The sequence below is a fragment of the Stieleria neptunia genome, assembly GCF_007754155.1.
Taxonomy (GTDB): Bacteria; Planctomycetota; Planctomycetia; order Pirellulales; family Pirellulaceae; genus Stieleria; species Stieleria neptunia.
In genome coordinates this window covers 10,206,565-10,264,235 of record NZ_CP037423.1, presented here as the reverse complement: position 1 = coordinate 10,264,235, position 57,671 = coordinate 10,206,565, and the positions used below count along the sequence as shown (strand labels likewise).

Genomic DNA, 57,671 nt, shown 5'->3' with positions numbered 1-57,671 from the left:
AATCCTCTGTGGTGCGTTCCTATTGATCGGTTGGCTGATCGCAACATTCGCCGAACTGAGCGAATGGATTCCGCTGGGTTGCTTTGTCGCCGCTTACGTCTTCGGAGGTTACTATACCGTCACCGAAGCGATCGAGAAAATTCGAGCGAGAAAATTCGAGATCGACTTCTTGATGCTCGTCGCCGCTGCCGGTGCCGCATCCTTGGGAGCGTGGGCCGAAGGTGCGTTGCTTTTGTTCCTGTTCAGTATTGGCCATGCGTTGGAAGGCTACGCGATGGGGCGAGCCAAACGTGCCATTGAAGCCTTGTCCGAACTCGCGCCGAAGACAGCACGGGTTCGACGCGATGGCAACGAATCAGAAATTTCCGTCGAAGAGCTAGTCGTTGGGGATGTCGTCATCATCAAACCCGACGAGCGAGTTCCCGCAGACGGTTTTGTGATCGCCGGTGAGTCCAGCATCAATCAGGCTCCGATCACCGGCGAAAGCGCGCCCGTCGATAAACGCCCCGTTGACGACGTCGCCGCTGCCGCATCCGATCCCGAGTCGCTTCCGCCAGAGCATCGAGCATTCGCGGGAACGATCAACCAATCGGGTTCGCTCGAAATACAAGTCACTAAACTCGCATCCGAAAACACACTGGCCCGCGTCGTCACGATGGTCAGCGAAGCGGAAACGCGGGTTTCGCCAACGCAGAAGTTTACCAAAAAATTCGAGCGTTACTTCGTTCCTTCAGTTATTGCCGGTGTCGTACTGTTGCTGTTCGCACCGTTCGTCATCGACGAGACCTTCAGCGAATCGTTTTACCGAGCGATGGCGGTTCTCGTCGCTGCCAGCCCATGTGCATTGGCGATCGCGACGCCGAGTGCGGTGCTCAGCGGAGTAGCTCGGGCGGCAAGCGGCGGTATCCTGGTCAAAGGTGGTGAGCCGTTGGAGAGTCTTGGCAGTCTCGAAGCGATTGCTTTCGACAAGACCGGCACGTTGACCGAAGGCGAACCGAAAGTGACAGACGTTGTCGCGGCAGATGGCGTCGAGGAATCGGAATTGCTGCGAACCGCAATCGCTGTCGAAGACCTGAGCAAGCACCCACTGGCGAAAGCCGTCGTGCGTGACGGGAAGGAGAGATTGGGGGAAGGAGAGTCTGGGAGTGGGAGAGCGATTCCCGATGCGACCGATTTGCAGAGCATCACCGGACGCGGCATACAAGCGACAGTCGAGGGAGACATCGTTCACATCGGCAAAGACGATTTGTTCACTGAAGTCGACGGGCTGCCGCTACCAGATAGCGTCCGCGAGATTCTCGAATCGCTAGAAGAGAACGGGCGGACGACCATGATCGTCCGGCGTGGCGATCGTTACCTCGGCGTGATCGGTTTGATGGACACACCCCGTGAAGCTTCCAAGCGAACCATCGCAAGACTTCGCGAAATTGGCATCGAACGGATGATCATGATTTCGGGCGACAACCAAAAGGTCGCCGACGCGGTCGCTAAGGAAGTCGGTCTCGACGAAGCCCGCGGCGATTTGATGCCGGATGACAAGGTCAACGAGATCAAGAAGCTGCAAAGCGAAGGCGGCGTCGCAATGGTCGGAGACGGAGTCAATGACGCGCCGGCCATGGCATCTGCGTCCGTCGGCATCGCGATGGGAGCCGCCGGTAGCGACGTCGCCCTCGAAACCGCTGATGTCGCCTTAATGGCAGACAACCTCGACCACTTGCCGCTCGCCATCGGCCTCAGCCGCGCCACTCGCCACATCATTCGTCAAAACCTCTGGATGAGTCTCGGAATGGTCGCGTTCCTCGTCCCCGCCACGATCCTCGGTCTCAACATTGGTCCCGCAGTTGCATTGCACGAAGGCAGCACTCTCGTTGTCGTCTTCAATGCATTGCGACTATTGGCTTACAAACAATAGAGGTTATTCGCTACAGGACGACAACATTGCAACTCGACGAGAACATTCGCATTTTCTAATGATTCGCAACAAGCTCGTTCACCGCGCTCGCATCGACCACCCACTGTTGAGCGTCGTAAGCGGACGAGCAAAGAATCGGCTCTGCGATTTGCTTCGCGACATCAGTACGCAACTTACTGCCGAGAGAATTGATGGTTCAGTCGACGAAGTGCTGACCGACTATCGCGATACGTTCGATGAATTGCTGAATGAACTCGGCGCGGGACCGATCAGTCCAGATGTGTTGATCCAACGCATTAGTTTGGCTTGGCAATGTCGCTGCCGCGAGATTGTTGCCAAGCGACAGACACGGTTTCACCTGCCGAACGATACAAACGTGGAAATGTGCTACTGGCGAGCAACCTCGCATTCAGCAATTGGAACATAACTTGGCAGACCGGATGACGACCGCATCCGCGCCCGATCGACTGGCTGCCCTCTTTGTGCCCGAGACTCGTCACTCCCAACTCACCACGAGCCTACCCCAAGTCGAATCGTCAGTTGTTGGACCATCTGGCCATCGAGTTCCAATTGGTCAATATCAACTTCGCCACTGATGCGTTCTTTCACACGTGCGTGCGGGTCGGAATATTCGTCAACTGGATGGCGAAAAACCAAGGTTGCATCATCCGTGGCAACTCTTGCAAGTTCGTGAATCGCTGCATTGCGAAGTGGTGTGCGTTCGACGATGATCGCTTTAACCGACGAATCTGGAAGCGGGATATTCTCCACTCGTCCGTCGATTCGATTCGGGATTGTCTGTCCCTTGTCAGGGCCGAGCGTTTTCTCGGCACTCGGATTGAGGTTCATTGCCGTCGCGTAACGGCCTTCGCCGCCAACGTCCAGTAATGGAATCAATTTGAAACTCCTGTCGCGCTCTTCTATCAATGGTCTCATGCTCCCAACTCCCAGACTCCCCATCTACAAATACGGGCAATAAATATCCGCCGCCTGCCAAAACTTGTGCGGCAGCGGAATCAGGATCATCGCAAGGATGACGAACGTCGCGTAGCCAATCCATTGACGCCCGCTGCTGATCGGCGTGATGTCGTTCAATGGTGGCGTGCCGCGTCCGGCGATGAAAAAGATGAACAAGGCGAAGAACAACAGTCCGGGCCAGACGAAAATTGCAAGCAGAAAGAGCGACCACATCGCGACACTTCCGATTGTCTCGCCGACGCGCCGACCGAACATCGCTCTTGCCATGTGGCCGCCGTCGAGCTGCCCGATCGGCATCAAGTTTAGCGCCGTAATGAACAAACCCAACCATCCCGCAAACGCGAGCGGGCTGAGTTGTACGAGATAGCCGTCCTGCAACTGTTCGCCCAATGCGATCTTCGACAGCAGTGCGAACAGGATCGACGATCCGGCGGACGTTCCGTGGCCGAGCATTCCGCCGGCGACTTCGGTTTCCGGCGGTAGAACTTCCGAGCTTTGCAAACCGATCAGCAACGCCGGAATCGCGACAAGCAAACCGGCTAAGGGACCAGCCACGGCGACGTCGAACAGTGCTCGACGGTTTCGCGTTGGCGACTTCATTTTGATGAACGCACCGAATGTTCCCAACGCAAACGGAATCGGGATGGAGAACGGAGGCGTGACGTTCAGCCCGTGATGTTTCGCGGCGAAGTAATGGCCGAGTTCGTGAACGCCGAGGATCAGCAGTAAACCAATCGAGTACGGCAGGCCGACGGTGAACGCACTCGGTTGCTCCCACAGATTCACGCCCTGATGCAACGCTCCCGCGTAGGTCGTCGTCAAAAACGTCAACGCGAACAGTAACCAATGCAGCCAACGCCGTGTCGAACGCTCCAGCGTCGCTTCTTCGGTTGGTCGATTCAACAACACGATCGCCGTGCCGAGTTCGTCGTCCTGCTGGATCAACGGAACCGCGTTCTCGCCTAGTTCGCTTTCGAGTTTCTGTAATGCTTCGTCGGCTGGCATGTTCAACCGGCCACGAAACAATCCGACGCCCTGTTGCCGAGTCGCGACTCGGACATCCATCACCGACGCGATCGCCGGTGGTTGCTCGCCATCGGGAATCATCCGGACGCCATCATCGGCGACCGATTCCTCGTCGGTTTGACCCGCGGTTCGGCTGGCAACCGCCATACTGGCGATCATGTAAAAACACAGCAACAAAATGATCCACATCCAAATTAGGCTGTGCATGCCACCGCCGCTGGCCGTCAGCAGGAGCACCAGAGGGATTGCGAGGCAAAGAATCCAAAGGATGGATAGCCAGGGTGAATAGTTGGTCCGTGTGGTCATGGAGTTCTCCTGCGTCGCGTTTTGCGTTTTCTGTTATTCGTTGTGTTGATGTTCATGATCGGAATCATTGACGCGAGCCAGGAACCAACGTTCACCGGCGAAGATCACGATGAAGCCGACGATCGAAACCCAGATCACCAGCATGTCGCTGGTCGCCTTCATCCATGCGAACGCACCGAGGATGACAATGTCGAGCACGATCGCAGTGACAAGAATGGCGGTATTCGCTTTGACGTCTTCTTTCAAGTGCCGCAGCACGCCCCAATGAATGGCAAGGTCCATCACAATGTAAAAAATGGCTCCCAGAGATGCGATGCGGCCCAGGTCAAAGAAGATCGTCAGCGCGATGGCGATCACGATGGTGTAAACGAGCGTGTGTTTTTGCATGTCGCCTGGCATCCCAAAATGCTTGTGCGGCACCAGCTTCATTTCGCTCAGCATCGCCAGCATCCGCGAGACCGCGAACGTGCTGGCCAGCAATCCCGAGATCGTCGCGATGACGGCCAGCCCCACCGTGAAGTAGCGCCCCCACTGTCCAAACGCCGGTTCGGCAGCTTTCGACAACGCGTAATCTCGGTGTTCGATGATCTGCGAGACGCTCAGGTTGCCGGACACAGCCAACGCGACGAGCAGGTAGACGACCAAACAGATTGAAAGTGACCAAATGATCGAGCGCCCGATGTTCTTTTTCGGCTCCTTGATCTCCGAACCGCTGTTGGTAATCGTCGTGAAACCTTTGTAGGCCAATAGTGCCAGCGCCGTCGCGGAAAGAAAGTTGGTCGATGAAGTTCGCTCTGTAACCCCGACCGCCTCAAACGACAGTCCTGAAACGTACAGTCCGGCACCGGCGAAAATCAGGATTCCACCGATCTTGATCGCCGCCGTCACGAGCGAGAATTTGCCGATGAAGCTTGTGGACATGATGTTGATCAGAAACACGACGATCAATAGACCAACGCCCAATGCGGGAGTCCAAAACGTCGTGTCTTTGACGTTCATCAGTTGAAGTGTGTAGGTTCCGAACGTCCGCGCGACGAGACTTTCGTTGATGACCATCGAAAAGTACATCAACAGTGCCATGCCGGCCGTGACGGTGCCTTTGCCGTAAGCCTTCATCAGAAACATGCCGATGCCGCCAGCCGACGGATACTTTTGCGCCATCTTCACGTACGAATACGAGCTAAATCCGGCAACAATCGCAGCGGCAAGAAACGCGAGTGGGAACAGCCCACCGGCTTGCTCGGCCACTTGTCCGGTGAGCGCGAAGATTCCGGCACCGATCATGACCCCAGTGCCCATCGCAACTGAACCCGTCAGCGACAGACTGTTCTTCTCGTAGTGACCCGAAGTCTCTGACTCACTCATTGGCTACTTTCCCTATTGAGACATGCTAGACAGACAATAAATAACACTCAATTGGGCAGAGTCGCAAATATCGTGCCTGGGTAATGTCGCGATGGGAATCGTTTGCGCAATGCAACGGTGGCTGACGAGTTGAACGCATTGCAGCCAGGTTGATTGAATGGCGATCAAGACCCGAGTTCAGTGCTGCGCAGCGGCTTCGCGCAGCAGTTGTAGCAGCAAGCGATAAACGCCCCGAACAACCATCCCAGTACGAAGGTCTCAATCGTCCCGAGTATGGTTTCCCAAATCGGCATGTCCGATCGCATGATTGTCGTAACATCGACACCGTGCATGAGACTGTTGAAGAATTTGATGGCGGTTTCCTGTGGCACCGTCATCATTACGAAAACGCAACCGACGTACGCGATCGTGCAAGCGGCCGCCACCGCGAAACCGAATCGGGGGATACTTAGCCTATTCATGAATTTCCTCTTGATGGTGTATGTGGTCGCTCATGTGCCCACGCATCATCAGTAGATGACATCCGAACATCAGCACTATGAAGACAGTCAGGGTGATCCCTTCGCTAACGCCGAATAGCGGCAAGACAAAGATCAAGAGCATCGGCAATCCACAGCCAATCAACATGTGCAAAAAGTGTTTCATTTCGGCCACCGTTAACTGCGTTTGGCATTCCTTTTCAATCGTTAGATGCTTCTCGTCGCGTATTCTTCAGACGAAAGGACAAAAAAACCGCAGCGACAGAATCCGTGAAGATTCCGATCGCTGCGGCGTAGAAAGTGGAGGAGGCGGGAGACAACGAGTGGAGGAGTGATCGACCCCCAGCTCCCAGCTCCCTAACTCAGATCAGTGCTTGTGATCGCCGTGTCCGTGGGCGGCGTGATCGTGTCCTTCAAGCGTTCCCGCTTTGACAAGCTTTTGGGCTTTCGCCAAGGTTCCAGCCGGGTCGGCTTGCGCCTTCTTCGTGCAGCCTCCACAGCACAAGTAGACAGGCTTACCGTCGATCTCCAATTTCAGTGGTGCGCCCATCGAGCCGAGGAAGCTCGTGTTCGCGACGGCGCAATACTTTTGTGCTTCGACTGCCATGCGTTCTTCCATGGGCAACTTGGCAAGCGTCGCCGTTGAGTCACGCAACTTCATGACGGCCTTGACCGTCTTTGCTCCACCCTTCTTAGCGTCGTCTACGCATGCTTTGCAGCACAAGAAGACTGGCTTGCCTTCGATCATCACTTTCAGCGGCGTACCCATCGAGCCGAGGCGATCGTAGGTCATGATCGGACAGAAACGCTGGGCTTTCGCCAATTCTTGGTCTTCAGCCGAAAGCGTCGACAAAGCCGTTTCGATCTTTTTCTCGGCCTTCATCATGGCCTCGTGTTCGTGGCCCGCCGCCTTGGCGTGCCCCTCATGAGCGAGAACGGATGCGGTGCCGAGGCTGCTGACAACCAATCCGAGAGCCAGCGAAAACAAAAGGGGTGATCGTTTGATCGTCATTCGGAGAATCCTTCGATTCAGGGTGGGGAACCAATCTTTCGCGACCGGGCCGATAATCGGCACATCTGGACGATCACGAAGCAAAACGTTGTACGTTGCCCGGTTAGATGCTTGGCCTGACCGGATTCTTCACAGGAATTCCGAATCTTTTCTGAGACCGGAGCATCCGAAGCACTCGTCAATTTCCTGGAGGCCCACTAAGGGCAAATGCCAGCAAAGTGCGGCGGTCTGCCCCATTCCAATCTTCTGTGAAGGAATCGACGACTTGCTGCATCCAACCGGCCATGTTCACGTTTCCGAAACCTCACTAAGAGACTTTGGTAATAAAAATGTTCATGGCTGCGGCAGCATTGGCCGGAGTGATCGGTGTCCCCACACAGGCGAATGCCGATTGCGGATGCTCGGGTGGTGCTCAAACGCCAGTCGCCACAGGTGCTCCTGACACCTCGTACTACGCCGGGGGTGGTTATCCCACCGCATTGCCCACGACGATGCAGCTCAGCACGTCAGGAAACGCACCCTTTCAAACCCAGCCCGCTGCACCTCGCAGCAATCAGGTGCCTCCTATGCCCATGTCCAACGCAGCGTCGGCTCCCACAACCGGTTCAGTTCCGGTCGTGAATGACCCCCATGCTGGTCATCAGCATTGATTGACGGTCCCATCGTCAATCCAACGACGGATCGAACATGAGGGCATGAGCAATCCGCCCGTGGAGCAAACAAACACCACCTCGAAACACATTCCAGAATTGGATGGGGTTCGAGGTTTGGCGATTTTGCTCGTCACGCTCTATCGCTTTAGCCGCGACATTCCTGATTCCCGTGGCATGAACTGCGACACTTGTTCCCTCGGGCTGGTTGGTGGATCATCTACCGCTGTGCGCGTACTAGATGTTTGCGGATAGGGTAGCCGAGGGTTGCAATTGAGGCCGCGAGCTATCACGATTGAAATGGTCGAGTCGCACGTGCGGCTCCGCCGGACCCAACCGTATACCGACCAACTAACAAACCCACCCCATGGACAACCCGTCAACCTTCGGAATGTGGCTAGCGATCACGGGATTTGTCGTGTTCATCATTTCTGCTGTGATGATCGTCGCCGGACTCGTCCTGCATTATTTGTCCGCCAAATCGCGATCGAGCGGCGCAGCGATTGCGAGCAAGGGTGGTCTGGGAATGTTGGTCTTCCTGGCGCTAATGGTTGCGTTCACAGTTTCATTTCAGACACACAAACTTGGGCTCTCCCCGCTTGTTCAAGCACTTCTCGATATTCTCGCCGTTGCCGTTGGAGTATTGGCTGTATTCTTTTCGCCAGGTGGATGGATCTTTCGTAACGCAAACGTTGAGAAGCGAAACTCGACGGGAAGTCTTGATCCACACCGATAGACCGTTCCAGGCGATGAAACTGTTTTCCCTCTGCTCTGACTGTCTATACAGCACGAAAGCGGCAGGACATTTGAAAACCGCGTCCGCGTATCTGCGTCTCGAAGCCGCTCGTGCCGAAGCGACGTCTCGGGTTGCGATCGAGAACTCGGTTCGTGACTTGAAGCAGTTGGCGTCGGCGGTTGAACGTGGTGAAGTTCGTGCGTACAGCGAACTGCAAAGAGTCAGCGAACTGCAAAGAGTCAGCGAACTGCAAAGAGTTTTCGTCAAAGCTCACGTCGCACTTGCTTCTCACCACCGCGTCCAAAGTAGCTCTTGCTGTTGCCAGCTAGAGAAGAATGGGAATGAAGGCGGCGTAACCTGCGTTTGCCGGGAACTCAACGTGGCCATAATCCACCTTGAGCAGGCGACGATGTGGCGAAATGGCGAATCGGCTGAGTTGCTTCAGCCGACGTACGACGAGTCACGCTTTGCCGAGATGGAGTCAACGGGTTTCAGCAATTCAATGGCAACACACAAGAAGGACGCGAATCAAAACCGATTCTTGTGCAATATGAAACAACGCATCGGTAGCCTGCACCAAAAGCTCGAAGCGTTCACAGGACGCAAACTTCAGCTAGCGCGACCGAGCGAAATCGATGCGTTTGGCAGGATCGATTTGCGATAACGCGTTTCACTCGATTGCGCGTCGAAGCGACCGAAGCCAGTACGATTTTTAAATGCGTGCGTCTCATGATGAACGCCTTTCGGTGGGAAGCTGCGATTGATGTGGCACGGGATCGATTCACCAAATGAAGCTCAGCGGAATACCGTGATCGCGAGCGTCTATGGGGTTCGGTGCTCGGCAGCCCGGCATTCTTCAGTAAAACCGCACCGATTTCGCAAAAGTTTTATTCGTCGGTATGGTCATGCGTCTCTTCGGATGGGGAAACGTCTTCATGCGATCCGCCGTCGCTTGAGCCATGGCTGTCGCCGTGCGAGTGTTGGTGACCTTTTCCCCCAGAAGCCCCATCGGCACGCCACAACGCCACAGCAAACACCAGAACCACAACCATCAGAACGGTGGCGACCGTCAGGCGCCTCCGCCACAGGCTGCCGGCGCTCGTTGGTGCTGTGTCATGAGCAAGCGAAAACGATTCCGTGTGAATTCGGCGATGCGATACCCCGCGATCCCGCAACACTTCGATCACCTGCTTCGTCATCGCCTGCGGTCCGCACACATAAACGCCGGTCGTTGACTCAATCTCGCCGAGCAATCGCTCGATCTTCTCGGCATCTATATGACCACGCTCGCCGGACCACGATTTATCGGCATTGGACAACACGTGCGTCAAAGTTAAGGGCGGAGATTGAGTTGCCTGCATTTCAGCCAATTCGTTAGCAAACACGATGTCCGCTGCTGTTCTGTTGGCGTACAGAAACCGCACGTGTTTTCCACTTCCGGTATCCCGCATATGTCGCAGCATACTCATCAACGGCGTCACACCGATTCCGCCGGCAACGAACACGAATGCATCTTCATTGGCATGCCTCAGGTGTGAAAAATGCCCGAAAGCCCCTTGGACAATCACGGCGTCATCCGGCTCAATCGACTGGATCTTCCTCGTGAAATCACCAGAGGCCTTGATCGTTGATTCGACGTAACCTTGCGCGGTGGGACTGGACGCAATCGTGAAATGGTGTTCTTCTGGTGGAATGGCCCGGGAGTCGGGAAATGTCATGAACTGAAACTGGCCGGGCAGGTGATCGGCAGTCCAATTTTCAGCTCCCGCCAAGCGAAGTGTCCAGACGTCCGGCGTTTCTTGCCGCACCTCGACGACGCGCATCGGTTGGCTGGCAAGTTTCATGGGGCGAATCCAGCGATGCCAAACCAAAACGAAAATGGCCGCCCCGCCAAGTAAAATCCAGAGCGATCGCATCGGCCAGGTTTGCAGGTCGCCTCCGGCAAACCAGCTATGCACTAAAGTCAAGCCGATGATCGAAACGGCTAAAACATCGTGCGTCATTCGCCAGCGTTCATAACTCAGTTTCAATGCGGTCCGAAAAACGGAGACGACGATGTGAGCGATTAGCAGCAGCAGAGCGAGCTTGCCCGCCCAGATGTACCAGGGTTGGCTCCATCCATAGATCAAACTCCAATCGCCCTCTCCGGCGGCGAGCAACACCGGATGCAGCAACAGCAAGGCGATTGCGAGAAGTCCCATCGAGCGGTGAAAGAGCATCACCTCGCTGAGACTGAACACATTGCAAATCCATCGCAATCGGCCCGCCAGCACAAACTGCAATAACAGAATTCCGATGCCGACCAAACCACAATTCTTAGCAATCTCGCTCAGCAACGAGTGGTCGGTCTGCGGTACGGCAAGCACCGCCACCAAGACGGGCGAAACGATTGCAACAAAATACAGCGTTGCCAGCAGAACGGAAGCGAACGGTTGCCGAATTTCACCAGGGGAGTTCATGAGCTTCGATCAACCTGGTTCGCTTTGTTCATTTTCAGTAGTGCCCGCCGGCTCGGACAACGCAACGTGTCAGTGACTATGCCCATAGTGCCCGTCGGAGCCTCCGTAGCCACTGCCTGAAGAGGCGCAGCCGGAGGCCGAGACAGTTAAAGCGAAGGCGACCATCAAAAAGGCAGCGAAAAGTACGTTCTTCATCTCATTCATCCTTGATCGAGAATAGGTTTTCCAGAATGCCGACAAGCCCCGACGTTGGGGCTGCTTGCCGGCAACGAGATTTAGATGATCGGTGGCCCCGCATTCTTCGCGGGACTCAAAGACTTTTCGGTCATTCGTTGCGAGCGATCGCGAAGTATTTGGCTGGATCGGCCTTTACCTTCTTCACACAGCCGCGACAGCAAACGAAGAGTGTTTCACCGCCGACCGTCACGGGGACGGGATCGCCCATCGAACCCAGCGGTTCACCCATCACCGGGCAGAGCTTGTTATTGATGACCCCGCCACCGCTTGCAACCGCGGGCTGATGAGTCATCGTCTGCTGCTGAGCCACCACTTGGGGAGCCATCACGACACCGCCGGTGTCATGACAACTGGCCCCGCTAGCGGAAGAACCGCCGCAACCTCCGCCGGTTGCTCCAACAGAGGCGTAGCGATCGCGAGCGCATCCGGAGAGGACAAATACGAATGTGAATGCTAGCGATAAAGCCAGCGATGCGATTCCCTTCGACATGATTCCCTCGATTCCCTGAGAGGTTGATGGTTGTAGATCGTTCAGCTCGTTTGATGCTCGAGGCGAGCGGTTCCTTCACGGATTTCCTCCCCCGGTCGCAAAAAAAAGAATAATGGCTCACTGGTACCTTTTCAGCGTCCCTCGACAGTGTTCCGCGGTCGGGCTAGTTGCCTTCACTCTCTCGGTCCGGATGGCATACCATTTGGCGAGCGGATATGCGGTCAATCCGTGGCAGAAGACACTCAATGCAACTGTCGCCATCGCGATTGCAAAAATGTCTTGCCGGTTGGGAACGTCGAACTCCTTTAGCAGGACCAAGGCGAACACAATCGATGCGACGCCGCGAGGACCGAACCAGCCGATGAACCAACGCGTGTCCCCCCGCAATCGAGTACCGATAAGACTGATCGCCACGGGCAACATCCGTATCACTGTCAACGCCAGAATTGCGAAGAACATGCCGGTAAATGTGAGATTCGAGTAGGCCTGCGGCAATAGGACGGCACCAAAAAAGAGAAAGACGAGCAGAGTGAGCAATTGCCCTTCTGCGTCCGCAAACTCATGGATGGCGCGGCAAATCGGTTGCGAGACGTTGCCGACAGTCAGACCCGCACAGAAGGCCGCGATAAAGCCGTTCCCGCCAACTGACTCCGCCGCTCCATAGGCGACCAATGCTAGAGCGATGGTTGTCAGTTCGAGAAAAGAATGACTAAGGACCGCCGGAACAATTAGTGTCGGTTAATTGGCGAGAATCGATAGTTCCATCTCGGTATTTGTTCGTCAAAAACTGTACGCAGAGCTGCTTTCATTGTTGCGGTCGCGTTCTCACCCGTCTCGTACAACCCTCGCAAGACGTTGACCGTAGTGCGAAGGCCGGTCCGAGTCGATGTGTTCCGCATCAACTTGACAACTGTTTCCAACTTATCGAAAAGCATCCCGGAGCAAGCACGTCCAAGATGCGGAAAAAAACGGCGTTCAATCGGATTGTATTTTGAACAGTAGCTTGGATAGTGGGCTACCCGAATTTCGATGCCGATCGTGTCGACCAACTTTTGAAGGTAGTGCTTGAAGATGTATTTTGAAGCTGAGTTGCTACCGCCGCAATCGCACAATAGCAAAATGGAATTGGTATCCGGATAACAACGTTTCCCTATCCGGTTCCAGTACCATTTGAGGCTATCGGTCGCGAAGCGACTCGTCTCGTGAGAGAGTCCAATGTTGACGTGCCCAGCATTTCGTCCGATGTCGTAGATTCCGTGAGGAATCACAACGCCATCAGCCCAACTCGGAAAGTCGTGGTCGAACGCTTCAATGGGCTCTGTGGTGCGAATGCGACCGGCCCGGTAAAGACGGCCCAGGAATTCTTTGCTTTTTGTGTCGATCGAAAAGACCGGATTGCCGGCAGCCTGATAGCTCTCCACATGTCCTGCGATGAGATCAAACTGCTGCTCGCGATCCGCTGACAAGCCACCGGAAATAGTTTTGATCATTTTTCGAAAACCGATCTTCAAGCTATTCAGCCAAGCGGAGACCGTCTTGTCGCTCACAGGGGTGCCGGCCTCGGCCGCCTTCTCAGCCATTTCAGTGGAGGCCAGGTTTGTGTAAACCACGTCGGGCTCATCAGGATCGCCTCCAACACGAACGCTCAATAGTTCGTTCAGATTGTCTTCGAGGTCGGGATCGGTTTCGATCTTTTTTTTCGTCCAGCACCTGGCCGCCGTATCCTACCTTTCGCCGGATCATTGGAGAGTTGATCGAGCTCAGCGATACCTCGTTCGATGGTGCGAGTCGAGCAGCCCAGTAATTGACTGATGTACGGTACACCTCCTCGCCCGAGACGCTGTGCCTCGACAGCCGCGAACCGACGGCGATCCTTTTCGGACAAGGTTGAATAAAAATCGACTGCTCGCTTGGCAGCCAGATCGTCAAGCTGATTTTCGAATACAAACGCCATCCTTGGCACCCTCGCTGGTGGATTGAGACGCGGAAAGTCTACCCCATCCAGCGAAAACCCGCGACACTAATTGTTCCGGCGGTCCTAATCCACTTGTGAATGGCCGAACGTTCAATCAGTTTTCCGCCGATGTACCCGACGCAGATACCGACCAATGGTCCGATCCCGATTTGCATCGCGGCGAACTGAACCCAATAGGATGTCGTTTCCAAATGTTCAGCGACACGCGCACCACACAAGAAGATTAAAAACAACGGCAGGCATATCCCGTCGTTCAATCCACTTTCGACGCTAATCGCTTGACGAATTCGGGTCGGCGCCAGCTTGTTCGTCACGACAGCATGTGCCAAAGCTGCGTCGGTTGGAGCAACAATGGCGGCCAATACCGCTGCTTGCCAAAACCCAAACCCAGGAAACAACAACCAAGCAGCAATCGTTCCCATCAATATGCAAAGGGGAAGGCCAATCGTTAGCAGGCGAACAGGCAAATCGTGTTCACGGCAAAATAGCTTCAAGTCGATACGAGACGCATCCGTGAACAGCACGACAATCAGTGTCAATTCCGCCAGCAGATGGATTGCGTCATGTTCCAGCCGGAATTCGAGCATGCGATATCCGGCATTGCCAACGAGCAATCCGAATGAAACAAAGACAATCGGAGCCGTTATGACGCTCTGCCGCAATCGCGCTGACACGAGGCTGTAAAGAATGATCGCCAGCGAAACAGTCGTGACGGAGGTTGTATCCATGGATAATAGTTTCTCTCGCAAACAAACACATCACGATTCATTCCCCATCACGAACAAACACGCTAACTTAGCAATGTTGATCGACTACGCGACGATGCGAACGCCACCCCAGTCGGCAAGGTCTTCGACTAAAGTCGCCGTGGCCGAACTGATGAACATGTAATTCAACGGTACACCCACTCGCTTCCCCAGCACCTGGAGTAAGCTTGGGCTAAGTTTACCTCGTACCAGCAACAGGTCGATGTGAAGGTCGCGATACTCTTTGTCGATCTCTTCGCGAATCTGTGGCATGTCCTGCGGTATTTCAGATTCGACTTCATAAGCACGTGAGCATGTGTAGTTCATGGAAATTGGCAAGGCTTTTGCAGGTTTGTCACGATGGGCGCGGTTCGTTCTTTTGCTAGCTAATTGTCCGGTCGTCGGACGGGCCTGGCAAGGTCGGTGCCTCCCGACAATCACGGGAGACTTACCATGGCAAGACCTGCAACCGTTTTCGCGAAAATCACGAACCAGCAGCAACGTGACCGTCTGATTGAGCTTTGGAAACAGCATCCAAACCATTACACACGAATACGGGCACACGCGATTCTTCTGAGCGATGCTCAATACGAAATTGAGCAGATCGTCGATATTCTTAGTGTCAGTAGAGACAGCGTGCGAGCTTGGATCAAACACTTTGAACAAGACGGACCAGACGCCCTGCTGGACGAAAAGCGACCAGGCGGACCGAGGAAGCTCAATGAACAGGAAGAGCAAATCCTCAAAGATTTGTTGCGGCAATTTCCCTCCCGGCCTGCCACAGTCCTGTCGCGTTTGCGAACACGGACCGGCAAATCGATCAGCCGACATTCGCTGCGTCGTTACGCCCGACGATTCAATTTGAGCTGGAAGCGGTTTCGGCGCAGCCTGCGGAAAAAACGAGACGAAAAGGCTTTCCGGTTGGCTCAAGAGGAACTCGCCGAGTTGCTCAATGAACCTGAACTGGATGTCGTATACTTTGACGAAGCGGGATTTTCGCTTAAGGGCGTGGTGCCATACGGATGGCTTCCCATCGGCGAACGGACCGATGTGCCAGTCACCGGCGCCCATGGGGCGACGGTTCAGGCACTTGGCTTTGAGCATCAAGATGGAACCACCCATACCTATCTTCACAAAGGGTACGTCAACACGCAAACGGTCATTGAAATCATGGATGATTTTTGTGAGACGATTGACCAAACAACGGTGGTCATCCTCGACAATGCATCTTGCCACACCAGCGGAGCTTTTGAAGCATCGATCGAACGCTGGGCAGAGCGTGGGCTGCTGGTTTATCATCTTCCGCCGTATAGTCCCGAACTGAATTCGATCGAGCGACTATGGAGGCAACTAAAGTATCAACAAATGCCCGCCACGGCCTGGGAACGATTCAAAACCTTGTTACAAACGCTGACGACGAAGCTATGCGAAATCGGTGAGGTAACCTACATGCCATCACTTGAAAGTTATGCCGAATAACTCGTGCTGACGTGCTTAGCACCAAGCGACTTTCAGGATTCGCATCTGCTCATTCCGCCGAACGTAATCCGCTGCACGACGCATTTCATCGCGAGTCCCTTCGGAAGCAACAAAGATGATTGATCGACATTGGACGTTCTGAAGCAACGACGCAATCTGATGACCCGCTTTGAAACGTTTCAATGGTGGAAGGTCACAAAGCGTCTTCGCCACTTTGAGCGATTGGATGAGCAGTTTGTTACGAACGAACATCAATGCGACGATGCAAACTGCCGCCGCAAAGTAGAGCAAAAGCACACGAACATAATCGGGGTTTAGTACGACGTTGCCAACCAGTGCCGCCAGTACCCCGCCGAGCGCGATAACGACCGTCAGTCGCTTCGCCTGCGTGGCACGCTTAAGATCAGGACGCCTCGCTTTCAACAACAGATTGCCTAACGCAAACAAGGCCATCACAGAAAGGAACGAGAGTGTGTAAACGCCAGCAAGCATTTCGATCTTGCCAGATGTAATCAACAGAATTGAGCAGCAGAGTAGAAAGAACGAAATAATGATCCAATGGTTCGTGCCACGCCGACGATTCTGCAGCAAGAGGAATTGTGGCAGACACAGGTCCATGCTCATTCGCCGAACCAATCCCGTCACACCGACATAGCTTGTCAACACGGCACCCGAGAGCACGACCACGGCATCGAGACTGATCCAGCCGGCAACCAACCGCGGCAGAAAGGAGTTTGCCTCCAAGCTGCCAACGCTCATCACACCTCGTCGCCCCATTTCTGACAGAAGCGCCTCTTTGTATGTCGCGATTTCCGACATCGGTAACAACGCAAAGGCGAGCAGACTAATCACTGGATTGAAAAACGCTACTGCGATCCACATGTTACGCAGCGTCTTCGGAAATACGCCTGGCTTTTGCTCCTCGATGTAGTTCGCGGAACTTTCAAACCCGCTGATGCCGAGCATGGCTGCCGAGAACCCAAAGAATAACGCGATCATCATGCCGCCAGAGCGTGGCGTCGGCCATTGGTTCATGGGTGTGCGGAGGTTGTCAGCGAAGATTGTCGGGTCAGCGATGATCGCCATCACTCCAATCGCAACCAACCCGGCCAGCGTACACAAATGAAACACGAAAATGCCTAGTGCTACACTTGCCGAATCGGAAATGCCCATCACATTGAGAACCGCGAATCCGCCCAGCAAGACCACGGTGGCCCCAAGCACATTGAGATTCGGCAGAAATTCCGAGGCATAGTGCATCGCTTCGCTGCCACTGATGACAGCCGTTGCGATGTACGAAAGTAATGTCAAACAAGCCGCCAGTGCGGCTCGCGATTTTGTCGTCGTGTTAAGCAGCACATTGTACGTGCCACCATTCAGTGGCAGTGCACTGCCAACTTCGGCGTAGATACTACGAAAAAGAAACAGCACGCCGGCGACCAACAACAGTGCCAGAGGAGCCAGTGGTCCGGCGTACAACGCCGCCAACGCGGACACGTATAAACAGCTCGACGTGATGTCGTTGCCGCAAATCGCGGTCGCTTTCCAAACACCAAGACGCGTTGGACTCTTGCCGGTTTCCTTGGCGGTTTGATTTGGAAGGTCAAGGACCCTCTCGATCTTCCCCCAACCGGGAAACTCCCAGCAATCGCATTCGCCAGGCGGTTTGCCACAACACCCGCACGTGTCAGACGACATAGGCGTGATCCCTAGCTTCTGACAAAAAGCCAATGAGCGTTTTCTTCTTCGTTCCCTCAAGCGTGATGACGGGTGCGCACGAGATATTCTGCGTTCTCAGTGTCCGCACGACATCCCGCAAGCTCATTTCAGGTGTCAACGTCCGAACATGTCGATTCATGATCGACTCTGCAGTTGGGATTGGATGCTTTCTGTTCATGGTCTGCCTCAACGGATTAGATGCGCCGGCACCCGCAATTCTTCACACGTCCCTACGGCGAATCGACATTTAGTCGAAAAGTGAAGTTCTCAAAAGCTTCTGTTTCACAATTGAACCTACGACTCATTCGCTAACCATTTGTACGCATCGAAACGGTTGTAGCGATCCCCTGTCGAATACCCCTGGGATGTATCTTGGTCGGTCCGTTTGAACTAATGGAATACGGTAATCATTCCGATGGTTCGTCTTAAGGGACTAAATTCACTGGCGAAGGAATCGCGATGCATAAAAATCTATTAGCGCTGATCGGGATACTGACGGCGGGGACGAGTCTTGCTCAGCAGCCGATGAGCGACTACGCCATGCAGATCATGCCACCAGTCGTCCATGTCGCATCCGCCGACCAACCTGTTTCATTGCCGGAACTTGAGGCTTGGGCGCTTTCCAATAATCCCACGCTGGTTCAAGCAACCGCCCAAGTGCGCGCCGCCAGGGGTGCGGCGTATCAAGCGGGGCTCTACCTGAATCCCATTGTCGGGTACGAGCTACAGAACGATGCTATCGGAAACGCTCGCGACGAAACATGGAACGGTGGATTCGTTTCACAGGAATTCGTCACCGGAGGAAAACTGCGACTAAGTCGCGCGAAATGGTGCCAACGGGTGAAGATTGCCGAGACCAACATGGGTGCCCAACGGCAACGGGTGATCAACGACGTTCGGGCACAGTTTTACCGAACATTGGCAGCGCAAAGGTTGGTCGAAATTCATCGAGAGTTGGTGGCCAATGGAGAAGACAACCTGCAGACGCGTGAAGAAATGCTAAACCTCGGGCAAACCAATCAACCGGGACTGTTGCGTGCTCAGGTCGAACTTCAGCGTGATCGTTTGAATCTACAGCAAGCTGAAAACGAATTTTCACATGCGTGGCGGACTTTGACGTCATTGGCGGGTGTTCCAGACCAGGTGCAAACGGCAGTACAGGGCTCTCTGCTCCCTGGCGAAGAACCGCTCGACTGGGAATCGGCGTTTGCACAACTGCTGGCATCGAGTCCTGAAATGGAAGCGGCGTGGCAAAAAATCCAGCACGACAAGATTGCCATCCAGCGGGAGCAGGCCGAGCCGATTCCGAACGTTATCGCGAGCGTAAGAAGCATTCGTAGCTCCGTCGCCGATACGACGGAAACATCCTTTTCGCTTGGAATCCCGCTACCGGTTTTTGATCGAAATCAAGGAACCGTGCGGCAAGCACGAGCTGACTTGATGCAGGCCCACGCAGAAGCTCGACGCTTGGAACTCGAACTGCGTAACCGCCTGGCCACGCAATTCCGGACTTATCAAACCGCGTGGCAAAATGTCCAACAGTATGAGACGACCATGCTGCCTAAAGCGAAGCAGTCTTATGATCTGCTGCACGAGAGTTACAAGGCACGTCGAGCGGCTTGGCCCGACGTCCTGATGGCTCAACGCTTTTATCTTGGCTTACGTGTTGAACAAGTCAGCAACCTTGTGATGTATCGTGAAAGTGATGTTGCGATTCGAGGAATGCTGCTCACTGGCGGATTGGCGATTCCACCAAGTCCAATCAGCGGCGGCCATATTGACGCTGTGCCAAAGCCGCGGTAACTGCCGCCCCCGGTCGGCAACTACGGTCGGCAACTACGGTCGGCAACTACGGTCGGCAACTACGGTCGGCAACTTCCATACACTGAATCAACAAAATACGCGAAGGGATTAGCGATGAGAAAGAATGAAGAACGCCGGAACTTTCTCGCACAAGGCGCCGCTGCGACCGCCGGCCTTTTTGCCGCCGGAGCCGTCTCTGGCCAAGAGCCAACCGCTCCCAGTCAGATGAAGATGAATCACGCCGATCACGAAAGCGGTGGTGGGTTCCCGCGCATGAAGGCTGGACTGGGTGGACCCATCGGCAGCCCGACCGATCGTGGAAAACTTGTCCCTGGATACCGCGATCCGAACCTGCCAGCGGTTGAAGTGATTGCACCCGACTTGCAAAAGATGAGCGGAAAGATGGTCCGTGGAGCACGCGAATTCCATCTTCGGGCAACGCCGGCGCGACGCGAGTTGCTACCCGGAATTTGGATGGATGCCTATGGCTACAACGATCTCTTTCCCGGTCCGGTCCTGGAGATGACGCAGGGCGAACGCGTGCGGATCGTATTTCGCAACGACTTACCGGAAGAGACGACGCTGCATCCTCACGGACTCGAATTACCAGTCAGCATGGACGGCATCCCGGCGGTGACTCAGGACTACGTCAAGCCCGGTGAAACATTCGTGTATGAATTTGACGTGCACCAAGAAGGTAGCTACTTCCTGCACCCGCACGTCGCGATGCAAGAAGCCGTTGGTATGGTCGTGCCATTCATTATCCACCCGAAGGTCGCGCACACACCTGCTGTTGACCGCGACTTCGTCCTGGTCGCACAGCAATTCTCGATCCTGCCCAACGCAACGGTCCCCAACTCCAACGCAATGGACTGGAACTTTCTGACGCTCAACGGTCGTAGCGGACCCTACACCACTCCACTCGTCTGCAAATTGGGCGAACGGGTTCGCATCCGATTCATTAATTTCAGCACATTGCACCAGCATCCGATGCATTTGCATGGTCACACGTTTTGGATCACCGGGACCGAAGGTGGACGAATTCCCGATTCAGCATGGATTCCCAGCAACAATGTCGTCGTGGGTGTGGCACAGTCCCGCGATGTCGAGTTTATCGCCAACAATCCTGGTGACTGGGTGCTTCATTGTCACATGTTCCATCACATGATGAACCACATGACTTCCCAGGTAGGCCCGATCATTCGGCAAAAGGAAAATGATCCTGGCTTCCAAGTGCCCGGCTATCCACAAATCATGAAAGGCATGTCCAGTATGAAGATGGAGGGCATGGACGGGATGAAGATGGATGGCATGAAAACGATGCCAGAGGGCGACAATGAGTACGCCATGAAAATGACCATGGAGGACATGAAAAAGATCACGTCTCGCCGAGAAACGCATGGGATGCGAGACGGCTGGTACAAAGGCGTCAAAGGTCTTTTCTCGGTGCTGCGCGTATTGCCGCCGGAACTGTACGACAAATTGATGAACACTGGCGAACCGATTCCTCCGAACACCAGTACACCCTGGGATCCGCACGGGAAGAACATGCCGATGCACGAAATGCATCAGTCGTGACGCCACTTTCAATGCTCAACAGAACCGTCGCTTGCGGAGGCGTTTGCCTTACTGCCAATTGACAACTGTTTCTGGGAGCAAAATTGCCCTCAGCTCAGACGCAAGCTCGGCCGAAGGTTTGTGTGAATAGCCGGCGTCAATCCACAACTCTTCGTCAGCGAAGGCCCAGAGAAACAGCGTACTAAAGGCTTCTCCGTTTTGGTCCCAGTACGCGGTGGAACCGAACCACTGGTGGTTATCGGGGATGTCTGGATGCCAGAGCCTGATAATCGACTTGCGCATTTCCGGAGTCAGGTAAAAGAAGTCCACAGCATGCCCCAGTTCTAGAATCACAGTGCGCTCCGCCTGCAGGCCGTCGATGGAATTGCTGATCCCAATTTGGCCGCCGGTGGATGCCCATCCCAGCGACTCTTCATCCGTTGGCTCCCAAAAGATGTCAATGGAGCGGAGTCCCGCCCGTTGGAGTCCCGGTCTTAGACGGTCGAACGGGAACGTGCAGCGTGACAGAGCCGTTCTGACTGTGGCCTGTTGGGTCGCTGAACCGGATAGCGAAAAGATTCCATCCACAGGTGGCCCGATCGGATTTGAGATCGGCTGTCCAATGGGTCGCCCGGTGGGCGGTGAAATCGGCTGCCCGATAATCGGTGGTCCAAATGGCGGTAGGGTCGGTTGCCCGATTGGCCTTGCACAGCCGCTGCAAAGAAACATCATGTTTATAACAAACACATAGATCGTCTTTGGGATGTTTCCGCCTATGTCCACGCTTGCCTCCCTTTTTATCCCAGTTTCGCATTGACGAGCGAGTCGGCACCGAAACGCAATCTTAGGCGAACGTACGTGGGCCAACGAATGGTCTCGCAAGAGTACCAACACTTCAAAACCAAGGCGATGCCGATGTCGAGTTTGTGCTGAATACGCGGGAGTCTGGGAGACACGGAGTTTTAGCTCTCCCAGACTCCCCATCTCCTGGTCTCCCACTCCCTCAATGATGCTTGTACCAACCGGCCCGCTTGATATCGTTCCAGCTCGTCGTTTGGTGACACTGGTGACATTGCTCGACTCGGGCGTGAGGCTTACCCGCGACCTTTGCCGAGATCATCTTGAAGTGCATCATGTAGTGGCTCGGCGGTGCTTGATGGCATTGGTTGCAGTCGGTCGAACTGGTTGAGGGGTGCTTGTATTCGGGAATCGTCCAACGATCGGTTGCGTGGCACTGCGCACAATCGTTTCCGAACAACCCCTGGTGTTGGTCGTCGTTGGAATGACAAGACTTGCAATCAAGCACTGATTCTTGCAATGTGATCCGCTCATGAGGTGCGTTGGCAAATTTGAGTTTGTCGGCCAGACCGATTCGGGCCGCTTGCTCCTCACTGCCAGGCTCGGCATCCTCCAACGCTTTGAGGCCGATGGATGTCAGCAACGAGTGATCCATCTCGGATAGATTGGCGTCGAGTCCGCGATGCTCTTGATGACACTCCTTGCACGTCCCCACGCTGGCGTGGAATGCAGTCGGTTGCCGTTGCAAGATGGATTCGTTGTTGGCATGACACATGATGCACTTAACCGTATCCACACCCATGACCGGCGTATGGCAGGCTTGGCAGTTGTCGCCCAAGTTCGCGTGAGCCGCCGAAAGCGTCCCTGGGTTGACGGAATGATGCAGGACCTTTGAAACCGATTCGGTAGCGGCCGTTGGGATCAGCCCCATCGCGTAGGTCACTGAAATCACAGTCGTGATGACAACGAAGATGATTAGATTGCGTTTCATGAAAACCGTTTACTATTCAAACCACCGCAAGCCGAAGTAGACCGCGTAGTACACGTGAACGAACATGAGCCCATACAGAGCGAAGGAAATCACAATGTGAAACTTCAGCCACTTCCCGAACCATTTTTTGAAATCCTCGTGAGTTGCGATCGCGTACTCGACATCCGCGATCGACTCGGCAAGTCGAACCAAAGTCAGTGCGTCACGAGTTGCCCTGCGAGACTCTTGCTGCGGTTCGGATAGAAAGAAGCTCGCTGATAAACGGGTAAAGAAACCCGCAAACGGACGAAGGCTGCGAGTGGTCACAGGGTCCGAGCTCAATTCGACCACGCTCTGATCGTATGCGGTTTCCAAATCGGACAACATCGCCTTCTTCGCCTTGATCTCTTTGGCGAATCCCGACATCAAATATCGCCCGATGAATCCGCTGACAACGACCAGCAAGGTCATGGCGGTCAACGCAATTCCGAGCGGACTGTCGTACTTGTGACCGCTATGGACGATCACCAAAATCGGCCCCAGAACGCCCGCGTAGATGTGCCAAGCCAACAGCGTTCGCATGGAGACATGCTTGGTAACCGCTTGCTTCAGCTTCTTGTTGCGTTTGATGATCAAGTAGGCCAAGGGAACAAGCATTAGCACCGCACCGGTAACGCCAAAGACGCCGCCCCAAAAACTTCCGGCAAAGCGATGCGAGTGATGCAGTGGAAATCCTAGCCATGCCAAAAGCATCAGCATAACAAGAGCCGTGACGACTATCTTTTCGCGTTCTTTCATCCCTATGCGTCCACGCTCACATCCTGATTCGATTTCGCCTGACACGCCAAGATCATCCCGGCTTGCTTGTCCTCCGGTTCCAATCCATCGTCGACTTCCATCGAAACGTCCCCTGAGAGCAGCTTCACGCGACATTCGCCGCAAGTGCCGACGCGACACGAGTAGTCAATGTCGACACCAATTCGCTCAGACGCTTCGAGAATCGTTTCTTCTTTCCCCATTGCAGTGGACTTATTCGACGTGGCAAAAGTCACCTTGGCCCCCGTCGCTACCAGCTGGCGAGCTTTCGGCTTCTCGACGACTTTTGCTTTCGGCTTTTGAGCCGAACCGAAATTCTCGGAGTGGATGTTCTCTGCAGAGACGCCCAAATCAGACAGCATTGCCTTGGTCGCTTCCATCATCGCAGGCGCACCACAAATGTGGATGCGTTTCGACGCGATTTTCGGAACCCATTCGGCTAGCCTTTCTTTGGTCAGCCGACCGCTTGTGTACCCGTTAGCGTCTTTTTCAATCCGACTCATTGCCACATGGACATGCAAATTGTCGAACTCGTCGTGGAGTCGTTTGAGTTCGGATTCAAAGATGAAGTGCTCAGGATCACGACAAGCTGCGATGAAATGAATTTCACCCGGCCAAGCCATGTCAGTTAGCGCGCGTGTGATGCTCATCATCGGCGTGATCCCGACGCCTCCGGAGATCAACACAATCTGGTCTGATTCTTTTCCAGAGAATATGAATCGCCCACTGGGTGCTTTGACCTCCAGCGTATCGCCAACGTTCACGTGATCGTGAAGATATCGCGAGCCAGCACCATTGTCTTCACGTTTCACCGTAACTTCGCAGTAGTATCCCTGCGTGGGTGAAGACGAAATCGTATAGCTGCGTTTGATCGGTTTTTCGGCAACGGGCAGGGTGAACGTTAGGAACTGACCGGGCAAGTAACTGAAGGGAATGCCGCCACCGTGACAGGCTACCAGACGAAAGGTTTTGACGTCATCGGTTTCCTGAATGATCTTGGCGACGCGCAAGCGGCAGAGTTTTTTCTTGGCCACCGGAAGCAAGCCACCGGTGTTGATTTCCTCAGCGGCTGTTTCGGTTTCGCAGCCATCGTCCGTATCGCAGCAGTCGCTTGAGGGAGATGGGGAGGTGGGAGACGGGGAGTCTGGGAGCGGGGGAGATTGGGAGCTGGATACTGTTGCTTTCTCCCTGACTCCCTGACTCCCAGGCTCCTCCACTTCTTCACTCCCAACTCCACCACCAGCCACAGCGAGCTTGTCGAGCAACGTGGCGGCGCGGCGCATTTTGAAGAAGTACATCCAGATCATTGCGGCGGCAAAGAGCACTAAGATTGCCATTACGATGGAATGAAAGGGAGTCATCCCCCACAGCATGGCATTGGAAGATGCCACCGGAGCTGCGTCGCTCAGATTCATCTCGCTCTTGAACCACTGCAGGGCAACGTTTCGCGGAGCTTTGCCCTCGCGGAGTGCTCGATGCGCAGCCAAACCACTCTCGAAGTCACCAAGTCCCTCGCGAATTTTGTCCGTCGCTGCTTGCATCGCGGCAAAATCATCGCTTCCGGCGGACGTCGATAGTTGGTCAAAGCCTTCACTGAGCACTCGCGTGCCCGCAATCATCCGCTGGTGAGCCTCCTGTTCAAGTTCGCCGCGACGCTCCATCGGCAAATCGGGCAACTCCATCAGCGAAGGATAGAGGTCTTTGGGTTTGGGCGCACCCATCTTTTCCATCATGCCGCCCATGCCGCCACCACCCATCATGCCACCGCCTTTGCCTCCTCCCATCATTCCGCCTCCACCACCCATCATGTCTGGCCCGGCACCTTCGGGCGGCCCGCCTTTCCCCATGCCGCCCATTCCTTTCGGACCTTTCCCCATCCCCGAATCGGCTCCGTCAGCGGCGGCTTCTTCCGGATGGTGGCTGGCATGCTCTTCGGGGGAAATCTGTGCGCTCGCTGTCAGGGGCGTCAGAGCTATCAATCCGAGTACGAATGCTGGGACAAGGCTCAATTTCATTCCTGTTTCCCTCGAATAGTCAGTGCATGCGGTCTGTATTGCAACGGGGCAGCTAAGATCGTCAGACGGCCATATGCCGTTGGATGCTCCGAACTCCACGTATCTTCACGATTCGCGGGAGTTTTCGCGGCTTGTCAGCAAAATCCGACGTGGCCATGAAACCAAAAGCATTCCAGTAAAGGAAAATCATCTGCCCTGAATGAAGAACAGCGTGGCATGGAGCATCGAAAGGGTTGGAGACGCGAACACGTTGTTGGCGTCAACCGTTTGCTCACGCTTTACTCAAGGAGAGCCGTGATGAAGACTCCAAACCGTGCATTGCTCGTCGTTTTTGCACTCCTGTTTACGCTTTCGATCGCCACGGCGGACCAGCCTGATTCGTACTGGCCGGGGAAGTCGGATGACAATGGTTTCCCGGTGGATCGGCCCGCCAATTACCGACCACGATCGAGGACGATTGTTAGGCAGCCACCCACGTATTATGTGCCAACACCACGCTACACCTTCCTGCCTCGACAGGTTCAGCGAAACAGCATGGCGGTTGGTGTGCCCTCGATTGCGTCGCCCTATATCGCGGCAAACTATCGAGCCTCGAATTGCAGTCGGTGAACTTTCTGCTCTACCGCGTGACGCAAATTCACGATTTGCATGCAAGTCCATCTCCACGCCTATCTGGTGTGGAGGGGAACCGTTTGCAATTTTCAAGATGGTCGTGAAGGATTCGTTTTCTCGTGCATCTGATCAAGCGTCCTATTGGATGATTTTGCTTGCCCGTTACTTCACTTCACGGCCAGGCCGTGGCACTGCAGATATTCGGTGATGGAAAAAGAACACAAAGTTTCCTGTTACTGCGAAGAAACCTTTCACGACCTGCATCTAAACGTGTGAACTGGTCGTAGAGAGGATGGTGAACCTACGGGGATCACGGTTGATCCATGAACACAATGCCCTTCACGCTCATGAAATTTGCAGCATTGGTTGCCGCTGTCGTGTTTTCCGTTCAACCGGTTCAGCGATCGACGTGCCGATGCCAGCATTGCCCTCAACGTGCCAGCGTCACTGTTGAATCCAGCGATCAATCTTGCTGTGACGAGATGGCTTGCTTTGATGGCATGGAGTCGGGCAATTGCTGCTGCAGCGACGGCCCTGTCGCCCCTGGCAAGCGTTGCCCCTGTGGTTGTCAGCAGTTGCCGACTGATCAAGGTATCGAGCCACAATCTGAATTGCCGCAGTTCGATATTTCGGTCGATCAAACGACGGCGTGGCTTCCATCATCAGTCACGAATTCTCAGCCTTCATCAACCCAGAGTGTCTTCTCGATACCTGGCGTTTCCTTTTGCATCGCGTTTTGTCGCTTTCGTTTGTAGCGTGCAAGGTTCGTGAAGGCTTCGGTTTCAAACACCGATTGGCTTTCGCAACAATGATACCAACAAACCAAACCAAAACATGGATGGAATAACGATGTTGATGCAAGAAATGACCTACTCGAATCAAGCGACCTCTCTCTGTAAAGAACTCGATGACGTGCACTTGGTCGGCTGCCCGACTTGCGGTCGCGCAGCCAAGGTGCGACCGCAATGGCTCGACACCGAAATTGCTTGCGCACATTGCTCGGCAACCTTCATCGTCACCGAGCTGATGGACGGCAGCAAGCTTGCTCGATCGACCAACGCGGATAAACCGGAGACTGAAAGAGAACAACCAACCGTCGAGTGGGGCGGTCGCCGACAAGAAAAACCATTGGCCAAGACGCATGCAAAAGCAAAGTCTGACGTCGCGCCCCATCGACCGATTGCATTCTTGGTCGAGCCACGGGACGAAAATTACGCGAGGTTGGCAGGCGACCTAGTTGAGGCAGGCTTTCGCCCGGTACGTGCCATGTCGGTGACCGACGCCTTGAAGGCTTGCGGCAAGTATCGACCGCTATTGGTGTTGGCAGACATCTCATTGTCGGAGCAAAAGGCTTGGCAGATGGCTCCAAAATTGGCTCTGCTCGACAGCGACACACGCGTATGGCTATACGATCACGCAATCGACGTTCACGATTACGCGATGGCCGACTTTCTTGGCATCGAGCAACTGATCGAGCATGGAGGTGACCTTTTCCGATTGTCGTCACGTGTACGTCAATCACTGAGCATTCTTTGCAGCGAGAAGACAACCGCCGGTCGTACTTCCGTCGCTTCGCGGTAAGCGCCCGAGGAAACCATTCTTGGCGCGTGGCGTAGGCTGGTGGGTTTTCACTCACGTAACCAGGAGGTTTCCATGGTTCGCTTGCCAGACCCCGCCGTTCGCCAACGTTGGTCGCGGCTGATCCAACTTCACGAACAGTCCGATCTTGCGGTCTCCGAATTTTGCGATTTGCACGGAGTCTCCACCGCATCGTTTTATCGATGGCGACAAAGGCTGCAGGGCGACGCCGATCAGAGCGACGCGTTTCTTGCCGTGCAGATCGAGCAGCCGCGTCCCCAAATCGGCGGCACCACTGTCCGCTTTCCCTGTGGCACGCAGATCGAGCTTGCTTCCTGCGATGCCAACAGCCTGATGATCATCGTCGACCGGTTGGCACCACACCCAAAATGGGCGAAAACACTATTCCGAACCAGCCGTCTTGATAGATGAAACCGCAAAACAGAAGAATGTGCCCGAAGACAACCCACGCGGCCAGGAGTCCGCGCAGGCCCTCGAATTCGGGGATGAACTGTTTTCGCCTCGCAGTATCATTCTCAATTGGATTCATAGATTTGCGGCTCTGGATCGGGAAATCGACCGGCTCTGTGAATAGTGCTTTCCATTTGGCAGTTGGTGAGCGCTCGTAAACACAAGCATGCGTGGGAATTAAACGCATTGAAGCCAAACACGCCACCTAGTTGTGTTGGCAAGTTGCGTCTCGCGATTGACGCAACAACAAATCTAGTTGTTTCGGTTGTATGGATTCTACGGACTTCTCGCCCAACGACATTCAAGCTTCAACCAGCGAACTGACGCTTAGCCAACCAGTTCCCGTAAAATTCGTGCGACCTCGGTGGTCAATGCATGTTGAGCGTAAACGAAACGGGCCGACGGTTTGGTTGCCAACGGCGCATGTCAGTACTTCTTTACCGGAATGGCCCTGGAACAGTCCGAATCGCTACGGCGCAACCTGATCGCGTTCGACGTCGCGGCAGGGATTCCCGCCGGCGCGACGGTCACGGTCGTGACACTCAAATTGAATATGTCTCGCACGATTGTTGATGAGTTTGACGTCAATCTGCACCGAGTCAGCACCAACTGGAATCAAGGCACGTCAGATCAGATCGGTGAGGAAGGCGGATTGAATCCAGTGCCGCCGACCGCCAACGACGCCACTTGGATTCACGGCGAATTTGACGCGGCTTTGTGGAACACGCCGGGCGGCAACTTCGAATCGGCGGCAAGCGCCACCACGCCGGCCGATGGTGTTGGCTCCTATTCCTCGTCAACGCCACAATTGGTCGCCGATGTTCAATCGTGGCTCGCCGATCCGACCAGCAACTTTGGCTGGATTCTCATCGGCGACGAAACCACGCCCTCCACGAAGCGGTTGGACAGCCGAGGGTACTCAAATGCCGATAATCGGCCTGAATGGAAAATCGATTTCGAGTTGTAAGCCAATCTCGTTTCGATGCTGAGTGTGCACGAGCATGCGTCCCGTTGAGGGTTTTCCTCGTTCAGATGCAGAATCCTTTTGAGGTTCGAGCGACTAGGCCGATCATGACTTAGTCAACCGCGTTTTCGTGTCGTTCAAGAGCACCGTATGGATATTGCAGGGAATTCAATTTGCTCGAATCCGGTTCGAGTGCTCTTGGCGGGATTTGGACGCTTGGGGGTGAGCGTCATGAGAAGCCTAATCGGTTCCCCCCACGACATAAACGTCGTTGGGGCCATGCCGGCGAGCAACTTGAGCAAATACCGTTTTCTGAAAGACCATCCGTCAGAAATTGAGATCTTACAACTATCAAGTGCAAACAACGTTCGCACTCTGACAGCACCAAGCATTAACTCGGACGAGTTTCGGGCAGAGTTGCTTGATCTCGCGCCGGACATCCTTCTGATTGCAAGCTGGGCCGAAATCATCAAGCAGCCAACGCTATCGACGGGCAATCATCGTGTGATCAACTGCCATGGCTCTCTGTTACCAAAGTACCGAGGTGCATGCCCGCAAATCGCGACGATATTTAACGGCGACAAGAAAACGGGGATCACGTTTCATTTGATTGACGAAGGAATCGATACCGGAGACATTCTGCTACAGAAAGAGTTGGAAGTAGGGCCCGGCGAAACCTCCATCCGACTCGAAGAACGTATTGCGAGCCAATTCAGTGAATGCGTGGTTGACTTGCTTCGCGGTTTCCAGAACGGGTCAATTGCCCCAAAAAAGCAAGCAGGTGATGCTTCTTACGTGCCCAAGCTAAGCCCCTCGTGGTCTTGGATTCCTTGGGAAGCACGTCCGGCGGAAATCGATCGACGAATGCGCGCCCTCGATGGAATTTTACCCTTGGCCACATCCCTTGGCCAACTCCCACTCGCCTTCGAAAAGGGAAGCGTAGTTGATTCGAGCAAGGCCCTGATCAAGGGCAATGGGATCAATCTATTTCAAATTCGCGACCGACTTCGCCCCGGAACAGTCTTGGCAGTGGAGCCCGACAAGCTATTCGTTTGCACACAAGACAGTGACAGCATCGTTGAACTGAGCACACCTGCCTTGGTTCAGAGTGGAAAATCCACGCCTTCCATTAGACCGGGAGAGCATTTCGTTAGCTTTGCACGCCCCAGCATTTTAAAGTCCGCTTGACTGGCCGATTCCGACGTATGGACGAAACCAGACATCGCTTCCAACATCTTGTTCGAAAAGCCAAAAAGTTGCAGTCCAGAGGGCACCGATCACGTCGATGTCACTATCGTCGGGCAGGATCCAGTGCTCGTGATTCAGCAGCAGCAGACTGCCGCCGGGTGTCGCTAGATTGAATCCCCGGGTAACTTGGTCGATCTCTTCATTGCCACCAGTCAACCTTCGCTCCAAATTGTCTAGCCGCGCCACAAACGAAAGTGGTTCCCAAAGCCGGTATTCGGTCTCGGCGACCGCGGGCCATCGAAACGGCCGCCCGCATTGCAACGCTTACCGTCCACAACGCGAGTACGATCGTCGATGCAGAATTCGACGCGGAGCGACGTAGGTCGTCCGGTAAGCTGTGTACGACGGGTAATAGCTGTCGTAGCCAAACCCACCGTAGCCGATGCCGCTATAGCCAACGCCGTATCCGAGACCAATTCCGTAGTACGCGGCTCCGTGGCCATAGCCGCCATCTCCATGACTGTAGCCGCGGTGGCCGTACCCGTGCCCACCATATCCGTGGCCGTAACTGCCGTGACCACCGTATCCATGCCCGCCACTGAAACCATGACCGCCGCCGCCATGGCCCCCACCACCGTGTCCGTCACTAGCCATGGCACTGGACGAGAGCATGAATGCGCTGGTCAAAATAGCGAGACCTGCAAACAGTTTCAATTTGGATGTATTCGTCATCGTTCATCGCCTTATTGAGAGAGAGGAAAACAATCCCCAGCGAAACATCGCTTGGATTGAGCTTGGCAATGAAGCAGCCCGTGCGACCGCTTCGTGTCATACGAGTTAGATGCGAGTTTCACGCCATTCCTTCACCAAACCTTCTGGCTTCGTCCGATCCCGCCGACAAAGACCCCGATCATTCGGATCGAACCGATCGTTCGGGTCCGCCCTTGATTGAAGAAATCGCAGTGATGGAGCATCCCGTGATTGAAAGGTATCGCAGATGAAGATCAATTTGGAAATTTCCCCGGCGGTAAGCGTTCTATCTTCCCATGTTGACGGGAGCGGTAGCGTGGTGGGTTTCTTTCCACTTTTGGAGAAACCCATGGCACGATTGCCCGACCCACAGCTCGCCCGGCAATGGCGAGAGCGACTCGATCGATATGAGCACTCTGGATTGACTGTCGCAAAATTCTGCGAAGTCGAAGGATACTCGGCGGCCTCCTTCTATCAGTGGCGGCGAAAACTCCGCGACGAAAAGTCTCCCGGTGACCCGGCATTCATCCCCGTGCAGTTCGATGCCAGCGAGCTTTCATGCGCAGCCCGGCGAGGCTTCGAAGTCGACTTGCCCGGTGGGGCGACCGTCAAAGTGCCGCCGGATGCGACCACCGTCGAGAGACGCGAGCTGATCGCCGATATCGTCCAAGCGACTGCGGTCGAGGTAACGCTGTGATCGCAATCTCACCAACGACACGCATTTTCGTCTGCACCGACGCGACCGACATGCGAAAAGGATTCTGCGGTTTGTCGGGCCTCGTCAAAGCACACTTCCAGATCGACCTGTTCTCTGGTCACTTGTTTGTTTTCTTCAATCGCAGGCGTGACTACGTCAAGGTCTTGGCCTGGGACAAAGACGGTCTTTCTATCTGGTCGAAGCGACTCGAGCGTGGAACCTTTGAGAAGCTGACGCGAAGTTCCGACGGTGACTTGGAGATCGATTCGGCGGAACTAATCATGATGCTTCGCGGTGTGCAGATCGAAGGAACACAGCGAAGGAAACGCTACTCGATTGACCCAGCCAAAGTGGCGTAGCGGCAAGCGAAAAGAACTCCAGGAAAATGCAAACGCAAGGCAGTCATCTACCTTGCGTTTTTTATTGATCGCGCTAAAACAACCGAATGACTGCACCGGAAAATCAAGACGAATTGCAGAGCCTAAAACGATTCAATGATGAGTTGGTCGAAACGGTTCAGTCACAACAGAAGACGATCGCACAACTTCGCGAAGAACTGAACCTGTACCGTCGCAAACTATTTGGTCAATCCTCCGAGCGGCATGCCGAAGACGATTCGCAGTTGCATCTGTTCGATCTCGGCGAGTCGGTCAATGAAGGCGATGATGACGAGCAGGATCCGCCGAAGTCTCGCAAGAAGCGACGCCGTAAGAAGAAGTCCGAAAAACTACCGGCTCACTTGAGACGCAAAATCATCGAGGCGGGCGTCTCGTCCAAAGAGCGAATGTGCTCTTGCTGTGGCGAAGAGATGCCCATCATTGGCACGGACATCAGCGAGCGGCTCGATCTGATTCCGGCGGAACTCTTCGTTTGGGAAATCCGTCGTCATAAGCGTGCCTGTGGCAAGTGCAGAGAGTCGATCGCGCAGGTTCCCGCCGGCAGCGAGCCCGGTGGACCGGCCACGCCGGTTGCCGGCAGTGATTCTGGCTTCGGCGTTTACACACAAATCATCACCAACAAGTTTGCCGACCATTTGCCACTGTATCGAGGTGAAGATATCTTCGCCCGCGCAGGCGTGATGATCCCGAGAAACACGCAGTTTGGGATGCTTGTGAACATCGCGGCACTCGTCGCACCGCTGATCGCCTTGATGAAATCGCGAATCGTTTCGGGCCGCGTACTGGGCGTCGATGACACGTCGGTGCGGCTGCAAGATCCTGCCTTGCCCGGCAAGATGCGAACGGCTCGCTTCTGGCTGTACCGTGGCCGCGAAGACCATCCGTACAACGTGTTCGACTTTACCGAGAGTCGTGGGCGCGACGGTCCGGCGGGATTCTTGAGGGATTTTCACGGCCACGCGGTGGTCGACGCTTATGGAGTTCACGAGGGAGTCTACCTGGGGAAACACGATCAGATCTTTGCTGCGTGTTGTAACTGCCACGCGCGGAGGAAATTCGTCGAAGCAAAGCCGAACGATCCGGTGGCCGCTGCGCGTGCGCTTGCGATGTACCGAGGACTTTATGACGTCGAGGATCGCGCGAAGCGGTGCAGTGCCGAAGAGCGTCTTGAACTTCGTCAGCGTGAATCGGCTCCGTTGATGAACCAACTCCATGACTGGTTGATCGAGAAGAGCAGCGATCCGCGAGTGTTGCCCAAGAGTTCGCTTGGCAAGGCCGTCAGGTGCTCGCTGAATCAGTGGGACGAGTTAACGGTGTTTCTAGGCGATGGAGCGATTCCGTTTGACAACAACGAAACGGAGAACGAGCTTCGGAGCCTGACGATCGGTCGTCAGAACTGGTTGTTCGTCGGCTCCAATCGCGGTGGCGAAGTAGCCGCTGCGATGTACAGCTTGGTATCATCGGCGGCGCGGCATCATCTCGATGCTTGGGCTTACGTGGACGATTGCCTTCGCAAGCTTGCCGGTGGCTCGACGGACTACGAAGCGTTGCTTCCGGATGTTTGGCGAGGCCGCCATCCCGAGAGCATTCGAGTGTATCGTGATGCCGAGCAGGCGTCGCGACGATTGACAACTCAGCAACGCCGCGTGCGTCGGCGCGAAGCCAAGGTGGCGTGATGTCGGACTTGACCGAGCGAATCCAATTGACGCGTGAACATCGCGACTTGATTCTGAAGTACGGCTACGTGTCAGGCCGTTTGGAGGCGTCGCTTCGTCGCTGGCCGAAGGATCAACTGATTCGCCGAGTTGGGATGACTCGGGTGGAACTGCACCTGCTGATCGGCGACCTGAGCCACTCGTGCGTCAAGGGCAAAGCGGGTTCCGATGTTGAAGCGGTCGCTGACCTGTGCGACCACCTGGAGTACGCCCAACGCACCGGGGATGGCGATCTCGACATTCTATGGTGACATCAGATCGGCTCCCTGCCATTTGAACCGCCCAAGTGGAAGATGTGTCGGCGTGCAAAGCTATCGCCAGCTTCGTGAATCGACTGGCCGTAGTTGATCAGCGATGGCAAAGCGGCAGCGTCTTGATCTCCCGTGGCACATGGCAGATCGAAGAACGCCTGGCCGACATGACTTGCGAGGTGTGATCAAGCGGCTCTTTTTCTTTCAGCAAAAGATCGAATCCGTTGACCGCACTTCGCGCGATTGCTTGGGAGTCGAGCGGAAACAGAACTCAGAGACATCCCAACGAGATCAAAACGCAGTATCCGCGGCAGCGCCGATGACCTGCGTGCTGGAGACGTTTGAAGCTGCCGCGGTAGCATCGGTTAGGCCACAAACACAAAGCGTGATTTTGGACTGCAGTGGCGATCAAGGTCTCCGGCGTTTTTGCGTTGGTCACGAATCCCGAAATGTTGATACGCCGACACCGCCACCGCGGTCAATTCGCCACAATGGCCCGATGGATCTTCGGATTGGTGAAAAGCAGTCGCCGGCCGCCCGAGCCACGAAGCGACACCTGGGCAGATAGAACGCTTACGTCGGCCGCGACTCAACCAACCAAATTTGGCGAATGCCCACGTGAGAATGTACTGGGAAAGCGAGTCCCGAATTCCTGCCGGTACCTCAGCGCGAAGGTCAAATCGCCATCGGTTGAGGCGAAAAGAACGTGCTTGTACCTTGAGACTCGATGGCTTCTCCTATTCGATTTAGTGCGTGAGCGTAAGCCGCCGTGCGCATGTCAATCTGGTTGGCGGCCATCAACTCATAGATCAGGTTGAATTCTCGCTTCATGATCTGACTGAGGCGCTGATGGACTTCCTCCACCGTCCAGCAATAACCGGCTCGGTTCTGTGTCCACTCAAAATAGCTAACCGTCACACCACCGGCGTTCGCCAGAATGTCTGGAACGATGAGGGTTCCTTTCGCATTGAAGACTTCGTCCGCTGATGTCGTTGTGGGACCATTGGCGACCTCGACAATCACCGGTGCCGTGACCCGTTCGGCGTTCTCGGCAGTGAGTTGATTCTCGAGGGCAGCGGGAATGAGAACATCCACACCCAACTCCAGAAGTTCTTCGTTGGTGATCAGTTTACCGCTGCCTGAATCGTCAGGATGGCAATGACACTCGACACAACCGCATTCGGGGCAGTCACAGACACTTCGTGAGGCGTAAACGGCCGACAAGTCTTCGCGTTGTTGCTTTAGTTCGATCGCACGTGGAATATCCAAGCCTTCTTTGCGATAGACACCGCCACGAGAATCACTGATCGCGACAATTCGATAGCCGTCAGCATGCAGAAGCCGCGCAACATGCTGACCAGCATTGCCAAAACCCTGCACGGCGACGCGTATTTCGTTTGGCTCCCACTCTTTAAGTCTTTCCAACTCCTTGATGCAATAGTACGCTCCACGCCCCGTGGCATCATCGCGACCCAAACTGCCGCCTAGCGGTATCGGCTTGCCGGTGATGACCGCCGGTGTGCGACGACGCTGTATGTTGGAGTATTCATCCATCATCCAGCCCATGATCATGGCATTGGTGTAGACATCCGGGGCTGGGATGTCCGTTTCAGGTCCGATGAAATCTGCAACACGCTGAATATACCCCCGGCTGAGTCGCTCCAACTCCAGTCGCGACAACTCTTTTGGATTGACAATGATGCCTCCTTTGCCGCCACCGAAGGGTATCCCCGCGACGGCGCACTTGCATGTCATCCAAAAGGCGAGTGCCTTCACTTCGCCCAGGTGCACGTCGGGATGAAATCGAATGCCACCCTTTGTGGGACCGCGTGTGTCATCGTGACGGACTCGGTATCCCTGAAACACACTCAGCGACCCGTCATCCATTCTCAAGGGGATTGATACTTGAAGCATCGACTTGGGATGCCGCAATCGCTCCAACGCCTCGGGTCCGATGCTGGAGAATTCAGCGGCCTGATCGAGCCGACCAATCGCGTTTTCAAACATCTCTTCATCAGCTTGTTGACTCATCGTTGCTTTCTATTGTTGCTAGGTTCGATGGCTCAATCTCGACGTCGATCCCGCTTCACTTCGCCGGAGCGATTTCACTTGTGCTAGACGTTCCAACGAGCGTTTGGCGTTGTTCTTCGGTCAACACTTTTGCGGCTTCGCCAACCGATCGGATGAATGCGATGCGATTGTCGGCTTGCAGTTTGGCGATCTCTCTTGCTTTCGCTTCGATCTTGTTGATGTCGGGTTGGGCTTCGGCTGTTAGCATCCAGAGTTCTTGCTCGGCTTCTTCGATCTGGCGCTCCGCGGTGGCGGTTGCCAGCAATGCGGCTTCCTTGATCTGGTTCAGTTTGAGTTGTTGATCGTCCGACAGCGTGATGTGCTGCGGATGATCGAGGAAGAATCCGGTCTCGCCGATGTGGTACAGGTGCGACGCGCCGGCAAAGCCTGGCAGGGCGGATGGCATGCTCATGTTTCCCATTGAACCCATCCCATCCATGGATGATTTCATGGCGGGGTTACGCCCCATCATCCCCATGCCTTTCATCATTCCCATCCCTTTGCCCAACCCCATGCCACCTGACATTCCTCCCATGCCCGACATCATTCCCATACCGCCGGACATCCCTTTCATTCCCATGCCCGTGCCGCCGGACGACATCGACGAGCCGGTCGTGTCTTGGTTCATGCCGTCCATCCCCTTCATCATTCCCTTTTTCATTCCACCCATCTTCATGCTGTCCATACCTTTCATTCCGCCCATGCCTGCGGAATCCGAACCGGACGACGGATCGGCAGCATCTTGGCTCATTGCCATATTCGACATCGCGCCGGGCTTCGCGTCCGCGCCATAGCGAGCTGTGTGTTGCGACTGCAGGGTTGTTTCTAGGTCGGCCACTTTCTTGCGCAACGTTTGCAATTGAGTGGCGAGGTCGCCGTCCGCAGTTTCTGAAGCGGCTGGGTGAGCGGCATGCGGATCAGTTTTGGTTTGTGCAAATAACGAAGGAGAGGACAAAAGTAGGCTGCTGGCGATCAAAGCGGCTGAAAGGGTCCGTTTACTCAACGGTGACGTGAATTTCATGGGAGAATGCCTTGTTGGTTTCAGTCAGAAAGAAAAATACAGCGACGGATGGCAGCTAATCCGCCGCCCTTGATACCCTGGCGGGGTAAGTTAGAATCTGTCGGTGACAGTAACAACGATCCGCTCGGCGACGAGCGCCGAAGCGGATCATGACTTTCAAAAACAATTCGCTTCGATGAAACGCAATGTCATGGACGCTCTCACTCACCGCTTTTTGCTGGCGTCTCGCCTTCGGTGGTGGAGTGGTCGTGTTTCATCGCGTCATGAGCGGCGTCCTCGTGGCCCATCGTCTTCATCAGCTTGGCATGGTCTTTTACGATCTGGTCGAGCGCGGCCGTAATCTTCTTCGAAATGTCACCACAAACCTTTCCGTCGGGCGAGTCTTTGCAGCATTCGGCGTGCAGCATTTCCTGTGTGTCAGCCACTTTGGACAACTTCGATTCAATCGCCTTGACCTGCTCGACGACCTGTGGGCTGCTCGCATTTTGGTCGCGAATGACCACCATTTCTCGCTGAATGCTCTGGATTTGATTGCCGAGCAATTGCGATTCCGCTTGCGTGACCTGCGGCCGGATCACCGGCGCCTGGGTCGCGTATCGTTGGATACTTTGCGAGTAGTTCCGGGCGTGCTGGATGTTGCGGGAAGCTCGCTGGTTTGCCCAAAATCCGCCACCTGGGTCTTGCCGTCGTTCGACTGGCGATCGAATTTTGCTCTGTGCCAAGACGGGTTGCGGAACAAGGGAGGTGGCGGCGAACATGACTGCCAAACCGAGCAGCAATTTACCGACGTGTTTCGTGGACATCTATTTTCCTGTTCGAGGAGAGGGGAGAATTCTTTGTTGAGGTCGTTTCCTCAATCGGGTAATTGGATGCTGGCTCGATTCGGGTTCTTCACGAAAACGCTGCAAAATTGTCTCGGCATGGACGTGCGGATTCGCACGCCTGTCGACTGCAGCGTTGGATTCTGCACGGCCTGTAACGCGAAGGAACCCCTGATTGAATAGCCACCCGAGTGACCAATCCGCGTTCGACGACTCTGCAGTTGCGGATCAAGATTCCACAAAGCAAATGGTGGCTGCTTGCATTGCGGGCGACCAGGACGCGATGTGTATGCTGTATGAACGGTGTAGCCAGCGGGTGTACGCGCAGATGGTCCGCATGGTCGGAATTCAGGATGCGGACGATGCGACGCAGCAAGTCTTCATCCACCTGTTCCGCAAGCTTGATAAATTCGATGGCCGGTCGAAGCTGGAAACTTGGGTTTACCGCCTGGCTAGCAACGAAGCTCTGCAGTTCATTCGTTCAAGGTCTCGTCACACGACGGACTCGTTGCTCGATGATCCATCGGGGTATTCCCACGACACGAGGGAGCGGACAGAGCAAGGCGAGTTGCTTGACGTTGCCTTGTCAAGAATTGACCCGGAGTTACGAGTCGTCTTGGTGCTGAAGGAGCAAGAGGATTTGTCGTACCGCGAAATCGCCGACGCGGTTGGTATTCCAGAAGGCACGGTCGGTTCGAGGTTGAACCGTGCCCGTGCCGATTTGCGTGAAGTCTTACTGCAGCTCGGTTGGGAATGAAAAGAGTCAGGGAGAGCGGGAGACACGGAGAGTTTGCGACAGTCGTCACTCAACCGCTTTCTCTCTCCCACACTCCGCTTCTTCAATACGGACACCCGACCGTGCGATCAATCTGGGCGATCGCACCGGCTAGGGTCGCGTTGATGCGAGCAAGCTGCGTCTCAAACATCAATAGCTCGCGATAGGTTTCAATCAACGTGAAAAAGTCGGTACGTTCACCACGATAGTCGGCGATCGCTAACTTCAATGTGTCTTCAGTTCTGGGGATAAGGCGGTTTTCGTAGATGTTCGTTTGTTCGACCAGTGAGTCAGCTTGAACTAGCAATCGACGCAGACGGCCATAGATTTCATCACGCTCAGCTTCCAGGCGTTGTTGCGTGCTGCTCGCTCGTCGTGAAGCTTCTCGAACACCCGCATTGATCTTCTCACGCCAGATCGGAAGTGTTGTCCCAAAGGTGATGCTAAGTTGGTCGTTACCATTAGCCACCGGACTGATCACATCGTGGTTGTCGCTGACGATTCCCCAATTGAGTCCGACCATGAAGTCGGGATATTGCTGCAGGCAAGCGAGTCGTTGCTTTTGGCGATCACGTTGAATCTCTGCGGCCAAGCCACGCAAGCTCGGATTGCATTGCTCGGCTTGGGCAATCAATCCTTCGAGCTGCATTGGCGCGTCGGCGACGCCAAGTTCCTCGACCGCTTGAGGCAACAATGAAACGGGTTGTTGAAGCAACGCCGCAAGGTCGGCCTGCGACATCCCCAGTTGCTTGTTCAGTTGCACAATCTGATCATCAAGTCGGTCGATTTCCAGCTGCGCCCGAAGCACGTCCTGCTGTGTTCCACCGCTGCGATAGCGTGCCTCGGCTACTTTGGCAAGGTCGTCGACTAGGTCGCGAGATTCTTTAATGATCGCGATCGCACGAGTCGCGTACCAAACTTCGTAATAGGCTAAGCGAACCGATTCAGTGATCTGTCGTTCGATGCGTTCCACTTCCGCCTGGGCCATCTGTGCCTCGCGACTAGCGATGGAGCCTTTGGTGCGCAGCTTGTCTGGAAATGGGACGCCCTGCTGTAGCGACATCTGGTTGGCAACGCGCCCGGAAGCTGTTTGAATTGAGTTGTCATGTAGCGGCCAGAACGTGTTGTTGAATTGAGGATCCGGCAATGCGGTGACCTGCGGAATCCGATCCAGTTCCGCCTGAACACGTTGGCGTGCGGCTTGAATGCTGGGGTGAGCCGCCAGAGCCTGGGCGATGAAGTAGTCGATGGGTTGTCGCGTCCCGACCCTATCCGCCTCACCAAATGAGTTAGCTGCGTTGCCAACTCCCGGCTGTCCGTCACTTTTGTCCTCGTTGTAGTCGGAATTTTCGTTGACCTGATCTACGTCGTTGTTTTCAAGCATTTCCCCGAGCGTCGTTGGCTTCGTTTCGCCATCTTCGTCCTCGTCCCCCAACCGCATCGGCGGTGAGAGGTCGAGTTGTGTCGCGAGTACAACTCCGCCACTCGCCAGAGGCTCGCCGTACCCCACGGTATGAAAGGTCAAGTCGTCGCTTTCGGCGGGTGCGGCCTGCCGCAATTTGTCCCCCAATGGCTCTTCGCTGACCGTCGGTCGCGTTGCGGCGTGCCGCGACGCGTTGGGACGAACGGGCCCGCTTGCACAACCGCCAACGGAGAGTGTGATCAGGGACAAAGCCAGCAAATGCCGCCTGCGAGTTCGTGAAAAAACCGTGCTTTTTGGGGTGCGCATGACAAACTGGCTCCGTCCAGCTATCCTTTCATGATGAAAAGTTCCGTGATGAATCATATTCGTCTTGAACTTTCTGAGTGTATTTCCGATATACTCCTTATACCGGTCCTAGGTATCTGTTTCGGAAGGTCCAAGTGCTTCGCTCGCGTCTAATTCGCACCGTCGTTAATCTTTCACTGGTCGTCGCAATGATGATCCAGCCGGGGATAGCGTTGGTTTTCTCCAGCGATTGCGGTTCCGAGTGTGCCTCCGGCCTGATGTGCGAAGGCTGTGGATGTTGCGAAGTTTCTTCGCCGACTGAGAAATGCGGCTGTTGTGGCGGCGGTGATCAGGATGGCGACGGCAGTTGCTGTATCGCAACGTCGCAACGGCCCAATCAGGAATGGACCGAAAAAGAGATGATGTCTGGAGAGCCGGAGGCGGGCGAAACGCTTGAGCTTCAGGTCATCGTCATCAGCACCGCCAACGCTGGTGAGACCGACGACCAGCAGGCCCGCGAGGTTACGTCGACTTGTCATTGCGGTATGGAAAGTCAGCCCATCGGCGACTCGTCGCCCACTCGCCCCACGATTGAGCGGCGCGACTCGGTTGCAATCCGCTTCGCGGATCTATCGACTATTTTTGGTGACGCCGTTCTCATTCCGCCGCGTCTTTTCCGCGGCGACGCGTTGAACTCGCCCGAGCGGTTCTCGCAATTCCATCTCTGTAATTGGCGGCTGTGAGTCTGTCTGCTTGAGCAGTTTCACGCGAGTTTCACACAGACCGCGTGTTCAAACGATCTTTCGTTTGCTCTTGGCTGTTCTTTGCTAAATCCTGCGCCCCGCGCGTATGCAGTTTGTTCGACGCCCGCGAATGGACCGCTTCAAACCCAGTTTCGATCGACGGTTGAATTCCGTCCGACCATTCACAGCCTGACGGCGAGTGACTTATTAGCGGCAAATTGCCTCCGGTTTGTCGTCGATCAGCCGCAGTTTTCGCGTCTTCGCCAACGATTCGGCGATGCGGAGTTCATCTATATGTCAAATCAAAATCATCTCACTAATAATTTAACGGACGAGGTTTCGGAAAAGCACTTCGAGCCAGTCGCTCAAACAACTGGCGAAGCATCCGTGCCTGAAAACAAGGAGGGGTCAAGCATGAACAAGAGTCATCAGCCTAGTACGGACGAGAAACCGGCCGCGTCAGCGGAAACGAAGTCATCAGACGCCAAGGTCGACGCAACGGATTCAGCCGACCCAGCAAACCAGCCAGAATCACCGGCCGAAGCCAGCACTCCGGAAGCACCCGCTTCATCGACGGCGTTGGCGGAAACGAAAGTCGGTGGCTTTGGATGGCTTTTGCGCGTTGGAGTGAACGCAGCTGTCGTCACCGCCGTGGCCGCATTAATTTTGGTCATGATTGGCTTCGCACAACGTTCCGAATGGGTGACCGCCAATGGTTTCTCCGGTGGCGAGTCGGAAGCGGTCGCCGATGCGGGCGGCGGCGAGGAAAAACGATATATCTGCCCGATGATGTGTACTCCGCCATCGACCGAACCGGGCCGCTGCCCCGTTTGTGCAATGGAGTTGGTTGAAGCAACCGGCGGCGGTGGCGGCGACGGGATCTCAGTCACGATTGAATCATCGGCGCGGCGGCTGGTTGGCATTCAAACCGCGACCAGCAAGATGGGCGAGATGAATCGAACGATTCGCACGATCGGCTCGATCGACTTTGACGAAAGCCGACTGTCAACGATCTCCGCATACATTGACGGGCGACTCGAAGAATTGTATGCCGACTATGTCGGTGTCAAAGTCAAAGAAGGCGACGACTTGGCGTTGATCTACAGCCCCAAGCTGTACTCCGCGCAGACAGAGTACATCACCAGCTTGGAAAGCAATTCGGTGGGGCGATTCAGTATCAACAGTCCCGACATGCAAGCGATGGCACGCGAAAACCTCAGCGAACTCGGAATGACGACCGGGCAAATCGAAGACCTTGGCAAGAGCCGCAAGCCGCAGTCACGCATCCGAATCAAGTCGCCTCAGACGGGAACGGTACTGGAAAAGGCAGCGGTCGAAGGTGACTATGTCAAAACGGGTCAGAAAATTTATCGCATCGCGGACCTGACCTCCGTTTGGATGATGTTGGACCTATTCCCCGACGACGCTTCGTTGGTCCGTTTCGGTCAACAAGTCGAAGCAGAAATTCAGTCGATGCCGGGCGAAGTCTTCACTGGGCGTGTCGCCTTCATCGACCCCACGGTCGACCCGGTGACTCGAACCGTTCGCGTTCGCGTCGAAGTGATGAACTATGACGGCAAGCTGCGGCCCGGCGACTATGCGACGGCTCGGGTCAGCGTTCCCGCGGTCCCGGTCGACATGGTTTACGACCCGGCACTGGCCGAAAAATACATCAGCCCGATGCACCCGCAAGTGATCCGCGATGAACCCGGCGATTGTCCCCTTTGTGGCATGGATCTGATTCCGACATCGCAACTGGGCTATTCGCCAAAACCCGTCGAAGCCCAGCGCGTCGTCACCGTGCCTCGTGACTCCGTGTTGCTGACGGGTGAGCGGGGTGTCGTCTATGTCGAGACCGAGCCGGGGCGTTTTGAAATTCGCCGCGTTACCGTCGGCGCGATGAATGACGACGACGCGATCATCGTCGAAGGCATGGCCGCTGGGGAAACGGTTGCAACCAATGGCAACTTCTTGATTGACTCGCAAATGCAGCTTGCGGGAAACCCGTCCTTGATGGACCCCAGCAAGGCACCGAGTTATTCGCCCGGTCCGCTTGATCTCCCCAGTCGTGATCCTGTGATGCTTGCGGGTCAATCCGGCGAGCAATTCGATCGGGCATACGATGCCTATTTTGAGATTCAATGCGCGATGGCGGCCGACGTGACGCCACCACCCGTTGCGCTCAATACTCTACTGGATTCACTTAACAAGCTGGAAATGTTGGCGGAAGTTCCTGACACAGCACAAACACGATTCGCTAGCGCCCGTCGCGGAGCGTCGCGGATGGACGGTTCCCTCGAAACCGCTCGCGAAGCGTATCGCAGTGTCAGCCACGCGATGTTGCACGCCGCAACGATTGCACGCGGCCCTAAAACCGCCAAGTCGCTGGTCCACATGTATTGCCCGATGGTCCCCGGCGGTGGCGGCGATTGGATGCAACCCGGCGGTGAATTGCAAAACCCGTACTGGGGCAGCGAGATGCTGACGTGCGGCGAGACGGTTCGCGATCTGGCCATAAATACCGCCAACGGCGATGGACAAGAAGTGAGTTTCAAGGTGGTTGGATTTGGCACGGACAACGGAGAGATGCAATGAACGAGCGATCAAAATTGTGTCAGGTGCGTGCCAAGAATTTTGGTCCACTGGAGGGAGGCCAACAATGCTAACTCTACTCATACGCTTTTGCGTCAAAGAACCGTGGCTGGTCGTCATGCTGACGATTGGCCTCAGCGTCGGCGGCTGGTTCGCATTTAAGGCGGTTCCGATCGACGCGATTCCGAATGTCGGTGAAAACCAGGTCATTGTGTTGACACCATGGCCGGGGCGTTCGCCGAAAGACATCGAGGACCAGGTCACTTATCCGCTGAGTGTATCGTTGCTGGCTGTTCCCGGTGCTGAATCCGTTCGCGGCAAAAGCATGTTCGGCTACAGCTTTGTGCAGGTCACTTTCAAGGATTCGATTGACTTCTACTGGGCTCGAAGTCGAGTCTCGGAACAACTCGGCAGTGCCGCATCGCAGTTGCCCGATGGTGTCGTTCCGCAACTCGGTCCTGATGCAACTGGACTCGGACAAGTCTACTACTACACGCTGCAACCGCCCGAAGACGGCATGAGTCTCGCCGAACTTCGCAGCCTGCAAGACTTCGTTGTGAAGTACGAATTGCAAGCGGTCGAAGGGGTCAGCGAAGTCGCGTCGATCGGTGGTTACGTCCGCCAATATCAAATCGAGGTCGATCCAGACAAACTGCGATTCTACAACGTCTCGCTGGACAAACTGGCGATGGCAATCAAGGGGTCGAACCTGGATGTCGGTGCCAAGACGGTCGAATCGACGGGAATGGAATTCATCGTTCGCGGCAAAGGTTTCCTGGGAACCGATGGCGATCAGTCCAAAGCCGTCTCCGACATCGAAGATACCGTCATTCTTCAGCGAGAAGGTGTGCCGGTCCGTGTGAGTGACGTGGCGCAGGTCCAACTCGGGCCTGATTTCCGTCGCGGTGCGTTGGATTACAACGGTTCCGAAGCAGTCGGCGGCGTGGTGGTGATGCGCTATGGCGAGAACCCTCGCGTGGTCATCGACCGTGTCAAAGCCAAGATCGCTGCGATCGAGCCGGCGCTCAAGGGCGTCAAGATTCACGGCGTGTACGACCGCAGCGGGTTGATCGACGAGACGATGGCGACGCTGACGCACGCACTGCGTGATGAGATCATCATCACCGCAGTCATCATCTTACTTTTCCTGCTTCACATCCGCAGCAGTTTCGTCGTTGCGATCTGTTTGCCGGCCGCTGTTTTGATTTCCTTCATCGCGATGCACTTCGTGGGAGTCGAGGCGAACATCATGTCGCTGGCAGGCATTGCCATCGCGATCGGCACGATGGTCGACATGGGGATCATCGTCTCCGAAAACATCTACCAGCATTTGGCGGACTGGGAGAAGGAAGATGGGGAGACACGCAGTGGAGCAGATCGGGAGAAGTCGAGGACGGAAATCGTCTACGAGGCGACTATCGAGGTCGCTCCGGCGGTCGTCACAGCCGTTTTAACGACAATAGTCAGTTTCTTGCCCGTGTTCTTTTTGACTGGCCGCGATTACCGTCTGTTCTCGCCGTTGGCTTATACGAAAACATTCGCAATTGCCGCTGCGATGATCACTGCTGTCACGATTGTGCCCGCATTGAGCCGTATCATGCTGCGAAGTGCTAACTATAGAAAACGCACCGCACTAAGTGCTGGTGTCGCGTTTTCCGCTTTACTCGCCGCAACCTCGCATTTTATGTGGGGCGATGACCTTGCCGAGCACTTTGGTGTCGAGCAATGGATGATCACCGTGGCAGCTGGGTTGCTCGCTTTCGTCTTTGGTTGGCAACTTCTTCGCGAACGAATTCGTCCGATCGAAGAGATTCCGTCGAGTCGATTTGTTCATTGGGTTTATGCGGCCCGATTGAAGCACGCTCTGAATCACAAGGTGTTCGCACTTTCGTTTCCGGTCATTTTGCTGTTCGTTGGACTTGGAGCCTATTTCGGGATGCCAGTGGTTTTGCAGCCAATCGAACGTATTGCCCGCGTATTCGGTGCTGAACTAAACGACTTCCCCGGCTACGTTGATGCCAAACACGTTTTTACCGGACTGCAAAGCGACGACTGGATCGCGTTGGACGAAGGCAGTTGGTTTTACATGCCGACGCTGTATCCCGCAGCCAGCTTTTCGCAAGCGATGCAGGTGTTGCAAACGCAAGATGTTTTGATCGGCCAGATTCATGAGGTCAAAGACGTGCTCGGTAAGATCGGTCGCGTTGAGTCGGCGCTGGACCCGGCTCCTGCGGCGATGGTCGAAACCTACGTCATGCTTAAACCTGAAAGCGAATGGCGCGAGGGCGTGACGGCGCGTGATGTTTGGGATGAGATCAACAAAGTCGCCACACTTCCGGGTGTCACCCCCGCGTCGGCTTTGCAACCGATCGAAGGCCGAGTCGTGATGCTGCAATCGGGCATCAAGGCACCGATGGCGATTCGAGTGTATGGCGACGACCTGAAGACGCTAGCCAGCGCCGCGATGGACGTGGCGGGAACGTTGAAGAAGTCACCGGTCATCAACGAGGGAACGGTGAACCCGGACATCGTGCTCGGAAAACCCTATATCGAATTCACGGTCGATCGCGAAGCCGCCTCTCGTTACGGCATGAGTGCTTCGATGGTCAACCAAGTCATAGAGACTGCCCTCGGCGGAATGAATCTTATCAAGACCGTCGAAGGCCGCGAAAGGTATCCCGTGCGATTGCGTTACAACCGTGATCTTCGCGAACGCATCGACCAACTCAATCGACTACCCGTGGTCACGCACAGTGGAGCGGTTGTACCGTTAGAAGAATTAGCAACGCTGGAAACGACTTGGGGACCGGGAGCGATCAATAGCGAAAACGGACGGCTGGTTGCTCACGTTTCCTTCATGACGAATGGTTCGCAGGGTGATTTGGAATCGGTGACGGCGATCGAAGATCAACTTCGTGTGGCTCAATCGCTTCCGCCATCCCACCCGGATCACTTGGGGCTTCCCGCCGGCTACTCGCTCGAAGCGGTCGGCAGTTTTCGCAACCAGATTGAGGCCAACTTGCGGTTGATGTGGATCATCCCCGTGGTGATCATGATCAATTTGTTGTTGATCTATTTTGAATTCCGCAATTTGCCGATTGCGATGGCCGTCTTCACGGGCATTCCGGTCGCGTTCGCTGGCGGAATGATCTTGGTGGCATGGATGGAGGTGGAACTCAACACCGCCGTCTGGGTTGGCTTCATCGCGCTTTTCGGCCTCGCCGTGGACGATGGCGTCGTGATGGCGACTTACATCCATCAGTTGCTGCAAAAACGAAAGGTCACGTCCGTTCAGGACATCCGCGACACTGTCTACGAAGCCGGATTGAAGCGTATTCGCCCCTGCATGATGACGACGGTAACGACCTTGGCCGCCCTGGTCCCGGTTCTGATTGCAACCGGTCGCGGAGCCGACGTGGCCCGCGCGATGGCGATCCCGGTCTTTGGTGGCATGCTTGCCGAGCCGTTCACGTCGTTCATCGTCCCAACGCTCTACAGCGCCTACCTGGAAATGAAGATGCGGTTTGGGTTTAAGGATGAGCTTTGGGAAGGAACCGAAGAAATGCCAACGGAAGCGATGGGGAGTGCAGCTTAGTGGAGACACGGAGAGGGGGGAGTCAGGGAGAAATTGTGCTCCTTGTCTCCCAGACTCCCAGATTTTTTTTAGAAACAGGTGAAGGATTCCTGGTCGCCAGGCATCCAACTGACAACCGAAGCGGCCAAAGGAATCGGTCGCATACGCTTAGAAAGGAATGAATTTCGATGAAGTACAAAACCCTATTTGCCGCCTTGTTCACGGTTACTTTGGCCTCAACAGCGGTTGCTCAGCACAATCATGCTGGTCACAACCACACGATGCCGGGTCAGACGATGGCGTCCGAACTTGCTCGTCCGGTCGCCGGACCCCACGGCGGTTCTTTGAAACAAGCCGGTGGCGTTCAATTGGAAACGGTCGTTTCACAAGGCGGCATTCAAATGTTCGTCTACGACCGCAACGGCCGAGCCGTGTCGGTCAACCAAGGTCGCGGAGCCGCATCACTTCGTGTCGAGGGCAATGCGAAACGTTACCGCTACGATTTGTTGCCCGATGGCAAGGGCGGCCTGACCGCCCCGGTGAACCTTTCCCAGATTGCTGGACGTCAGATCGAGATTGACATCCAACTCGTCGGTATCGAATCCAGTAGCGGGCAACCGCTCAGCCTGAAGGAAGTGGCAACGGTTCCGGCCAGCGAAATCCAGCTCGCCGCCGCCGCGATTGCACGCCAAAAAATCTGTCCCGTCAGCGGCAAGCCTCTCGGCAGCATGGGTGATCCCGTGGCCGTGGACGTGAACGGCCAGCGTGTCTTCGTTTGTTGTGGTGGCTGCGTAAATGCCGTCAAGTCCGATCCCGCGAAGTACGCGGCCGGACGTCCTCAAATAACCGTAGCAACTTCGACGGCGGCCGACGCGAAGGCGATCGCTGAGCAGAAAGTCTGCCCCGTGATGGACGAGCCGCTCGGTGGCATGGGCACACCGATCAAAGTGACCGTTGGCGACAAGCCAATCTATCTGTGTTGCAAGGGCTGCATCAAGAAGGTCCAAGCGGAACCAGCGAAGTACTTGGCGATGGTTTATGGCGATCAGAAGGGGAGTGGGGGAGTCGGAAGTGAAGGAGCGAGCGCTGGCGACTTCAGCATTTCCGTGACCTCTTCGACTCAGGCGGACGCGGCTTTAATTGCTCGGCAAAAGGTTTGCCCCGTGATGGATGAACCACTGGGGAGCATGGGGAATCCGATCAAGGTCATGGTCGGTGACAAGCCGATCTTCTTGTGCTGCAAGGGCTGCATCAAAAAGATCAAAGCCGAACCAGCAAAGTACCTGGCAATGGTCTACGAAAACCAGATGGGGAGCGGGGGAGTCGGGGTGTCCGGGAGCGTTGCTGCTGGCACCGAACAAGTTCGCGAAGGGATCTTCAAAGTCAGTGCCGAGGACAATCCCTTTATCGCTGCTCAACAGAAATGCCCTGTGATGGATGAACCACTCGACGCGATGGGTGGCCCCTATAAAGTTCATGCCGCTGGCAAAGCGATTTATATCTGCTGCCCTGGCTGCGCGAAGAAGATTGCGGCGGAACCTCAAAAGTGGTTGGCCGTTCTCGCACAGCAGGGGGTAATTGCTCCAACGCTTCGATAGGCGGAAGTGGAGATTGGATGTAGGGGCACTCATCCAGTGAGATTGATCACTTCTTCAATTTCGCCGAAACGCGGGGGCGGTGTCCTTGTTGATTCACTTCGGTGATGACGCTTACACGCCGTCCCCGCCCTTTTTTGCCGAGCCGTTCGGCATACTCCAATTCCAAGGTGGAAACGATTTCCACTTGTAACCACAACAAGGACGTTCCGATGAACGCAAAACTATCTCGCTTCGTTAGCCTCACGGTCGTCGCTGCGGCCTTCAGCACAACCGGATGCACAGGTGGATTGCCCTGGCGGAAGAAACAAGTCGCCCAGCAAATGACCGCGGAACAGTACGCCCAGCAAGCGGCAGCAAACATCGAGTACGGCACCTCGGATGTTGACTTTTCGCAGGATTACACACCAAGCCCTCAACCGTCGGCGAGCTACACCAGTCCGCCGAAACGTGCTTCATCGGGCGGGGGCGGCAGTTGTTGCCATTAGTCCGACCGCAGAGTCAGCCGGTGTCATTCCTCACCCGCCTGAAACAGTTACCTTATCGGGTGATGCGTCGATTCGCGATCGCCAACCAGACACTGTTCTTCGGCTGCGAGTTTGCAAGCCTTTCGCGTATCCACTGCCCGGAAAAACTTGACGGTGGTGCAGTGGTCCGAAAGCGATCTTCGACAGCATCTGGGCGAGGAAAACTATCTGGATGAAGGACATGCGAATTGGCTTCGCAACGATCAGGCGATTTGTTTCGCTGCCATGGACGGTGAACGGCTCGCCGGGTTCGCCCTCGGCGATGTTCCGGCTGAAATGAATCACGATGGGTACCCCGTGACAATACGCAACTACCTCTTTTCCTGCCGGATGATACTGGCTTCGTTTTTCATGTTTTTATTCTGCCTGCCTATCGCGGTCAGCGTTTATACGCTGTGTTGATGTCCTATGCGGCGGAGCAACTGCCAGATCATGGTGTCCGAAAACTTTTCTTGACCACTGAATGCACGAACAGATCGGCGCTTCGCAGTGTCAATCGGATGGGGTTTCGGGAAGTGGGTAAGGCGCGGCTTTTTAAGGATGCCCCACTGTACGGTGCTGGCTATCCGGACCAGCCATTCTTTGGCGAAGTCCCCACGGGCAGGTACGCCGGCGATGAACGCGCGGCTCCCTACGACTGATCAGTGTCTTTGAGGTCCATCGCCACTGCGTCGAATTAAAGTTCCTAAGAATTTCGCGAGGAACGTCCGCAGTCAAAGGATCAAATGTGGAGTTGTCATGCTGGTCGCAACCGGTGTGATCTGTTTTCGCTTAATCAACGATGGCTACTTCGACTAGTCTGATGCCACCAATTCGGCAACGACGAGCGTCGTGTCATCGAATGCCGCACGGCCATCACGAAAGGCTTCGAGTTCCGAATCGAATCGCCCGACTAAGTCCGAAGCGTGTTCACCGATTGCCTTTGCAATCGTGTCGCTAACTCGCTCAGTACCGAACTGTTCTTCGTATGGGTTGAAAGCCTCGGTGACCCCATCGCTGACCAGTATCAGTTTCGCTCCGATACAAATCGGAAGGCAGCATTCTTCATAAGTCGTGTCGTCCTCAACTCCCAAGATCAGATCACTATGATCCAGCCGCCTGACCGGTTCATCGCCGCATTGCAGAAACGGCAATTCATGGCCAGCATTTGCATAGGTTAATCGCTGTTCGGCCACGTCAATGCGGACGAGAACCATCGTAGCGAAGTGGCCCATCACGACGTACTCGTGATACTGTTGATTGACGCGAGTGAGAATTTCTGCCGGATGATGGGATTGCTTCGCCGCCTCAGCTACAAACGCTTTCAACAGCGTCGCTGCCATCGCCGCAGGCACACCGTGACCGCTGACGTCTGCGATACACAAGAGTGTTGAGTTGTCACTCAGCCGGATGACGTCGTAGTAATCGCCACCGACGTCATCAGCAGGCTCGAATAGTTCTGCAATATTCACTCCAGGGATGACTTGGGTACTCGGCCGAAGGTTCTGCTGGATCGCCCTCGCTTTTGCCATGTGCACGCGTCGATCACGTTCGGCCGCATCCAATTTCGCCGCCATGTCGTTAAACTGTTCGCCAAGATAAGTCAGTTCGCGACAACTATGGACGTCAACTCGTGATTCCAATTTTCCGTCGCCAAGGCTTTGCAATGACGTGACCAATCGCCGGATTGGTTTTGTCACGATCTTTCTCAACACGAGGTTTGCCAGAAGTGCCGCGATGGAACCGGCGAGAAGAACCGCAATCATCTGACGAACGAGTCCATCCCGAGCGATTGCCAAGATGTTCGATCGCTTTTCTGAAACGAGGACCTGCCCGGCTGGACCCCCGAATGATCCCACAACCATCGAACCAGCCATCGGCTCTAAGTCCGCATGTCCACTAGCCCTCAATCAAGCGAACACTGGATGATGAAAATCTGAAAAAACTCGAAACCCTCGGCGTTTTGCGGGTGTATTGGAGGTAACTACAACTTCAACGCACTCACTCAGCAGAGGATTTCGAGTGAACGACAATTTACGCCGTCGATTTCAGCGCCGCAAGCGAGTTCTTTTGCAACGTATCGATAAGAAGAAGGGCAAGACGCATACGCCCATGATTCGCCCTTTGCGGGCGAAGTACGAACTGGCCAATAAAGTTGAGGCGATCTCCTGCGGTGGAATCGGCATGATCATGCAGCTTGTCCAGCAACTCGGATTGCGAAAGCACATCAACCAGTCCGCGCCAGTGTTTAAGCTTCACGCGCCGTACGACGAAGCCGACCACGTGCTCAATATTGCCCTGAATCTATTGGCCGGGGGGACCTGCCTCGAACATTTAGAGCATCGCCGCACCGACCAGGCGTACCTGGATGCACTCGGCGCAGAACGGATTCCCGATCCGACAACCGCTGGTGACTTCTGCCGCCGTTTTGATGGTTTCAAGCTACTGCTCTTGATGCAGGGAATTAACGCGGCACGCAAGAAGGTTTGGAAGCAACAATCCGATGCGTTCTTCGAGCAGGCCACGATTGAAGCCGATGGTACGATGGTTGAGACTTGCGGTGAAAAGAAGGAGGGCGTCGGAATCAACTACAAAGGTCAGTGGGGATACCATCCACTGGTTGTAACGCTCGCGGAAACCAAAGAGTTGCTGTATCTGGCCAACCGCAGCGGCAATCGTCCCAGCGGTGAAGGCTCATCGTTCTACTTCGACAGGGCGATCGAATTGTGTCGCAGTGCCGGGTTTCGAAAGATCCTGTTGCGTGGTGACACAGACTTTTCGTCAACTCAACATCTCGATCGATGGGACGCGCAGGGCGTCCGTTTTGTGTTTGGTTATGACGCCAACAAAACACTGACTGCAATTGCCGATTCCCTCGACGAATCGGCATGGAAACCGCTCCGGCGGCAAAGATCGACTTCGAAAAATCCGCGTGCAAAACGTCCGAATTACAAAGAGCAAATCGTCGTAGAAAATGGCTACGAGAACAAAAAACTGCGTGCTGAAAGCTACGCTGAGTTTCCGTATCAGCCCGGCAACTGCAAGCGTCCCTACCGGATGGTTGCTGTTCGCAAAAACATCGACGTCACGACCGGACAGCAATTCCTGTTCAGCACCGAAAAGTACTTCTTCTACATCAGCAATGAACCAAAGCAAGAAAAGCAGTCGCGTGAATTGATCGGAGACGGCAATCATCGCTGCGATCAGGAAAACACGATTAGCCAGCTCAAGGCGAGTCACGCATTGACCGCGCCACTGGATTCACTGGAAAGCAATTGGGCGTACATGTTGTTCGCTTCTCTTGCCTGGACGCTGAAGCTTTGGAGTGGACTGATGGTCCGCGTCAAAGGGAATCCGGGTCAGAAGAAGGCGAGGAAGCGGCTCCGTGACCGCGTGATCAAAATGGAGTTTTCGACGTTCCTGACATCGTTGATCCAGATCCCGGCCCAAGTCATCCGCTCATCGCGTCAGTTGAAGTTGCGGATTCTGACATACCGTCTCGGCGTCGAAAATTTGTTCACGCTCAGTGACCATATTGCGATGCCGCTTCGAACGTGACACGTCGCAACCAACGAAGCCGGAGTCCGGACGCTCCGGTACCGCCGCTAACGCCTAACCCGAGAAACGAAACATTGAGCACCATACATTGCGAAATTTTTGATAAGGAGCAGTGCTCCCGCGTGCCCCGCTGCGCCTCGGAAATCTACAGCCGTCATCCAAAATCAACGCCCGCGTTCGCTTGATTGAGGACTAGCAGCCGCCATCATGGCATCAAACATTTGCGGTGACGCCCGACCATGTGACTGAGCTTGCAGAAACTCGCCCTGCCACTGCAAAGCGATATGATGACCGGGCGAATCATCAGAATTCATCCGCGCACAAACACTGTCGACCAGTTTCTGAATGGGCTCCGTGCTCTCCCCCTCGATGGCGGCAGCAGATTCATACAACGTCTTTGCCTCCTCTGCCAAAGCGACTTTGGTCTGCTGCACTGCTCGCCGCACGCGGAGCCGATGGTCAACGAATAGAAAGCTTCCGACAATTACCAGCAGAAAGGAATTGACTGCCAGCAGTAGTTGACGCGTCAACGGGAGCCGTCGCCAAAACGCAGGCGTCTTGATGCGTTTCATAAGTTCCTCACATCGGAATTGATAAACGCTCAGAAAAATTGAGCTGAACTGGTTGGATGCTCTGAATCCCCGAAAACTTCACGAATCGACAGCTCACCGAAGAAACCGGACGATTTCCCAAGAATAGTGGGAATGGCTGAAGAATTGAGATCGAGTGAGCATCCAAAAAAACGATTCGTCAGTCTAGCCACCTCGATGCGTGGCGCGATGATTGGTCATGCAGGGTTCGAGCGAGTGCAAGCTGGTAGCGAGTAGGACGAATCGTTCCACGTCAATCAATGACTCCCGCATACTTGCGAAACAGTTTCACCAGTTCGTCAATCTTTTCCTCGCGTTCTTTCGCGTTACCATTCTGAACCGCCTCAGCAACGCACGTTTTTAGATGCTCTTCCAAAACGATCTGGCCGACTTTTCCCAGAGCGCCTGTTGCCGCCGACAGTTGCATCAGAATGTCCACACAATAATCCTCGTTCTCGATCATCCGCCCGACAGCCTCGACCTGCCCTACGACGCGGCGAAGTCGGTTGTTGAGTTTCCTTTTTTCGTCGTTGGTAAGCATGGGATTACAGAGGATCGTTCAATTGAATGCGAGAGCGACTTCGCTGAGAGTCGGGTAAAAAATCCATTGTAGCTTGGATGTGACGGAGAGGCAGTGGGAGGAAAAGCGAGCTAAAACCACCTGCGTCATCTTTACCGTGCAAGGGGTACGCTTGCATTGTGATCGCCGCGATGGCGAACTGTTTCCTCCGACTCGATTCCTATTCGACCTGCTCATCGGTCTCTCGCATGTTTGATTGGGGACTTCTGAAATGATGCTACGTGAAAAAGACGATCGCCATTGATAGACAGAAAACGCAGCCAGCTCTTGACCGTTGGCTGCGCTCGTTAGTGCCGTGCAAGTTGTCTATAGAACTAGCGGCTGCGGTAACGGCGTGGATCGGTCTTGGGGTACTGCCAAGGCTGCTTGTGCGTCGGCCCCTTACTGCGAGATTGCACGCGTGGCTGATAGGAGAATCGACAGTAGCTCTGCGCTTGTGGCTGTGCCGTGAGTTTTCGACCGCGAAAACGATTCGCACATCGAACGGGTGGACTTAGTCTTCTCAGTTCGCCGCCAAAAGCACGCCCAATTCGATCTCATCACGCAAACCAATCGCGGTCATCCTTGCGTGAGTGCCTTCCCAAGAAGCGGCTAGCCCATTCTTGCCTTGAGTAACCTGCAACTCTCGATTTCCTCGACGTACAAGCTGTACCGGCAAATCGCCGAAACTCACCTTTTGAGACTTGCACTTTTCGACCAGCATGAACGTCGATCCGTCGGGACGCTGGCAAACACATGCGACGCAATTGCAACCATCCGGACCACATAAACATTCGCCTTCGGCGCAGTTGCATTCAGGCAATTTCAACAATCGTGTCGAAACCAACTGAACGCCCGCAGGAAGCGACTTTCTCGCCTGAGGTCGGAAGCCCATGTCCTTTTCTGCTTCGTCAATCGACACTTCTGTTCCGTCGTACTTGGAAGCAAACGAACTTACGGCCATGTTGGAATCCTGATCGAAATCCAGAACGACATCTTGAAAGTCGATGGGCGTTGGCGCCATGCCAGCCATTGCTCCGGGATGAGAATGGTCATGCGAATGCTGTTGGGCAACCGTGTGTTCACTCGGCACTTGGCCTTGTCGAAGCGACAGCAATACTAAAACAGAGGCCGCGAGCGCGCCGATGATGATTGCGGTATCTTTCAATCTCTGACGGCCGCTGGGCTTTTTCGCAGACGCACGCAGTACCATCGGCTCCGCGGAATTCATTCGCGAGGCAAACGCCTCCCAGGACGGCGCTTTGGCGGCCGGTTCACGATACTGCGTCGCTAGCTCGCGAATCCCCGCAAAAGATCGCAATTCGGCTTGGCAGGCTGAACACGACTCCGCATGCTGGCTCACTTGGGCCGCAATTTCACTGTCGAGTTCATTATCAAAGTAAGCCGAAAGCTTTTCAGCGGCTTCTTGGCATCGCATGTTAAGGTTCCCACCCAAGATCAATAAGTTGTAGCTGAAGTTCGCGCCTTGCTCGATTCATTCGCGAGGCAACTGTCCCCTCGGGAATTCCCACCGTCTGCGCGATCTCTGCGTAGGCCATCCCGTCAATCTCTTTGAGCTGGAAGACTAATCTCAGCTCGACATCAATTCGATGCATCGCCGCGTCCAAAAGCTCGGATAACCCAGCTGGTCCTCTCGTGTCATGTCCGGTCATCGAACTCTCGTAGAGCGGTTCGGCTGGATGCCGACTGCGAGAGCGGACGTGCTGCAGAGCCTGATTGACTGCGACACGATGGACCCAAGTTGCGAATGCAGATTTGCCGCCATACGAATCCAGCTTCGACAGCACCTGCATGAACGCATCTTGGCTCACATCGTCCGCATCCGTTTCACCAGCGATCCGCCGGACCAGCCGGTAGACGCGAGGATAAAGTGCCTCGTAAATCTCGCGCTGAGCCTCCGACTCACCGTAAATCGCTCGCTCAATCACCACTTCGCTTACGAACATCAGCACTCCTTTAGGCGACGTTTCGCCACGGGAGTGCGAATTTTCAACCATGTGTGGAGTTTAGATGATCGCTGAAGGTCGTTTCTTCACGGAAAACCAAAGAAATCCGTGAAAGATCCGTCGCTAACACGAAAGCCATTCAGGTCAGCTTGGCTGTTCGAAGACGCAATGCGTTCGCAATCACGGACACACTGCTCAAGCTCATCGCCGCTGCAGCAATCATAGGACTGAGCAAAACGCCAAAGAATGGGTACAGAAGCCCCGCCGCGACGGGAATACCGAGGGCATTGTAAATGAAGGCGAAGAACAGATTTTGCCGGATGTTACTCATCGTCTTTCGGCTCAGGTTACCCGCCGCCGCGACCCCCCGTAGGTCACCGCCTACGAGTGTGACACCCGCTGACTCGATCGCGACGCCAGTTCCGGTTCCCATCGCAATGCCCACGTTGGACTCGGCTAATGCCGGTGCGTCGTTAATTCCATCACCGCACATCGCGACGATCTTGCCTTCTCGCTTCAGTTTCTGGACAAATTCGTGTTTGTCCTTAGGTGAAACGCCCGCATGAAACTCATCAATGCCCAACTCGTTTGCCACGGCTTTCGCGGTCAGTTCAGCATCGCCTGTCAGCATCACGACCTTTAACCCGAGATGATGCAGCGTATTCAATGCCGAGGGCGTGCTTTCCTTGATCGGATCGGTAATGGCGAGGATCGCAGCGAGCGAGTTGTCAATCGAGACAAACACTACCGTTGCACCTTCGGCTTGATGCGAACCTGCTTTCTCTCGGCCCGCATCGACACCGGTCACGCCTTGTTCGTCAAGCAAGTCCGCTTTGCCAATCACAACCTCGTGCTGACCGACTCGGGCATGAACACCGCCACCGGTGATGCTGTTGAAATCGCTCGCCTCAGCCAATTGTAGATCGTCGCTTTTCGCTCGCCGGACGACCGCCTGAGCAAGCGGATGTTCACTCTGGCTCTCTACCGCCGCAGCCATCCGCAACACGTCGTCTTCGCCCCAGGTACCGAATGTCTCGACCGCCGTGACTTCCGGTCGCCCCTGCGTCAGTGTTCCCGTTTTGTCGACGACGACCGTGTCAACCTTCTCCATCACTTCGAGCACTTCAGCGTTTTTGATTAACACGCCTTCTTTTGCACCGCGTCCGACACCAACCATCACAGACATGGGCGTTGCCAGGCCCAAAGCACATGGGCAAGCGATGATCAGTACTGCAACCGCGGCCACGAATGCGTGAGCCAATCGAGGTTCTGGGCCAAACAGAGCCCATCCGACAAAGGCCAGGATCGAACAGACGATCACTGCTGGGACGAAGTATCGGGCCACGATGTCAACTAGTTTTTGAATGGGAGCCCGACTTCGCTGCGCGTCGGCAACCATTTGCACGATGCGACTGAGCACGGTATCGCCGCCTACTCCGA

54 protein-coding genes (2 of these 54 only partly in view) are annotated in these 57,671 nt (G+C 55.0%); 24 read left to right on the top strand and 30 right to left on the bottom strand.

The window, feature by feature from the left end; genetic code table 11:
* Both Enr13x_RS35370 and Enr13x_RS35365 read left to right on the top strand, forming a co-directional pair.
* Positions 1-1,912: the 3' portion of a heavy metal translocating P-type ATPase gene (locus Enr13x_RS35370; protein WP_145391647.1), read on the top strand. Its footprint begins 515 nt before the window's first position; only the last 1,912 of its 2,427 coding nucleotides appear in the window; the start codon falls outside the window, past its left edge; the stop codon is at positions 1,910-1,912.
* Between the two features lie 58 nt (positions 1,913-1,970).
* Positions 1,971-2,339 carry a hypothetical protein gene (locus Enr13x_RS35365; protein ID WP_145391646.1) on the top strand — a complete coding sequence of 123 codons (369 nt, stop codon included), beginning with the start codon at positions 1,971-1,973 and terminating at the stop codon, positions 2,337-2,339.
* Between the two features lie 80 nt (positions 2,340-2,419).
* Here Enr13x_RS35365 and Enr13x_RS35360 read toward each other — a convergent pair whose 3' ends face one another.
* The 4 genes from Enr13x_RS35360 to Enr13x_RS39980 form a co-directional block, all read right to left on the bottom strand.
* Positions 2,420-2,848, bottom strand: a complete 429-nt coding sequence (locus Enr13x_RS35360; RefSeq protein ID WP_145391645.1) for a class I SAM-dependent methyltransferase — start codon at positions 2,846-2,848, stop codon at positions 2,420-2,422.
* Between the two features lie 24 nt (positions 2,849-2,872).
* Positions 2,873-4,222 (bottom strand): site-2 protease family protein, encoded by a 1,350-nt coding sequence (locus Enr13x_RS35355; protein ID WP_145391644.1) that lies wholly within the window; start codon positions 4,220-4,222, stop codon positions 2,873-2,875.
* A 33-nt stretch (positions 4,223-4,255) separates the two neighbouring features.
* Positions 4,256-5,587: an APC family permease gene (locus Enr13x_RS35350; protein WP_145391643.1), complete on the bottom strand. Its 1,332-nt coding sequence runs from the start codon at positions 5,585-5,587 to the stop codon at positions 4,256-4,258.
* A gap of 164 nt (positions 5,588-5,751) precedes the next feature.
* On the bottom strand, positions 5,752-5,967 hold the full coding sequence (locus Enr13x_RS39980; RefSeq protein ID WP_390621123.1) for a DUF5676 family membrane protein: 216 nt from the start codon (positions 5,965-5,967) through the stop codon (positions 5,752-5,754).
* On the opposite strand from Enr13x_RS39980, the gene Enr13x_RS38670 reads away from it, so the two are divergent.
* Positions 5,918-6,103 (top strand): hypothetical protein, encoded by a 186-nt coding sequence (locus Enr13x_RS38670; protein ID WP_197455605.1) that lies wholly within the window; start codon positions 5,918-5,920, stop codon positions 6,101-6,103. The two genes, Enr13x_RS39980 and Enr13x_RS38670, sit on opposite strands and share 50 nt — an antisense overlap.
* A gap of 330 nt (positions 6,104-6,433) precedes the next feature.
* Here Enr13x_RS38670 and Enr13x_RS35340 read toward each other — a convergent pair whose 3' ends face one another.
* Positions 6,434-7,078, bottom strand: a complete 645-nt coding sequence (locus Enr13x_RS35340; RefSeq protein ID WP_231743974.1) for a hypothetical protein — start codon at positions 7,076-7,078, stop codon at positions 6,434-6,436.
* 1,017 nt (positions 7,079-8,095) lie between these two features.
* Here Enr13x_RS35340 and Enr13x_RS35335 point away from each other — a divergent pair.
* Both Enr13x_RS35335 and Enr13x_RS35330 read left to right on the top strand, forming a co-directional pair.
* A complete protein-coding gene (locus tag Enr13x_RS35335) occupies positions 8,096-8,464 on the top strand; it encodes a hypothetical protein (RefSeq protein ID WP_145391641.1) in 369 nt (122 codons plus the stop codon).
* Between the two features lie 157 nt (positions 8,465-8,621).
* Positions 8,622-9,128: a hypothetical protein gene (locus tag Enr13x_RS35330; protein ID WP_231743973.1), complete on the top strand. Its 507-nt coding sequence runs from the start codon at positions 8,622-8,624 to the stop codon at positions 9,126-9,128.
* A gap of 223 nt (positions 9,129-9,351) precedes the next feature.
* Here the strand turns inward: Enr13x_RS35330 and Enr13x_RS35325 are convergent, their stop codons facing one another.
* The 6 genes from Enr13x_RS35325 to Enr13x_RS35295 form a co-directional block, all read right to left on the bottom strand.
* Positions 9,352-10,836: a ferredoxin reductase family protein gene (locus tag Enr13x_RS35325; RefSeq protein ID WP_197455603.1), complete on the bottom strand. Its 1,485-nt coding sequence runs from the start codon at positions 10,834-10,836 to the stop codon at positions 9,352-9,354.
* 412 nt (positions 10,837-11,248) lie between these two features.
* On the bottom strand, positions 11,249-11,650 hold the full coding sequence (locus tag Enr13x_RS35320; protein ID WP_145391639.1) for a hypothetical protein: 402 nt from the start codon (positions 11,648-11,650) through the stop codon (positions 11,249-11,251).
* A gap of 117 nt (positions 11,651-11,767) precedes the next feature.
* Positions 11,768-12,334: a cation:proton antiporter domain-containing protein gene (locus Enr13x_RS35315; protein ID WP_261344218.1), complete on the bottom strand. Its 567-nt coding sequence runs from the start codon at positions 12,332-12,334 to the stop codon at positions 11,768-11,770.
* 44 nt (positions 12,335-12,378) lie between these two features.
* Complete coding sequence (locus Enr13x_RS35310) at positions 12,379-13,299, bottom strand: ISAzo13 family transposase (RefSeq protein ID WP_231743739.1); 921 nt, start codon at positions 13,297-13,299, stop codon at positions 12,379-12,381.
* Between the two features lie 343 nt (positions 13,300-13,642).
* Positions 13,643-14,353, bottom strand: a complete 711-nt coding sequence (locus tag Enr13x_RS35300) for a cation:proton antiporter domain-containing protein (RefSeq protein ID WP_145391637.1) — start codon at positions 14,351-14,353, stop codon at positions 13,643-13,645.
* Positions 14,354-14,437: 84 nt separating this feature from the next.
* On the bottom strand, positions 14,438-14,644 hold the full coding sequence (locus Enr13x_RS35295) for a hypothetical protein (RefSeq protein WP_231743972.1): 207 nt from the start codon (positions 14,642-14,644) through the stop codon (positions 14,438-14,440).
* A gap of 180 nt (positions 14,645-14,824) precedes the next feature.
* On the opposite strand from Enr13x_RS35295, the gene Enr13x_RS35290 reads away from it, so the two are divergent.
* Entirely contained in the window at positions 14,825-15,850 is a 1,026-nt protein-coding gene (locus Enr13x_RS35290; RefSeq protein WP_145385672.1) for an IS630 family transposase, read from the top strand.
* Positions 15,851-15,865: 15 nt separating this feature from the next.
* On the opposite strand, the gene Enr13x_RS35285 is transcribed toward Enr13x_RS35290, so the two are convergent.
* Both Enr13x_RS35285 and Enr13x_RS39975 read right to left on the bottom strand, forming a co-directional pair.
* Positions 15,866-17,548: an APC family permease gene (locus tag Enr13x_RS35285; protein WP_145392866.1), complete on the bottom strand. Its 1,683-nt coding sequence runs from the start codon at positions 17,546-17,548 to the stop codon at positions 15,866-15,868.
* A complete protein-coding gene (locus Enr13x_RS39975; protein ID WP_197455600.1) occupies positions 17,538-17,708 on the bottom strand; it encodes a CBS domain-containing protein in 171 nt (56 codons plus the stop codon). Before Enr13x_RS39975 ends, Enr13x_RS35285 begins: the two co-directional genes overlap by 11 nt.
* Positions 17,709-18,028: 320 nt before the next feature.
* Here Enr13x_RS39975 and Enr13x_RS35275 point away from each other — a divergent pair, with 320 nt between their 5' ends.
* Positions 18,029-19,372, top strand: a complete 1,344-nt coding sequence (locus Enr13x_RS35275; protein ID WP_145391634.1) for a TolC family protein — start codon at positions 18,029-18,031, stop codon at positions 19,370-19,372.
* Between the two features lie 474 nt (positions 19,373-19,846).
* Positions 19,847-20,950 carry a multicopper oxidase family protein gene (locus Enr13x_RS35270; RefSeq protein WP_231743971.1) on the top strand — a complete coding sequence of 368 codons (1,104 nt, stop codon included), beginning with the start codon at positions 19,847-19,849 and terminating at the stop codon, positions 20,948-20,950.
* A gap of 48 nt (positions 20,951-20,998) precedes the next feature.
* Here the strand turns inward: Enr13x_RS35270 and Enr13x_RS35265 are convergent, their stop codons facing one another.
* The 4 genes from Enr13x_RS35265 to Enr13x_RS35250 all read right to left on the bottom strand — a co-directional run bounded on the left by Enr13x_RS35265 (position 20,999) and on the right by Enr13x_RS35250 (position 25,528).
* Positions 20,999-21,712, bottom strand: a complete 714-nt coding sequence (locus Enr13x_RS35265; protein ID WP_145391632.1) for a hypothetical protein — start codon at positions 21,710-21,712, stop codon at positions 20,999-21,001.
* A 220-nt stretch (positions 21,713-21,932) separates the two neighbouring features.
* Positions 21,933-22,718 (bottom strand): multiheme c-type cytochrome, encoded by a 786-nt coding sequence (locus Enr13x_RS35260; protein ID WP_145391631.1) that lies wholly within the window; start codon positions 22,716-22,718, stop codon positions 21,933-21,935.
* Between the two features lie 12 nt (positions 22,719-22,730).
* Positions 22,731-23,354: a hypothetical protein gene (locus Enr13x_RS35255; RefSeq protein WP_231743970.1), complete on the bottom strand. Its 624-nt coding sequence runs from the start codon at positions 23,352-23,354 to the stop codon at positions 22,731-22,733.
* A gap of 143 nt (positions 23,355-23,497) precedes the next feature.
* Positions 23,498-25,528, bottom strand: a complete 2,031-nt coding sequence (locus Enr13x_RS35250) for a 2Fe-2S iron-sulfur cluster-binding protein (RefSeq protein WP_145391629.1) — start codon at positions 25,526-25,528, stop codon at positions 23,498-23,500.
* A gap of 1,461 nt (positions 25,529-26,989) precedes the next feature.
* Between Enr13x_RS35250 and Enr13x_RS35245 the strand changes: the two genes are divergently transcribed.
* The 4 genes from Enr13x_RS35245 to Enr13x_RS35230 all read left to right on the top strand — a co-directional run bounded on the left by Enr13x_RS35245 (position 26,990) and on the right by Enr13x_RS35230 (position 30,341).
* Positions 26,990-27,721, top strand: a complete 732-nt coding sequence (locus tag Enr13x_RS35245; protein ID WP_231743969.1) for a response regulator — start codon at positions 26,990-26,992, stop codon at positions 27,719-27,721.
* A gap of 72 nt (positions 27,722-27,793) precedes the next feature.
* Complete coding sequence (gene tnpA, locus Enr13x_RS35240) at positions 27,794-28,150, top strand: IS66 family insertion sequence element accessory protein TnpA (RefSeq protein ID WP_145391627.1); 357 nt, start codon at positions 27,794-27,796, stop codon at positions 28,148-28,150.
* A 445-nt stretch (positions 28,151-28,595) separates the two neighbouring features.
* Positions 28,596-29,156 (top strand): DNRLRE domain-containing protein, encoded by a 561-nt coding sequence (locus Enr13x_RS35235; protein ID WP_145391626.1) that lies wholly within the window; start codon positions 28,596-28,598, stop codon positions 29,154-29,156.
* Between the two features lie 291 nt (positions 29,157-29,447).
* Positions 29,448-30,341 (top strand): methionyl-tRNA formyltransferase, encoded by an 894-nt coding sequence (locus tag Enr13x_RS35230; RefSeq protein WP_197455599.1) that lies wholly within the window; start codon positions 29,448-29,450, stop codon positions 30,339-30,341.
* Positions 30,342-30,665: 324 nt separating this feature from the next.
* On the opposite strand, the gene Enr13x_RS35225 is transcribed toward Enr13x_RS35230, so the two are convergent.
* Complete coding sequence (locus Enr13x_RS35225) at positions 30,666-31,073, bottom strand: hypothetical protein (protein WP_231743968.1); 408 nt, start codon at positions 31,071-31,073, stop codon at positions 30,666-30,668.
* Positions 31,074-31,440: 367 nt separating this feature from the next.
* Here Enr13x_RS35225 and tnpA (Enr13x_RS38660) point away from each other — a divergent pair, with 367 nt between their 5' ends.
* The 4 genes from tnpA (Enr13x_RS38660) to Enr13x_RS35210 all read left to right on the top strand — a co-directional run bounded on the left by tnpA (Enr13x_RS38660) (position 31,441) and on the right by Enr13x_RS35210 (position 34,152).
* Positions 31,441-31,788: an IS66 family insertion sequence element accessory protein TnpA gene (gene tnpA, locus Enr13x_RS38660; protein ID WP_197455598.1), complete on the top strand. Its 348-nt coding sequence runs from the start codon at positions 31,441-31,443 to the stop codon at positions 31,786-31,788.
* Positions 31,785-32,147 (top strand): IS66 family insertion sequence element accessory protein TnpB, encoded by a 363-nt coding sequence (gene tnpB, locus Enr13x_RS38655; protein ID WP_261344162.1) that lies wholly within the window; start codon positions 31,785-31,787, stop codon positions 32,145-32,147. Before tnpA (Enr13x_RS38660) ends, tnpB begins: the two co-directional genes overlap by 4 nt.
* Before the next feature lie 86 nt (positions 32,148-32,233).
* Positions 32,234-33,862, top strand: coding sequence for an IS66 family transposase (gene tnpC, locus Enr13x_RS35215; RefSeq protein WP_145391623.1), 1,629 nt, complete (start codon positions 32,234-32,236; stop codon positions 33,860-33,862).
* Complete coding sequence (locus Enr13x_RS35210) at positions 33,862-34,152, top strand: hypothetical protein (protein WP_145388164.1); 291 nt, start codon at positions 33,862-33,864, stop codon at positions 34,150-34,152. Before tnpC ends, Enr13x_RS35210 begins: the two co-directional genes overlap by 1 nt.
* 675 nt (positions 34,153-34,827) lie before the next feature.
* Here the strand turns inward: Enr13x_RS35210 and Enr13x_RS35205 are convergent.
* The 3 genes from Enr13x_RS35205 to Enr13x_RS35195 form a co-directional block, all read right to left on the bottom strand.
* Positions 34,828-36,183 (bottom strand): Glu/Leu/Phe/Val family dehydrogenase, encoded by a 1,356-nt coding sequence (locus Enr13x_RS35205; protein ID WP_145391622.1) that lies wholly within the window; start codon positions 36,181-36,183, stop codon positions 34,828-34,830.
* Between the two features lie 55 nt (positions 36,184-36,238).
* The gene (locus Enr13x_RS35200) at positions 36,239-37,243 is read right to left on the bottom strand and encodes a periplasmic heavy metal sensor (RefSeq protein WP_145391621.1); all 1,005 of its coding nucleotides are present in this window, start codon (positions 37,241-37,243) and stop codon (positions 36,239-36,241) included.
* Positions 37,244-37,443: 200 nt separating this feature from the next.
* The gene (locus tag Enr13x_RS35195) at positions 37,444-38,046 is read right to left on the bottom strand and encodes a hypothetical protein (RefSeq protein WP_145391620.1); all 603 of its coding nucleotides are present in this window, start codon (positions 38,044-38,046) and stop codon (positions 37,444-37,446) included.
* Between the two features lie 193 nt (positions 38,047-38,239).
* Between Enr13x_RS35195 and Enr13x_RS35190 the strand changes: the two genes are divergently transcribed.
* Positions 38,240-38,821, top strand: coding sequence for an RNA polymerase sigma factor (locus Enr13x_RS35190; RefSeq protein ID WP_231743967.1), 582 nt, complete (start codon positions 38,240-38,242; stop codon positions 38,819-38,821).
* A gap of 82 nt (positions 38,822-38,903) precedes the next feature.
* On the opposite strand, the gene Enr13x_RS35185 is transcribed toward Enr13x_RS35190, so the two are convergent.
* Complete coding sequence (locus Enr13x_RS35185; RefSeq protein WP_231743966.1) at positions 38,904-40,223, bottom strand: TolC family protein; 1,320 nt, start codon at positions 40,221-40,223, stop codon at positions 38,904-38,906.
* Between the two features lie 518 nt (positions 40,224-40,741).
* Positions 40,742-41,086, bottom strand: a complete 345-nt coding sequence (locus Enr13x_RS38650) for a hypothetical protein (protein ID WP_197455596.1) — start codon at positions 41,084-41,086, stop codon at positions 40,742-40,744.
* An 876-nt stretch (positions 41,087-41,962) separates the two neighbouring features.
* Here Enr13x_RS38650 and Enr13x_RS35175 point away from each other — a divergent pair.
* The 3 genes from Enr13x_RS35175 to Enr13x_RS35165 all read left to right on the top strand — a co-directional run bounded on the left by Enr13x_RS35175 (position 41,963) and on the right by Enr13x_RS35165 (position 49,054).
* Entirely contained in the window at positions 41,963-43,885 is a 1,923-nt protein-coding gene (locus tag Enr13x_RS35175) for an efflux RND transporter periplasmic adaptor subunit (protein WP_231744476.1), read from the top strand.
* A 64-nt stretch (positions 43,886-43,949) separates the two neighbouring features.
* Positions 43,950-47,477, top strand: coding sequence for an efflux RND transporter permease subunit (locus tag Enr13x_RS35170; RefSeq protein WP_145391616.1), 3,528 nt, complete (start codon positions 43,950-43,952; stop codon positions 47,475-47,477).
* Positions 47,478-47,857: 380 nt separating this feature from the next.
* Positions 47,858-49,054 carry a hypothetical protein gene (locus Enr13x_RS35165; protein ID WP_231743965.1) on the top strand — a complete coding sequence of 399 codons (1,197 nt, stop codon included), beginning with the start codon at positions 47,858-47,860 and terminating at the stop codon, positions 49,052-49,054.
* Positions 49,055-49,100: 46 nt separating this feature from the next.
* On the opposite strand, the gene Enr13x_RS38645 is transcribed toward Enr13x_RS35165, so the two are convergent.
* A complete protein-coding gene (locus Enr13x_RS38645; RefSeq protein WP_197455595.1) occupies positions 49,101-49,253 on the bottom strand; it encodes a hypothetical protein in 153 nt (50 codons plus the stop codon).
* A 10-nt stretch (positions 49,254-49,263) separates the two neighbouring features.
* Here Enr13x_RS38645 and Enr13x_RS35160 point away from each other — a divergent pair, with 10 nt between their 5' ends.
* The 3 genes from Enr13x_RS35160 (at position 49,264) to Enr13x_RS39240 (ending at position 50,219) form a co-directional block, all read left to right on the top strand.
* Positions 49,264-49,539: a hypothetical protein gene (locus tag Enr13x_RS35160; RefSeq protein ID WP_145391614.1), complete on the top strand. Its 276-nt coding sequence runs from the start codon at positions 49,264-49,266 to the stop codon at positions 49,537-49,539.
* 147 nt (positions 49,540-49,686) lie between these two features.
* Positions 49,687-49,980: a hypothetical protein gene (locus Enr13x_RS39245; RefSeq protein WP_231743964.1), complete on the top strand. Its 294-nt coding sequence runs from the start codon at positions 49,687-49,689 to the stop codon at positions 49,978-49,980.
* On the top strand, positions 49,902-50,219 hold the full coding sequence (locus Enr13x_RS39240; protein ID WP_315857119.1) for a GNAT family N-acetyltransferase: 318 nt from the start codon (positions 49,902-49,904) through the stop codon (positions 50,217-50,219). The genes Enr13x_RS39245 and Enr13x_RS39240 overlap by 79 nt, the downstream gene beginning before the upstream one ends.
* Before the next feature lie 153 nt (positions 50,220-50,372).
* Here Enr13x_RS39240 and Enr13x_RS35150 read toward each other — a convergent pair whose 3' ends face one another.
* Positions 50,373-51,434, bottom strand: coding sequence for a PP2C family protein-serine/threonine phosphatase (locus tag Enr13x_RS35150; RefSeq protein WP_231743963.1), 1,062 nt, complete (start codon positions 51,432-51,434; stop codon positions 50,373-50,375).
* Positions 51,435-51,669: 235 nt separating this feature from the next.
* Between Enr13x_RS35150 and Enr13x_RS35145 the strand changes: the two genes are divergently transcribed.
* A complete protein-coding gene (locus Enr13x_RS35145; protein WP_145385855.1) occupies positions 51,670-53,115 on the top strand; it encodes an IS1380 family transposase in 1,446 nt (481 codons plus the stop codon).
* A gap of 164 nt (positions 53,116-53,279) precedes the next feature.
* Here the strand turns inward: Enr13x_RS35145 and Enr13x_RS35140 are convergent, their stop codons facing one another.
* The 5 genes from Enr13x_RS35140 to Enr13x_RS35120 all read right to left on the bottom strand — a co-directional run.
* Entirely contained in the window at positions 53,280-53,687 is a 408-nt protein-coding gene (locus tag Enr13x_RS35140) for a hypothetical protein (RefSeq protein ID WP_231743962.1), read from the bottom strand.
* A 271-nt stretch (positions 53,688-53,958) separates the two neighbouring features.
* The gene (locus Enr13x_RS35135) at positions 53,959-54,246 is read right to left on the bottom strand and encodes a metal-sensitive transcriptional regulator (protein WP_145391613.1); all 288 of its coding nucleotides are present in this window, start codon (positions 54,244-54,246) and stop codon (positions 53,959-53,961) included.
* A gap of 541 nt (positions 54,247-54,787) precedes the next feature.
* Complete coding sequence (locus tag Enr13x_RS35130; RefSeq protein WP_145391612.1) at positions 54,788-55,702, bottom strand: anti-sigma factor family protein; 915 nt, start codon at positions 55,700-55,702, stop codon at positions 54,788-54,790.
* 1 nt (position 55,703) lies between these two features.
* Entirely contained in the window at positions 55,704-56,282 is a 579-nt protein-coding gene (locus tag Enr13x_RS35125) for an RNA polymerase sigma factor (protein ID WP_145391611.1), read from the bottom strand.
* A gap of 88 nt (positions 56,283-56,370) precedes the next feature.
* On the bottom strand, positions 56,371-57,671 hold the 3' portion of the coding sequence (locus Enr13x_RS35120) for a heavy metal translocating P-type ATPase (RefSeq protein ID WP_390621053.1). Its footprint extends 1,147 nt past the window's final position; the window shows 1,301 of its 2,448 coding nt (coding positions 1,148-2,448); its start codon lies off the right edge, out of view; it ends in the stop codon at positions 56,371-56,373.

What these genes read in the sequence shown, in the direction of transcription:
- tnpA (WP_145391627.1), top strand. Translation starts at nt 27,794, where the DNA reads ATGGTTCGCTTGCCAGACCCCGCCGTTCGCCAACGTTGGTCGCGGCTG.
- Enr13x_RS35245 (WP_231743969.1), top strand. Translation starts at nt 26,990, where the DNA reads ATGTTGATGCAAGAAATGACCTACTCGAATCAAGCGACCTCTCTCTGT.
- Enr13x_RS35270 (WP_231743971.1), top strand. Translation starts at nt 19,847, where the DNA reads ATGGATGCCTATGGCTACAACGATCTCTTTCCCGGTCCGGTCCTGGAG.
- Enr13x_RS35250 (WP_145391629.1), bottom strand. Translation starts at nt 25,528, where the DNA reads ATGAAATTGAGCCTTGTCCCAGCATTCGTACTCGGATTGATAGCTCTG.
- tnpA (WP_197455598.1), top strand. Translation starts at nt 31,441, where the DNA reads ATGGCACGATTGCCCGACCCACAGCTCGCCCGGCAATGGCGAGAGCGA.
- Enr13x_RS35275 (WP_145391634.1), top strand. Translation starts at nt 18,029, where the DNA reads ATGCATAAAAATCTATTAGCGCTGATCGGGATACTGACGGCGGGGACG.
- Enr13x_RS35285 (WP_145392866.1), bottom strand. Translation starts at nt 17,548, where the DNA reads ATGTCGTCTGACACGTGCGGGTGTTGTGGCAAACCGCCTGGCGAATGC.
- Enr13x_RS39975 (WP_197455600.1), bottom strand. Translation starts at nt 17,708, where the DNA reads ATGAATCGACATGTTCGGACGTTGACACCTGAAATGAGCTTGCGGGAT.
- Enr13x_RS35150 (WP_231743963.1), bottom strand. Translation starts at nt 51,434, where the DNA reads ATGGCTGGTTCGATGGTTGTGGGATCATTCGGGGGTCCAGCCGGGCAG.
- Enr13x_RS35300 (WP_145391637.1), bottom strand. Translation starts at nt 14,353, where the DNA reads ATGGATACAACCTCCGTCACGACTGTTTCGCTGGCGATCATTCTTTAC.
- Enr13x_RS35140 (WP_231743962.1), bottom strand. Translation starts at nt 53,687, where the DNA reads ATGAAACGCATCAAGACGCCTGCGTTTTGGCGACGGCTCCCGTTGACG.
- Enr13x_RS35170 (WP_145391616.1), top strand. Translation starts at nt 43,950, where the DNA reads ATGCTAACTCTACTCATACGCTTTTGCGTCAAAGAACCGTGGCTGGTC.
- Enr13x_RS35365 (WP_145391646.1), top strand. Translation starts at nt 1,971, where the DNA reads ATGATTCGCAACAAGCTCGTTCACCGCGCTCGCATCGACCACCCACTG.
- Enr13x_RS35130 (WP_145391612.1), bottom strand. Translation starts at nt 55,702, where the DNA reads ATGCGATGCCAAGAAGCCGCTGAAAAGCTTTCGGCTTACTTTGATAAT.
- Enr13x_RS35290 (WP_145385672.1), top strand. Translation starts at nt 14,825, where the DNA reads ATGGCAAGACCTGCAACCGTTTTCGCGAAAATCACGAACCAGCAGCAA.
- tnpC (WP_145391623.1), top strand. Translation starts at nt 32,234, where the DNA reads ATGACTGCACCGGAAAATCAAGACGAATTGCAGAGCCTAAAACGATTC.
- Enr13x_RS35340 (WP_231743974.1), bottom strand. Translation starts at nt 7,078, where the DNA reads ATGACGATCAAACGATCACCCCTTTTGTTTTCGCTGGCTCTCGGATTG.
- Enr13x_RS35355 (WP_145391644.1), bottom strand. Translation starts at nt 4,222, where the DNA reads ATGACCACACGGACCAACTATTCACCCTGGCTATCCATCCTTTGGATT.
- Enr13x_RS35145 (WP_145385855.1), top strand. Translation starts at nt 51,670, where the DNA reads ATGATTCGCCCTTTGCGGGCGAAGTACGAACTGGCCAATAAAGTTGAG.
- Enr13x_RS35125 (WP_145391611.1), bottom strand. Translation starts at nt 56,282, where the DNA reads ATGGTTGAAAATTCGCACTCCCGTGGCGAAACGTCGCCTAAAGGAGTG.
- Enr13x_RS35175 (WP_231744476.1), top strand. Translation starts at nt 41,963, where the DNA reads ATGATTGGCTTCGCACAACGTTCCGAATGGGTGACCGCCAATGGTTTC.
- Enr13x_RS35195 (WP_145391620.1), bottom strand. Translation starts at nt 38,046, where the DNA reads ATGTCCACGAAACACGTCGGTAAATTGCTGCTCGGTTTGGCAGTCATG.
- Enr13x_RS35135 (WP_145391613.1), bottom strand. Translation starts at nt 54,246, where the DNA reads ATGCTTACCAACGACGAAAAAAGGAAACTCAACAACCGACTTCGCCGC.
- Enr13x_RS35185 (WP_231743966.1), bottom strand. Translation starts at nt 40,223, where the DNA reads ATGCTTGAAAACAACGACGTAGATCAGGTCAACGAAAATTCCGACTAC.
- Enr13x_RS38650 (WP_197455596.1), bottom strand. Translation starts at nt 41,086, where the DNA reads ATGACAAGTCGACGTAACCTCGCGGGCCTGCTGGTCGTCGGTCTCACC.
- Enr13x_RS38670 (WP_197455605.1), top strand. Translation starts at nt 5,918, where the DNA reads ATGAGACTGTTGAAGAATTTGATGGCGGTTTCCTGTGGCACCGTCATC.
- Enr13x_RS35210 (WP_145388164.1), top strand. Translation starts at nt 33,862, where the DNA reads ATGTCGGACTTGACCGAGCGAATCCAATTGACGCGTGAACATCGCGAC.
- Enr13x_RS35320 (WP_145391639.1), bottom strand. Translation starts at nt 11,650, where the DNA reads ATGTCGAAGGGAATCGCATCGCTGGCTTTATCGCTAGCATTCACATTC.
- Enr13x_RS35350 (WP_145391643.1), bottom strand. Translation starts at nt 5,587, where the DNA reads ATGAGTGAGTCAGAGACTTCGGGTCACTACGAGAAGAACAGTCTGTCG.
- Enr13x_RS35200 (WP_145391621.1), bottom strand. Translation starts at nt 37,243, where the DNA reads ATGAAATTCACGTCACCGTTGAGTAAACGGACCCTTTCAGCCGCTTTG.
- Enr13x_RS35205 (WP_145391622.1), bottom strand. Translation starts at nt 36,183, where the DNA reads ATGAGTCAACAAGCTGATGAAGAGATGTTTGAAAACGCGATTGGTCGG.
- Enr13x_RS39980 (WP_390621123.1), bottom strand. Translation starts at nt 5,967, where the DNA reads ATGATGACGGTGCCACAGGAAACCGCCATCAAATTCTTCAACAGTCTC.
- Enr13x_RS35160 (WP_145391614.1), top strand. Translation starts at nt 49,264, where the DNA reads ATGAACGCAAAACTATCTCGCTTCGTTAGCCTCACGGTCGTCGCTGCG.
- Enr13x_RS35335 (WP_145391641.1), top strand. Translation starts at nt 8,096, where the DNA reads ATGGACAACCCGTCAACCTTCGGAATGTGGCTAGCGATCACGGGATTT.
- Enr13x_RS35225 (WP_231743968.1), bottom strand. Translation starts at nt 31,073, where the DNA reads ATGACGAATACATCCAAATTGAAACTGTTTGCAGGTCTCGCTATTTTG.
- Enr13x_RS35165 (WP_231743965.1), top strand. Translation starts at nt 47,858, where the DNA reads ATGTTCGTCTACGACCGCAACGGCCGAGCCGTGTCGGTCAACCAAGGT.
- Enr13x_RS35360 (WP_145391645.1), bottom strand. Translation starts at nt 2,848, where the DNA reads ATGAGACCATTGATAGAAGAGCGCGACAGGAGTTTCAAATTGATTCCA.
- Enr13x_RS35255 (WP_231743970.1), bottom strand. Translation starts at nt 23,354, where the DNA reads ATGCTTGTTCCCTTGGCCTACTTGATCATCAAACGCAACAAGAAGCTG.
- Enr13x_RS35295 (WP_231743972.1), bottom strand. Translation starts at nt 14,644, where the DNA reads ATGCCACAGATTCGCGAAGAGATCGACAAAGAGTATCGCGACCTTCAC.
- Enr13x_RS35260 (WP_145391631.1), bottom strand. Translation starts at nt 22,718, where the DNA reads ATGAAACGCAATCTAATCATCTTCGTTGTCATCACGACTGTGATTTCA.